The following is a 55,256-nucleotide window of genomic DNA, read 5'->3' on the forward strand; positions in this document are numbered from 1 at the left end:
GGTGGCGGAGCCGGTATAGCCCATGCCCGCACGCAGGCCACCCACCAACTGGTGCACCACCGCGCCCATCGCGCCCTTGTAGGCCACGCGGCCTTCAATGCCTTCGGGCACCATCTTGTGCGTGTCCTTGATGTCCTGCTGGAAGTAGCGGTCGGCCGACCCGCGGGACATTGCCCCCAGGCTGCCCATGCCGCGATAGGACTTGTAGGTCCGGCCCTGGTACAGGAACACCTCGCCCGGCGCTTCCTCCGTGCCCGCCAGCAGCGAGCCGACCATCACCACATCCGCGCCCGCGCCAATGGCCTTGACGATATCGCCCGAAGTCCGCACGCCGCCATCGGCAATGGCGGGCACGTCGCGCTCGTGGCACGCGGCCGATGTTTCCATGACGGCGGAAAACTGCGGCACGCCCACCCCGGCCACGACGCGCGTAGTGCAGATGGAACCCGGCCCGATGCCGACCTTCACGCAGTCGGCCCCCGCCTCGATCAGCGCGAGGGCGGCTTCCGGTGTCGCGACATTACCGGCAATGATCTGGATATCGTTGCGGATCGCACGCACCCGCTCGATGGATTTGAGCACGCCGGCGGAATGGCCATGCGCGGTGTCGATCACCACCACGTCCACCCCTGCCGCGATCAGTTCACGCGCACGCCCCACGCCATCGTCCCCCACGCCGGTGGCGGCGGCGCACAGCAGGCGCCCCATGCTGTCCTTGTTGGCCTGCGGGTACTGCACCGCGCGGTCCATGTCCTTGACGGTGATCAGGCCGATGCAGCGATCCTCGTCATCCACCACCAGCAGCTTCTCGATCCGGTGGCGGTGCAGCAGCTGGCGGGCCTGGTCACGGTCGGCGTTGTTGCGCACCGTCACCAGGTTCTCACGCGTCATCAGTTCATACACGCGCTGGGCGGGGTCGGTGGCAAAACGGACATCGCGGTTGGTCAGGATACCGACCAGCCGGTTGGTCTCGCGCTCCACCACCGGCAGGCCGCTTATGCCATGGCGTGACATGATGGCATTGACCTCCGCCAGCGTCTGGTCGGGGTAGACGATAACGGGATTGACCACCATGCCCGACTCGAAACGCTTGACGCGACGGACCTGCTCGGCCTGCTGCTCGACGGTCAGGTTCTTGTGAATGACGCCAAGCCCGCCATTCTGGGCCATGGCGATGGCCATGTTGTCCTCGGTCACGGTGTCCATGGCGGACGAGATCAGCGGAATGTTCAGCGTGATCGTGCGGGTCAGCCGGGTTTTTGTCGATGTCTGCGAAGGCAGGACACTCGATTCGTCAGGAACGACCAGCACGTCATCAAAGGCGAGGGCCTCGCGAATGCGATCCTCGATCCGGGGGGCGGATGTGTTTTTCGGTATGGAAGACATGATGCAGGGGCCTCGTCAGCGGATGGCGGCTTCCCCGCGCCTCGGGTCACCGACCGTTGGCGCTCCCTCTTAGGGGGCTGCGCGCCTGCTGGCAAGCCTTACGCGCGGGGATGGCGTGCTTTCTTGCATGAATGACGCAAAAATACCCCATCCCTGAAAAGCGCATGAAGGTTTTCGGGTACCGCCCTTTTCAAAAGGCGGTGTTGTTCGAAGCTTCATGCGGAAGGCCCCACCAGAAACCTTTGTTATCTAATTATTTAAAAACAGTCTTTTACACATGCAGGCGCAGGCCATCATAAGCAGCCTCCACGCCTTCGGGCAGGTTGGCCTGCATCCAGCCCCAGTCCATGTCCGGCCCCATATGGGTCAGCACGGTGCGGCGGGGCTGTATGATCCTGCGCCAGCGCAGCACCTGCGCCAGCCACCCGTGGGAGGGATGGACATCACGCTGGAAGCAGCCGACCACCCACGTATCCACCCCGCGCAGCGTATCAAGGGCCGCGTCACCCAGTTCGGCCACGTCGGTGCAGTAGGCCATGGGCCCCACCCGCAGGCCCATGGTTTCGGTCCGGCCATGCTGCTGCACGAACAGGTCCACCTCCATCCCCGCGATAACCTGCCTGGATGGCAGGGGGACGGGATGGACATCCAGCACGGGGCGGTAGATGTGCGGCGGTGTCCAGGGGCGAAAGGCATAATCAAACCGGCACGCCAGTTCATCCAGCACCGGCTGCGTGCCATAGACCGGCAGCGGCGCGCGGGTGATGCGGTTGATGGAGCGCAGTTCGTCCAGACCCGCGATATGGTCGGCATGGGCGTGGGTATAGATCACGGCATCCACCACGCTCACATGCCGGGCCAGCAGCTGCGTACGCAGGTCCGGCCCGGTATCGACCAGCAGCCTGCGGCCCGGCCCGTCGCTTATGATGACGGAGGAACGCGTCCGGCGGTTGCGTGGCTCCGCCGGGTCGCACATGCCCCAGTCCCCTGCCCCGTCCGCGCCACCGATCATGGGCACGCCAGCCGAACCGGCGCAGCCAAGGATGATCATCTCCATGCCGGTCAGACCGCCTGGCTGAACAGGCGGCTGAAGTTGCGGGTGGTCATCTCGGCAAAGGCCGCATCCTCCATCCCGCGCAGTTCGGCCAGCACACGGGCGGTATAGGCCACGTAACCCGGTTCGTTGCGCTTGCCACGCCGGGGTACGGGGGCAAGATAGGGGGAATCCGTCTCGACCAGCAGGCGATCGGCCGGCACGTCCTTCGCCACGTCGCGCACCGACTGCGCGCGGCTGAACGTGGCAATACCCGAGAAGCTGATATACCCCCCCAGTTCCAGCGCACCACGCGCAAGCTCCGGCCCGGAGGAAAAGCAGTGGATCAGGAACGGGAATGCCCCGCCGCTCTGCGTCTCGTCACGCAGGATGGCCAGCATGTCGTCATCGGCTTCCCGCGTATGGATCACCAGCGGCAGGCCGGTGCGGCGCGCGGCATCGATATGCACGCGGAAGCTCTCCTGCTGGGCGGGCCGGATTTCGGGCTGACCATGGAAGTAGTCCAGCCCGCTTTCACCAATGCCCACCACGCGCGGGTCATCGGCCAGCGCCATGAGTTCCGTAGCCTCGGGCAGCGTTTCCTCATCCACATGGTCTGGATGGGTGCCGATGGTGCACCAGACCCGCAGGTCCGGCGTATCCAGTTCTGCCAGCTTCTTCTGCTGGTCCGCACGCGACAGCCTTGTGCCGATGGTCACCATGCCGTCCACCCCCGCCTGCCGCGTGCGGGCCAGGATTTCGGGCATTTCCTCATCGGAGAAATGATCCAGATGACAGTGGGAATCGGTCAGTCCCAGGCGGGTCATGAAGCCTCCGGTTCGACGTAACGGGGGAAGATACCCTGTGGGGCGGGCAGTTCACGGCCTGCGGGCAGCGGCGTGCCGAGCGATGCGAAATCCCGCTCGCCCGGTTCCACGCCAAGCTGGGTCAGCATCCTGTCCATGCTGCCGGGCATGTAGGGCTGGAGCACGGTGGCGATGATGCGCAGCGCATCAGCCAGCACACGCAGCACGTCGCCCATGCGGGCGGCATCGGTCTTTTTCAGCTTCCACGGGGCCTGATGGTCGATATAGGCGTTGCAGGCGCGGATGACCTTCCATACCTCCTCCAGCGCATCGGTCAGGGCCTGGCGGTCGATCTGCTCATGCATGATCTGTGGCAGCAGGCCTGCGGGGGCAAGCAACGCCATATCCTCCGCCGTGCGGGTCCCCTGCGCCGGCAGCCTGCCTTCGCAGTTGCGCGCGATCTGGGAAAGCGTGCGCTGGGCAAGGTTGCCAAGGTCATTGGCCAGTTCGACATTCATGCGCGAGATGATGGCGCGCCTGCTGAGGTCGCTGTCTCCGCCAAAGGGCATCTCGCGCATCAGGAAGAAGCGGATCGGGTCAAGGCCGAAGGTCTCCACCAGGTCACGCGGGTCCACCACGTTGCCCAGCGACTTGCTCATCTTCTGCCCCTCGATGGTCCACCAGCCATGCGCGAACACACGGTCAGGCAGTTCCACCCCCGCCCCCATCAGCAGCGCGGGCCAGTAGATGGCGTGGAAGCGCAGGATGTCCTTGCCCACCAGATGCAGGTTGGCAGGCCAGAAATCATGGCGCGGGGCCGTCCGGTCCGGGTAGCCGATGGCGGAGAGATAGTTGGCCAGCGCGTCCACCCACACATACATCACATGCTTCGGGTCGCCCGGCACGGGAATGCCCCAGTTGAAGCTGGTGCGGCTGATCGACAGGTCACGCAGCCCCTGACGCACGAAGCTTGCGACCTCGTTACGGCGGCTGTGGGGTTCAATGAAGCCGGGGCGGCTTTCATACAGTTCCAGCAGTCTGTCACCGAATTTGGACAGGCTGAAGAAGTAGGATGGCTCCTTCACCCATTCCACGGCCGCACCCGTGGGGGCAACCTTCTTCCCGTCCGGCCCGTCAACCAGTTCTTCCTCGCCATAGAAGCACTCGTCCCGCGTGGCGTACCAGCCTTCGTATGCGCCGAGGTAGATGTGACCATTTTCCTCCAGCTTCTTCCACAGTGCTTGTGCGCCCTGCACATGACGCGGCTCGGTCGTGCGGATGAAGTCATCGTAGGAGATGGCCATCTTGTCGTACATGTCACGGAAATCGGCCGCGACCCTGTCAGCAAGGGCAACGGGCGTCACGCCCGCGGCCTGGGCCGCCTGCTCCACCTTCTGCCCGTGCTCGTCCGTTCCGGTCAGGAAGAAGACATCAAATCCCGCCAGCCGCTTGAAGCGTGCGATCACATCCGCCGCAACGGATGTATAGGCGTGGCCGATATGCGGCGCCCCATTCACGTAATAGATCGGTGTTGTGACGTAGTAGCGCCGTGTCATGTTTCACTCACCCGCGCAAGCGCCATAAGCAGCGCCTGCTGTTTGTCCAGATTGAATTGTTCGGTCTCCGCGCGCAGGCGCGCCATGTCCTGCCACAGCAGGGCCAGGCGGGCGGGGCGCAGGTCACCGTCACGCGGCGTGGCCGTGTTGCGGGCCAGGTCGCGTGCCCTGCCAGATATGGCATCGCAGAGCAGATCGAAAAAGACGGAAAAGCCATTTTCCTCCGCCAGCACCCGTGCGGCCGTCTCGTAATCCGCGGCGGCGCCCCCGTGCCCCGCCATGACCTGCCCCACCAGTCCGGCCAGTTGCGCCCCGCCTTCATGCAGCAGGTCCAGCGCCCTGCCCGGCGCCCCATGGGCCAGCGGCACGATGGCGTCCAGCCTGTCTGGCGGCGGGGCGTCGGGCATGGCGGACAGTACGGCACGCATGGCGGCATCATCCAGCGGGGTCAGGTTCAGCACCCGGCAGCGGCTGCGTATGGTGGGCAGCAGGCGGCCGGGCATGGCGGCGGTCAGGATCAGGATCGCGCGCTCGGGCGGTTCCTCCAGTATCTTGAGAATGGCGTTGGCCGCCGTGCGGTTCATGTAATCCGCGCCATCCACGATCACCACGCGCCAGCCACCTTCCGCCGCCGTGCGGTGCAGGAAGGTGCCGATGGGCCGGATGTCATCGGCCACGATCTCGCGCCGCAATGCCGGGCTGCCGCCCTTTCCACCTTTTTTACGGCCCTTTTCGTTCACGCCACGGGCAATGACCAGCAGGTCGGCATGGGTGCCCATGCTGACCCGCCGGCCAACGGGGCTGCCATGGTCCTCCGCCCCCAGCAGGGTGCGCGCCATCATGAAGGCCATCGTGGCCTTGCCAATCCCCTCCGGCCCGGTCAGCAGCCAGGCATGGTGCAGCCTGCCGGTACGGATGACGGACAGGAATTCCGACCAGGCCCCGTCATGCCCCACAAGCCTGCGGCAGGTGCGCGGGTCATCCATCGGCACGCAGGCCCGCCAAGCGGGGCGCCAGTGCGGCGCGGATGGCCTGCTGCACGCTGTCGGTATCGCCACTGGCGTCAATGCGGTGGCAGCGTGCGTCATCACGGCGGGCGATTGCATCGAACCCCGCCGCCACACGGGCGTGGAATCCGATGTCCTCCGCCTCATAACGGTCGGCGCGGGCATTGCCGCGCTGGCGCAGGCGGGCATGGGCCACGTCGGGAGGCACGTGCAGCACGAGGGTCAGGTCAGGCCGGACAGGCATGAGCGCGCGCAGGCGGGCGATCATGTCCAGCAGGACGGGGTCACCATGCCCCTGTCCATAACCCTGATAGGCTTCGGTCGAGTCGGAAAAGCGGTCACAGATCACGATGCGCCCCTGTGCCAGCGCGGGCTGGATGCTGCGTTCCACATGATCGGTACGGGCGGCGAAATGGGCCAGCACCTCTGCCCGGGCGGACAGGTCATGGCCACCGAACAGCAGGAAATCCCGCAGGGCTTCCGCCCCCGGCGTGCCACCCGGCTCCCGCGTCAGGTCCACATCATGGCCGCAGGCCCGCAGGTGATCGGCCAGCAGCCCGGCCTGCGTGGACTTGCCGGCCCCCTCGCCCCCTTCAAGCGTGATGAACAGGCCCGCCATGGCCTAGCCGTGTCCCAGCTTGCGGCCCAGTGCCGCCGAAGCCCTGCCCACCAGCCCCAGCCGGCCAACGGCGGCCCCCGCGACAAGCGGGATGCGGATATCGGCCAGGCCGGTATTGGCAATGACCATTTCCCCCAGTTGCTGCCCGGCCAGGACAGGGGCGGGCACGGGGCTTGCGTATTCCATGCTGACATGCACCCGGTTCTGCCAGCCATGGGGCAGCGTGAGCGTGACATCCCGCGTTGCGACCAGCGGCACGGTGGGCGCCTGCCCCAGCCATACGGGCGCGTTGTCCACCACCGCGCCATCATGGATGATGGTCGTGTTCTCGAAATTGACAAACGACCATTCGAACAGCCGCTCGCCTTCCTGCGCGCGGGCGTTGCTGCTGGGCAGGCCATTGACGGCCATGATCACGCGGTTGCCACCCCGCTCGGCGCTGGCGCACAGGCCGAAGCCACCCGCATCGGTATGGCCGGTCTTGAGACCGTCGGCCACGCCACGCACCACCAGCGCGTTGCGGTTCTCCTGCGATATCTTGTTGTAGCGGAAGCTCTTTTCCGAAAAGAAATGGTAGTAATCCGGAAAATCGTGGATCAGGTGCATGGCGATGGTCGTCACGTCGCGCGCGGACATGTAATGCCCGTCCATCGGCCAGCCGGTGGCGTTCAGGAAATGCGAGTTGGTCATGCCAAGTTCGGCGGCCTTGGCGTTCATCAGGCCGACAAACTGGTCTTCCGACCCGGCAACGCCCTCGGCCAGTACGATGCAGGCATCATTGCCGGACTGGATCACCATGCCCTGGATCAGGTCGGACACGGCCACCGCACCATCGAGCGGCACGAACATTTTCGAACCCTGCATCCGCCATGCCTTTTCACTGACCGGCAGCGTCTGTTCCAGTGTCAGCCTGCCCGCGCGCAGCATGCCGAACACGATGTAGGCCGTCATCATCTTGGTCAGCGACGAAGGGGGCATCCGCTCATCGGCTGCCTTTTCCAGCATCACGGCCCCCGTGGTATAATCCACGATGCACGCCCAGCGTGCGATGGTATCGATCGGACCGATCAGGCTGTTGGCCGGCGCGGAGGGCACGACAGGGGCTGCCGCCGCATCAGCCGCCGCGGGTGCCGCGCGGCGACGGCGGGCCACGGGTGCTGCAAGCGCCGTGGAGGATACAAGAAGGCTGGTTGCCCCAGCCAGAAGGAAACGTCGGGTGTGCATTGCATCCTTGGTCCGGTAGGTACCGGCCGGGCAGGCGCGCCCGGCTGGCGTGACAGGGTGGTCCGTCACGTGATTTCGTTGCCCAGCAGGCCGACGGCCAGCGCATAGAAATCCGATGGATTATAGCGGCGGATCGCGGCGAAATTGCGATAGACCATGAAGGCATCCCCCCCCGGCCCGTCGGGGCGCAGCACCGCACCCGTGGCATCGGGCCGGGCAAAGGGCACGCCGCCGGGCTGGGTCACGCCCATCTGCATCCATTCCGCCAGCGTGCGCACCTGCGTGCGCCCCAGTGCGGACTGGGCCAGGCTGTCGGGCACGGAAATCTCCTGCCCCCAGGTCTCGCCCGCGACCCAGCCCGAACCGGCAAGGTAGCTGGCGATGGAGCCGAATATGTCGGGCATGGAATGCCAGATGTCGCGCCGCCCGTCACCATCGATGTCGACGGCGTATTTCACATAGGCGCTGGGCATGAACTGGGGCTGGCCCATGGCGCCGGCATAACTGCCGGTCATGAGTTCGGGGGTAATGTCTCCCGCGTTGAGGATGGCGAGCGCGTGGAACAGTTCATCATGAAAGAACTTCGCGCGCCGTCCCTCGAACGCCAGGGTGCACAGCGCGTCGACCACCGCGAATTTGCCCATGATCGTGCCATAGGCCGATTCCAGCCCCCATATGCCCATCACGGCGCCCGCCGCCACGTCGTAGCGGGTCAGGACCTGCTGCTCCAGTATGGCGCGCCGGGCGGTAAAGGCGGTGCGTCCGTCATCTATCTTGTGCTGGGTCAGCACACGGCTGCGGTACTGTGCCCATGTCATGTGGAATTCGGGCTGGTTGCGGTCACGCGCGATGACCTGCGTGTTCGGCGCGGACAGGTCGAGCGCGCGGGTAACGCTGTCCGCCGTCAGTCCCTGCCGAATCGCCTGCGCACGGATACCGTCCAGAAAACCGGCGTAATCCCCTGCCGCGCGCACTGGCGCCGCGGCTGCAAGATGGTGGTGCGCCGCCCGTGCGGGCAGCAGCCATGAAGCGCCCGCACCCGCAAGGGATGCAGCGGCAGCGTGAAGAAGGCGGCGACGTACAAGCATATCCGAAGCTGTGCCACGGCCTCCCGCCCGTTTCAATGACTCACTTGCCCCGCAGTCCGCGCCCGCACTGCCCTGATACATTACGCCACATAATTTCGCGTTTGTGACCACAGGCGAAGCATGCAACAAGAACGCCACCGGTCGCTGGCACGTTGATCCCCGATGGCCGACAGATTTTTCCCCGCCCGCGCCCCGGGCCGACTGAAGGACGTGTGCTTGCGTAGTTCCGGTTTTCCCCTCCCGCCCGGTCAGGGCACGCCGAAACACGCCGCATGCCATCCCTGACAGCCATCCTCGCGGCGGCGGGGGCTTCCCCTGTCATGCAGGGGCTTGCGATCATCATCGGCACCTTCATCCTGGAAGATGCGGCAACGATCCTGACCGCCATGCAGGTCCGCACCGGCCATGTGGCGCTGGGCGTGGCGCTGGTCGCCCTTTATATCGGCATCGTGGTGGGCGACATGGGACTGTACGGCATGGGCCGGCTGGCAGCACTCTGGCCGCCCGCGCGGCGCTGGATCACGCTGCCGGGCACCGTGCGCGAAGGCCACTGGTTTGACCGCAACGTGTTCCGCATCGTGTTCATAAGCCGTTTCGTGCCCGGCGCGCGCTTGCCGCTTTACACGGCGTGTGGTTTCTTCCGTGCGCGGTTCGGGCTGTTCTGTATCGCCGCGGTGCTGGCCACACTGATCTGGACATCGCTGCTGTTCCTTGTCTCGCTGCGGGTGGGGCAGTTCCTGATCGACCACCTGGGTACCTGGAAATGGGCGGGCATGGCCGGTTTTGCCCTGACCATATTCCTGATCAGCCGCATGATCGCCCGCTTGCAAAGTAATGAGACCCGATGACCGACCTATCCACAGCCGTTGACAGCGGAACCGCAGCACCGGACGCCGCCCCTACCGTCTCCGCGTTCGAGTTCTGGCCGGGCTGGATTTTTTATACGCCCATCGTGCTGTACTGGATCATCCTGGGCCTGTGGTACCGTGACTTCAGCCTGCCCACGGCCGCCAACCCGCGTATCGAGACCGGTGGCCTGTGCGGGGAAAGCAAGAGCTCGATCCTGGACATGGCGGGCGATGCGGCGCGCAGATGGATTGCCCCCTATGCCGTGCTGACCACGGGCGTGGATGACACGGCGCGCGCCCTTGCGGCCATGAAGGGGGCGGGCCTGTCCTTTCCCGTCGTGCTCAAGCCCGATATCGGCTGCAACGGCACCGGCGTGCGGATCATGCGCGATGAGGCCGGTCTGGCACAGGGCATGGCCGCCTTCGGGCGCGGGGTGCCGGTCATGCTCCAGCACCTGATCCCCTACGGGCACGAGGTGGGGATCTTCTACATCCGCCACCCCGACCAGAAGAGCGGCCGCATCACCTCGCTGACCTACAAGGAAGTGCCCTGCCTGACGGGTGATGGCCATTCCACGGTGGAAGAACTGATCCACGCCGATGCACGCACCCGGCTGGTGCCGCACATCTACATCCCCCGCCTGCGCGCGCGCCTGGCCGAAGTGCCGCCTGCCGGGCAGTCGCTGCCGCTGGTCTTTGCGGGCAATCACTGCAAGGGCTCGATCTTTCATGACCGCGCCATCGACATCACCCCGGAACTCGAAGCGCGCGTGAACGAGATCATGCGCGACATACCCGACTTCCATTTTGGCCGGATCGACGCCAAGGCCCGGAGCCTGGCCACCCTGCGCAAGGGCGAGGACTTCCAGATCATCGAGATCAATGGCGTGGGGTCGGAAGCCACCCATATCTGGGATGCGCGCACCACGCTGCGCCACGCCTACGCTACCCAGTTCATGCATTACCGCGAGACCTTCCGCATTGGCGCGAAGAAGCGGCGCGAGGGCTGGAAAAGCAGCGGGGCCATGGCCATGCTGCGCGCGTGGCTGCGCCAGCGCAGGCTGATGGCGTCCTACCCGCTGAATGACTGAGGGGCCATCTGAAACAACCTATTGATGAAACAGAACAGAAGCTTCCGGGTGCCACCTTTTTTCAAAAAGGCGGTACATCCTGAGGCTTTCTGAAAAAAGCTTCACCAGCAGATTTTTACGGATTGCACATCGGCCAGCCTAGTCCGGCAGGCCGCCATTGCCGAAAATGTAGTTGCTGATCCGCTGTTCCAGGCTGAGCGGCTCCTGCGTATTGGTCACCACCGCCCCCGGCGCAAGCCTGCCGGCCGACTGCCCCGCCTGCACCAGCAACGCCGTATCGGCCGTAAGGGTAGGACTGCCGATGCCAAGGCTGCTATCCTCGGGCAGCGCGATGTTGCGATCCAGCGTAAAACCCACATTGGCCATGTAGGTCGTGGGGTCGAGTTTGATGGACAGCACCCGGCCCACCGGCACGCCGTCCATGTCCACATCGGCGCCCACCTTCAGGCCGTTGGCGGATACGAAGCGCGCGGTCAGGGGATAGCGGTCTTGTGATCCACCACTTTGCGACGCCCGGGCGTAAATACAGAAGCCGCCTGCAACAAGAAGGACAAGCCCGCTGGATATGATTGCGCCACTTCTCTGCCTTGCCATGCCGGTTCCCTGCCCCATACCGCCGCGCGCCATCCCGAAAACCGCCGCATTGCCGGGCCAAGGGGGTGCGGCATTCTGCCTTGCCTTATTCTTTCATTCTACTGCGTCATGGACGGGGGGACAATGACACTCATTCAGGCCATCATCATTGCAATCATACAGGGTTCGACCGAACAGTTCCCCATAAGCAGCCTTGGGCACGCGGCCATCGTGCCCGCCATCCTGCACTGGCCGCTGGACCTGCATGGGGAAATGTTCCTGCCCCTGCTGGTCATGCTGCACCTGGGCACATGCGTGGCCCTTCTGGTCTTTTTCTGGCGTGACTGGGTGGCGCTGTTCACCGGCGCGCTGGGCCGGAATGGTGAAGCCATACAGATGGACAGCATCCGCATCCTTGCCCTGCTGGTCGTGGCCACCATTCCTGCCGTGCTGATTGGCGGGCTGTTCGAACATGCGATCCGCAACCTGTTCGGCACGGCGCGATATGCCGCGGTCTTCCTGACGCTGAATGGCGTGATGCTGCTGCTGGTCGACCGCATGCGCGCGGGCCTGCTGCCCGCCACCACGCGCTCACTGGCCTCACTGGGGTTCGGGGAGGCGCTGCTGATCGGACTGTTCCAGTGCCTGGCGTTCTTTCCCGGCCTGTCGCGCTCGGGCGCGTGTATCGTGGGCGGACTGCTGCGCGGGCTGTCGCATGAAAACGCGGCACGTTTCGCCTTTCTCATGGCGCAGCCGGTCATCCTGGCCGCCACGGTGCTGGAAGCGCTCAAGCTGCGTCATGCGCCGCCGCAGCCAGAACAGATGCACATGGCCATCATTGCCGCCGTGGTCGCCGCCGTGGTGGCGCTGGTGTGCACCGGCATCCTGATGCGCTACTTCCGTGATCACGAGGACTGGGCGCTGCGCCCGTTCGGCTGGTACTGCATTGGCGCGGGCGCGCTGTCGTTCCTCTACCTGTCCTTCTGAACCGTATGGCCGGGGGCTCAGCCATGCCCCTGGCCGCCATCACTCGAGCCCATGCCGCCACCACCGGTACCATCGCGCGGCCCCATATAGGAACCCGGTGGCGGCCGCCTGACCGGCGGCACCATCATCCCCGGATCACCCATCACATCCAGACCTGATACCGACGCCACGTGGGAAAGCCGGTCACGCGGCAGGGCCTCGGGGCATTCGTCACGCAGGAAGGCGATGATCTGCTCACGGATCTCGCAGCGCAGGTCCCAGCTCTGCATGGCTGAACGCGCGCTGGCGATGACACGGACGGTCATGACATGGGCATTGCAGTCCGACACCTGCACCGCGAATTCCTTGCCGTCCCATAGTGGGGCCGAATGCACGATTTCGCGCAGGCGCTCACGGATGCGTTCCATCGGCGCATTGAAGTCCAGATGGATGAACACCACGCCGATCAGCGCCGCCGAATTATGCGTCCAGTTCTGGAACGTGTTTTCCAGGAAATAGGAGATCGGCACGATATGCCGCCGCCAGTCCCATACCCGCAGCACGACATAGGTGGAGGTGATTTCCTCCACCCATGCCCAATCCCCATTGATGATGATCAGGTCTTCCATGCGGATGGGCTGGGTCATGGCGATCTGCATGCCTGCGAACAGGTTGGTCAGCAGCGGGCGCGCGGCCAGACCCACCACCAGTGAAGCGGCGCCGGCAGAGGCGAAAAGGCTGAGCCCGTACTGCCGCACCGGCTCGAATGTCATGAGCGCCGCACCAATGGTCAGCAGCCCGATCATGAGGTCGGTCGTACGCCGCAGCACGCGCACCTGCGTCATATGCGTGCGCAGCAGGATGTCGTCCTTGTCATTCTTGCCGTTGATGCGCTTGAGATAGGCATCGGACAGGATGCGCGTGGCCACGACCGCCGCATAACCCAGCATCAGCACGAACAGCACCACCAGCGCATGTGTCGTGGCCTGCATGATGTCATACGGCAGGCCCGACACCGGCAGCGCGGTACCGACGAACACGATCACCAGCATGATGCGCACCGGGCGCTGCATGGCCATGGTGAAGGAACGCACGAAGGCCCCGCGTTTCTGCCCCGGAATGCGCAGGATCAGCTTCGTGATGAACCGGCTGAACATTTCCGCAACCAGTCCTGCCACGCACAGCATGAGGATGGAGGACAGCAGTCCCGGCAACCATCCGAACAGGTGCCTGATATGGGTAAGAAGGGCGAGGAATTCGGTTTTCACGAAGGATGCACAGCCTTTTCCGGTTGGTGCCGTATTGTGGTGAGCGACCGATAGTACCCCCTACTGGGGGGATGTGACAAATCATGGGGGATTCCGTGGCTTTTCTTCCATGTTTTCAAAACACGGGTTGACTTGCCCCATGAGCGCGGGTATTCCGCACACATCCTAACGCGATGGCGGTGTAGCTCAGCGGTAGAGCAGGGGAATCATAATCCCTTGGTCGGCGGTTCAAATCCGTCCACCGCTACCATCTGCGTTAGGATTGATTTCCAATGACCTGGCTATGATTTTGGCGCTTCTATGGAGCGCCTTTGCCAGTCACTGAATTTCCCCCTTTTCTGTAACGCTGGTCACTGCCCTCACCCGGCTCTCGGTATCAAGTGCACGGTTTGACAGTTTTGCAATGGCGTTGATGCCGCGCGTTTTCTGCTCGGCATGCCACACATACACGCTCACCGACGCTGCTGTGGTGTGTCCTGTGATCGCCATGATCTCGCGTTCCGAACATCCTGCCCGGCCATCCATTTTGTGGCAATGACCCGAAGGCCGTGCGTCACGATTCCCCATAGCCCTACGGGCACGGACCTGCGCGCCCATCTCAGGGCGGAAATGACCGGTCTTCCACGCCGCGCCATCTACCCCGGTCAGGATACTGCCGGCATCATGGCGGGGGCATCGTATCCGGCAACGACCTTCCCTGCTTGTGCATGGGAATTCAGACCCGTGCACGCGTCTTGCGCTGGATACCATAAATCCCCTACCCCGTCGTAATCCGACCATTTCATCCTGATCAGATCCTGACCGCGCTGACCGGTTATGCTGGCGAGAATGCCCGCGCGCCTGAAGCGGTCGATGATGATGCCATCATCTGCCTTCCGGCCACGCCTGGCACCCGGCGCGTGTATTTTATCGGCGGGAACGCCATGGTCGGCACGCCCATCATACCCTGGTGGCTCGCGGTATGATACCGGCCTGCCTGTTCAGCCTTTCTGTATGACGAATGTCTGTGAAACCCCGGCCAGGGTGCCCATTGCCCTGTCTTCCCTGACTTCCAGCACTTTCGCGCCACATCTGTGTATGATCTCGAATACGGACCGCTGCGGCAGGGCGTTCATTTCCATCTGTGGTTGTGGACGGGCAAGGTAATCAGCCACGACAAAATGCTGGCCCTGAATATAGGTTGGCAACTGTATGATGGCGACCCCATGGGGGGAAAGTGCATCGAGCAGCTTTTCAACCAGTACCGCCATGACGGGGGGCGGGTTGTGCTGCAGGACAATGGAACTGATGATCAGGTCAAAACTGCCCTGCCAGTGATCAAGCCCGCCCACACTGGAAAGTTTTTCAAACGTGACATTGGTGATGCCCCGCTGCGCCGCCCGTTCACGCGCCAGACGCAGATGACCGCCTGAAATATCAATCCCCACGACATCCCGCACCCTGTCGGCCAGCGCAAATGTCAGGCGGCCCACGCCACACCCGAAATCCATGGCACGTTCCATCCGTGACAGATCGGCCCCGGCCCGCCGTGCCATCTGTAGCATGGCATTGACCGGCTCCCGTCCCGATGCATAGAATTCGTCGATATTTTTTTCGATGTTCCCGGTCCGGAACCTGTCATTGACCAGAACGGACCAGTAGGGCTCCGTTTCCCCGAACTGTCCCCATGCGGCGGCAATGCGATCAAGCATGCGCCGCAGTTCATCGGGGGAGCAGTCAACCTGTACCTGCTGGGGCGGCGCATCGAGATAATCCCCGATGGCTGGCGGGCGTGGCTTCCGGCCAATCTTTTTCAAAAGCTTTTTCGCAAGCCGCAACGGTGCAGGCTGTTTGGCCATTCAGATGATCTCCTCCAGAACTACAGCCGATATAGGCCATGTTTCCGGCAGGCGTAATCCTTCCCCTTCATGGCCCTGATGTTTTACCTGATGCTTTCCCGCAGGTATCGTGAAGACCTTCGATGCCATCGTTCAGCCGGGCCGTCATGCTTCATGGTCTCCGGCACGACGGCCCGCATTGACCGGGTCAGGACAGTTCAGGGACAGACCTTTGCGGCCATCCCTCAACCCCCGCAATAGGGCGCGGCCGCCTTGGGCAGCCCGTCTTCTATCGGCAGGGCTTCATTACGCGACCACTCGTTCCATGAACCCATGTAGATGCGCAGCCGTGTAAAGCCCGCGGCACTCAGTGCAACATAGGTATTGGCCGCCCGCGCGCCCTTGAAGCAGTAGATAATGATGTCATCATCAGGACGCAGCCCACGGGTCGCCGCAAGCGTGCGGATTTCTTCCGCACTGCGGAAGGCGGCATGGCCGTCCTCCACCTTCATGAAGTCGTACCACTCGATCCACACGGCACCCGGAATGCGCCCTTTGCGCGGGGCAAAGTCAACACCGTAGGGCGATGAGCTTTCGCCCAGCCATTCAACACGGTCACGATTGTCGAGCAGCCTGACCGTACTGTCGCCCAATGCGGCGCGCACGTCCTCGTACGTGGCCATCAGGCCGGTATTGATGTGCAGCGGGAATTCGGTGCGCGTGGGCCGGGTCGTATCGGTAACGAGCGTGCCGCCCTGCCTGCGCCAGCCGCTCAGGCCGCCATCAAGTATTCCGACGCTGGGGTAGCCGAGATAGCGCAGGATCCAGTAGCCCCGGCAGGAACCGCCATAACGGGTGTGCAGGGCGTCCTCATAGACAATGGCCGTCTTCTTTCCATCCAGTCCGAAATCGGCAAACAGGGTGGCGAAAGTCTGCTGCAGGGTTTTCAGCCCCTCCTGCGTGGTTTCCGCCAGATAGGTGAAGATATCGGGCATATTGACCGCGCCGGGAATATGGCCTGCCTCGAAATCCTTCCGGTCGCGTACATCAATCAGGATAGCCCCGTCACTGGCGGCAAGCCTGCGCACGTCATCAGGTGAATAGAGAACGGTTGTCGGCATTACGGCTTCCTGCATGGTTCTGGACATATCACCATCCCTACCAGCAATTCCACGCGTGATGGAGGCAGCCTGCCACGGTGCCGCCATGTCCCGGGCGGGACACGGCAGGCCATGGGCTACCCGGCCCGTTCAGTGCGACAGGTCGGTGATGATTGAAAGCAGATAGTCGATGCCCGGCGCGATGGAGGCGACCGGCGTGCGTTCATTCAGGCCATGGGAAAAATTTTCCGATTCCCTGATGAACAGCGGACTGGCCCCATAGCCGGGCACGCCATGCGCGCGGAACCACATGCTGTCGGTCGCCCCCGACAGCATGGAGGGAATGACCGGCAGGCCGGGATAGACGGTATCCACCGCCCTTGTCACCGCATCGACAAAATCCCGCCGCACCGGGGATGGCGGGGTGACAACGGAGCCCACCGTCACGTCCGTTATCGTGACCGCCGGGTCCGCAATGACCTGCTGCAGTTCGGCCATGATGTCGTGCGCGGAATGACCGGGGAAGATGCGGCAGTCGATATTGGCCGTCGCACGCTGTGGCAGCGCATTGGCCGCATGGCCGCCCTGGACCATTGTGACAACACAGGTAGTGCCGATGCGTCCCACCATGGCGGGATCGGCCGAAAGGGTGGCGATGGCTTTCCGGTCAGCCGGATTGGCGGCAAAATCCTTCATGGCCTGGCCAAGCGGGCCGGGCTGCAGCCGGGCCGCCTGCGTGAAATAGCCGCGGGTCAGGTCATTCACTTCCGGGCGGAAGCGGTGCGCCTGCACCCGCAGCAGGGCCGCCGCCAGCACGTTGATCGCATTGTCCGCCCGCGGCTCGGATGAATGGCCACCGGGGTTGGTGACGGTCAACTGGTAGTCGATGCAGGTCTTTTCCGCCCCGGTCCAGGCAAAATATTTCGGTTTGCCTGTCCGTTCGTCCAGCACGCCGCTGGCAAGGTCGACATTGAGCACCATCTCCGCATCTGCCAGCCGGTCGGCCAGTGCCTTACCGGTGCGCATCCGTGTTTCCTCATCACCGGAGAAGGCCAGTATGATCGTGCGTTCCGGCCTGTATCCTTCGCGCCGGAGTTCCAGCACGGCGGCAATGACCATCGCGTCATCCAGTTTCATGTCCGTCGCCCCGCGGCCGAACAGGTAGCCGTCTTCCACAACCGGCGTGAACGGGTCGCGCCGCCAGTCAGCGGGCCTGGCTTCCACCACATCCATATGGCCCAGCAGCACCAGCGGCTTCAGCGCAGGGTTGGTACCCGGCCACGTGGCGGTCATGTAGACCGCATCCCCTACGGGGGTGATGGTGATGTCCCTGCCGGAAAAACCACCGGCAAGCAGGGTTGCGCGGAACAGCTTCGCCACGTCCACCGTCCTGTTCCCCGGCCCCGCGACCGAACGCAGGGCGATCACCTTTGTGGCCAGGTCCAGTGCCTGCCCGTCCGCCTGCGGATGGGGCACCACGTCCGCCCGCGCGGCACACGGGTCCATGGCGGGAACCGCCACAAGGGCAAGGAAAGCAAGGACTTTACGCATGTGGTCAGGCTGCCGTCGGATTCCGTTTCATTTTGATAGTGACATGAAGCATGTCTACGGACCAGTCACCGCGACGCCGTGAGATGGCGGGCCGACTGCATAAAATATGTCATAACAGGTGGCACCAGCTGCCACGCCAACCTGCCGGCGCCCCACCCGGTCCTACATAACGGGGGCTGGATAACGATGGCATGCACGGCATGATGCCTCAATCCCATGCGCCAGACGTCACTCAGACATGCATTAAACGTTGCATATGATCATGCATTATGGTTTTGTCTGTTATGCGTATGACGCAACTTCCTTCATCATTTATGCAGAAGAGGCGACATGGACCGTTTCAAGACAATGCTACGGGGCCGCACCAACATGCTTGTGGGCCAGCTGAAACAGGAAATCGGTTATGCCACCGGCCTGCGCAGGCTGGAACGCCAGGGAATTGCGCAGGAAATGCGTGGTTTTTCCCAGACAGCCCGACTGCACCGCATGGCCGCCATGGAACAGACGGAACAGGGCTGAGCGATGCAGCCCGTCACGCCGGTCACGAATGCATAACCGCATCGCGCGCAGGGTGGTTGCCGGGACACCGGCAACCCGTACGATGGCCTGTTACCTATTGATTCAGGAATATGGCCATGAGCAAAGACCAGATCATCGACATGCCCTTCACCACCGCCGCGATGAAATCCGCCATCGAGCGGCGCATCATCCAGTCTCCCCAGCTATCCGACGCCGAGAAGCATGACCTGAGCGTCACGCTTGCCCGGCTTGATGCCACGCATCTGGCCACCCTGGTCGAGACGGTGCTGGGCCATGCCATCGAGTCCGGTTCCGAAATCCTGCCCTACCTGCAGCGCCTGGGCCAGCGCGGATAGCATCCTGTCGGGATGCGGGCGGCAGGCCGCGCCAGACCACAGGCCCATGGCGCGCCTGCCGTGACCGCGCATGTTCCCCCGGCAGCCGCTCACTTTCCCTGCCGTTGCGCCCATAACGTGGCAAGGCGGGCATGCAGGGCCGGATTGCTGGCGTAGATGTACAGTCCCCTGACCCCACGGGTCATGATCACGTTGATGGAATTGAGGATGATCCGCGCCATCACCGCCGCCGGTTCCCCTACCCCGTCACGCCCGGCAAAGGCGGCACGGTCCTCATAGCGCGCGGGGTCGATCACGATCCGGTCGGTGGCCGGATCATAGGTGACCGATGGCCCCAGGATGATGCCGGCGTAATTGAGGTCGAAGCCCTGTATGGTGTAGACGGACCCCACCTCGTCAATCGTATCGGGGCGTTCGGCCCACGGCAGGCGCGCCTGCGGCATGGCGCGGTCCCAGCGCAGGTGGAAGCGCCCTTCGGTAATGAAATGGTCCTGCCCGTTCAGGGTATAGGGATAGTCGTAGGTCGCCAGCATGCGGCACAGGCCGTATCGCGCATTACGCTGCCTTATGGCTTCGTACATGGTCCGGGCATCATCGAAAATACGGAAGTCGAACGCCTGCGGTGCGGGCAGCGGGCGCAGGACCCCGTCACGAAAGGCGCGCACCCAGTCCATCACATCCGCATTGGCGTGCATGCGGAACTGCTGGTCCAGCCTGCGCGTCACCACCGGGTAGCCCGCCACCAGCCGCGCCAGGGAGGCATCGCTCCACAGGCTCTTGAACCGGAGGACCTGCCGCGCATCAAACACGATCACCACCACATGGGCATGACGGATGATTTCGCGCAGCTGGTTGTCGTGCCGGAAGCGGTTGTACGGGTCGCGGCGGGTCAGCAGCAGGTGGGCCTCATCCACCAGCACGATATCTGCACGGCGGGTGGCGGTGTCCATCTGGTTGATGAAGGTGGTGGGACGCTCGAAATCCTTCTTGCGCAGGCATTTCCGCCCTTCGGCAATGTTGCGGTAGAGCTTGATCATTTCCGGATGGTTCACCAGCAGCCAGTTCCGGCTGCCATGCAGCGGGTCCGTGCCGTCATGCCCGCGCGCGGCGGTCTGGATGGCCGTGAAAACCGTATTCAGCAGCAGGCTCTTGCCGGTGCCCGCATCGCCTTCAATGATGAACAGCGCATGGTCATCCGCCCGGTGGGCGCGGCAGAAGGTCAGCACCTCGTCCTTCAGTGCCGCCTGGTCCGCAGTCAGCGCCATGGTTGGGGCAAGACGGGTCAGCGCGCTGTCGGCCCGGGCGGCGATGGATTCCTGCATGTCTCTCCCCATACCCGCCCGGCGTGATGGCGGCCGGGGCAGGCCAGCTATGTCAGATACGACGTAAGATCATGCATCCTATCGGTTTTCGTGTCCGGTCATAAGTTATAACGTGCGCCCACGCGCATATCGCGCTTCACCAGACAGGATACGACCGACATGACCGACAAACCCACCGCCGCCGCAAGCGAACACCTGCACAAGCTGGCCGAACGCGGCCTGAAGGAACCCAAGCTTCTGCAGAAGGAAGAAGTCATCGCCCTTGCCCAGCATGTCGGCAAGGAACATGGCCGTGCATCGGGTACCGAGCACGAAATCGCCAAAAAGGCCCAGCACAATCCCGAAGGCGTGAGCGCTGCTGAAATCCAGGCCCTGTGCGCCCATATCACGGGTGAGCGCACGGCCCGCTGAGTCAGGGCGGCAGGATGGTCCCATCCATCCTGCCGCGCATGCCGCCGCAACCTGTCCCGCCATGCGGCCTGCGTGGCGACAGGCATCACCATTGGCGGAAGGCGGTCCATCCACCGGAATAACAAGGCTTTTTCCCCGCGCATATGGATATCAAAACACGTTTCCCCGTCTATTCCGTGCTGGAACGGGCAGCCGACCTGCTTGTGCATATCGTGGGGCTGGTGGCGCTGGGATATGGCATGGTGTGGCTGGTCCATACCGCCATGCTGTCGCACTCACGGGCGGAAACGTGGGTCACGCTGCTGTACTGCGGGGGCATACTGGGCACATGCCTGTCCTCGGCCGCATATAATTTCTGCCCGTCCTGCCGCCTGAAAGGCGGGCTGCAGCGTGTGGACCAGTCGGTCATCTTCATTGCCATTGCCGCAAGCTACACTCCTTTCATCGTGCTGGGGGGGCATGGCGCGGCCAGCCGGTGGTTCTGCGGCCTGCTGTGGGCGATGGCGCTGGTGGGGGTCGTGACCAAGATGTGCTTCTTCACATGGTCCCGCCGGTACCATGTCGTGCCCTACCTGTGTGTTGCGTGGATCTTCTTTCTCTGCCCCGACCCCGTGGTGTGGCAGCTGCCCGGCGCGACCTTCCTCCTGATCGTGCTGGGGCTGGTCTTCTACTGTATCGGGGTGGTGTTCTACATGCGGGAGAAGATGCCGTTTTCCAATGTGTTATGGCATGTCATGGTGGTGCTGGGGGCCGGGACCCACATGGGGGCGGTTGCCGCGCTGCTGCTGCATTGCGCCGGTGCCGCCCCGCACGGCTGAAGCCTGATGACGGGGCTAGCGCCCGATCCGGCGCAGCGGGCGCCCGGCTTCCAGATGCGCCTCGATCACGTCCAGCGGCACATCGCGGGTTTCAGGCACCACAAGCAGGGTAAAGAGCATGAACACGACGTTCATCACGCTGAAACCGGCAAAGGTCCATCCTGCCCCCGCCACCGCCACGATGCTGAGAAACGTGTTGCTGACCGCCCAGTCCATGCCCCAGTTGGCAAGGGTGGAGCAGCCCACGCCAAAATCACGTCCCTCGATGGGCTGTATTTCAGAGCATAGCGTCCATACAAGCGGCCCCGCCCCCATGCCAAACCCCGCCACGAAGACCAGAAGCGCCACCATGAGCGATACCACCGCCCCCATGCCCTGCAGGTGCAGCCCCTCGATCACGGCCGCCGCCGCCAGGGCGCACGCCATGATCACGCAGCTTGTCACCAGCAGCGGCCTGCGCCCCCAGCGTGACACCATGAAGATGGCGCCCACGCCCACCACCGCATTGACCACGCCGACCATCACCGTCGCCCACGCGGCGGCGGATGTGCCGAAATGCGCATTTTCGAGTATCTTGGGCGCATAATACATTACCACATTGATGCCGGTGAGCTGCTGCATGATTTGCAACCCCACCCCCAGCGCCACGGAGCGGCGGAAATACGGCCTGGTGCGCAGCAGCATGAAGCCACCCACCGGTTTGCTGGTGCCCAGTTCTGCCTGGATGCCGGCCAGTTCGTGGTCCGCCGCCGCCTCATCGCCGCGCAGGGTACGCAGCACGGCGCGCGCTTCCTCGAACCGGCCGCGCGCGGCAAGCCACGATGGGCTGGACGGCAGGAACGCACACCCCGCGAACAGCAGCACGGCAGGTACGAACGGCAACCCGACCATAAGCCGCCAGTGCCCACCCCCCGACAGGATCCCCCCCGCCAGGTACCCCAGCAGGATACCGGCGGACTGGAGCATGGAAAACGTGGTGACCATGGTACCGCGCATACGCCCCGTGGTCAGTTCGGAAATATACAGCGGTGCGGTAAACGTACAGATGCCGATGGCTACCCCGATCAGGAATCGCCCAAGCAGGATCTGCCCGATCATGGCGGCGGTGGCGCATAGCAGCGCTCCCACCCCGATCAGCAGGGTGGCGGCACCCAGCGCCATCCTGCGCCCGAAACGCCGGGAAAACACCCCCGCCCCCAGCGAGCCCAGCAGCGCGCCGACCATAAGTACCGACACGATCCATTCCTGCATGCGCGCGGTGGCATGGAAGTCACGGCCGATGAACCCGAGCGCCTCGGCAATCAGCCCGGTATCCAGTCCGACCAGCAATCCCGCACAGGCCGTGGTCAGCGCCGCCCGCCCTGCCCTGCCGCCCTGCCCCGTGGGCGCTGGCGTGCCGGGCGTGGATGGCGTGCCGACAGCGGACAGGTTCGATGAATTTACAGTTTTCAGCACGTCATTCCATCCCCTGGCCTGCGGCGCCATCTGGATCGACAGGGCCGGTCACATGGATTCATAGGCAATGCTGCCACCACCGATCCATGACACAACCCCCATTCCGGCGCGATCCGGCGGTTCATGACGGAAATGGACTTCATTTTTCCGCAGGGTGCGGGCGTGATATGGGCAGGGCTGCACCGGACAAGGCTTCGCATTTCATGAAAGCGCCAGCATGCATCACCTGCTTCCCCCGCCTGTTCCCCGGTGAAGGGGTAGGGCTGGCCATATGTTTCACCTTCCTGCTATGGGCAAACGCCGTGACACCGCTCTGGGCGGATGATTATTGCCGGACCATGCCTTTCAGCCTGCCCACCATCATGCATATCGTATGGGGCAACTACAATTTCTGGACCGGGCGGTGGTTCACCACGCTGGTGACCTTTCTGGTGCTTGACCTGCGGCCCTATGGGGGGCTGGCGGTCTTTGCGGTGGTCAATGCCGGTATCTTTACCTTCCTGGTCCATGTGGTGATGCATCTGTGCCACCACATGGCGGGTGCCACCGCCATGCCACGCGCGGGGCAAGGAGCAGTGCGGTGCCTTGTGGTCTTTCTCATGCTGTGGTGGCTGCCGCGTACGATTGGCGAAGTTGCCCTGTGGAAGACCGGCGCCATCGGCTATCTGTGGCCGATGGCGGGCGAGATGTGGGTGCTGGCACGCATCCTGACGGGGCGGACGCATATGGCCACCATGGGGTATGTGGCAACGTTCCTGATCGCCACATTCCTTGAACCGCTTTCCCTGCTGCTTACGCTGGTGCTGGCGGCCGCCGCAGTACAGGCATGGCGTCAGGCACGTCGCCCGCCGTGGGCACTGCTGTGCAGCCACGCGGCAGGCACGCTGGTACTGGGGATCGCACCGGGCAATTACGTACGCATGCGTACCATGACCCCCAGCCCCCTGGCCGACCGGCTGGATGGACTGCTGGGCAATCTGGGCAGCCTGTTCGACCCGTTCTGGCTGCCCTTCGTGCTGCTGGTCGGGGTGGGCGTGTTCATGGGCAGGGGGCAGCAGCCCTTTCCCGCCTGCCTGCGCGCGGGCCGGGGGTGGCTGTTCGGGGTGCTGGCACTGGCCTACATGGCCTGCCTGCTCATGTTCCCGCGCGAGGCACTGGCCGCGCGCGTATCCTACCCCGCCAGCGTGCTGCTGGCATGCTACCTGTCCACCCTGCTGGCCCTGTGCCCCGCAACGCCGGAATTTGGCCGGATCATGACGCTGGGCTGCATGGGGCTGGTTGCCATGCATCTGGCCATTGTCATCCCGGATTTCATAACGCTGGCCCGGATCAGCCGCGACCGTATTGCCCAGACGCGTGCGCAGGTTGCCCTGAACCGTCCCGTGGTCCTGCCACGGGTCACCATGGGGCCACGGCACAAGCTGCTTTATGTGCGCAAGGATGTGATTTTTGTCGGAATCAACCCCGACCCGCACAACATGCTCACGGCATGCTTTGCACGCGCCATGGGGGCATCTTCCGTCCGGTCAGCCCCGTAAGCCAGTTACCGTATGGACATGTCTGGCGGGGCTTTTTCCAGAAAGCTTTAGAAAACGTCGCCTTTATGGAAAAGGCGGCGCCCGGAAGGCGTCCGTCCTTTCCCTTTCAACCCGCGCTTACTGGGCCGCACCGTTGCCCGGCGCAGGCTGGGAGGCCTGCGTGCCGCTGGCGGTTGGTTCGTTCTGGGGCTGTGCCTGCTGGCTCTGCTCGGCTTCCTTGCGGGCATGATGGCGGCGGACCATACCGGCGGCGCAGCCTGCGGCGGCCCCGCCCTTGCCGTGGCCGCTACCGACCATATGCCCGGCAACGCCACCGGCTACGGCGCCCTTTACACATCCGCCCGGCTCGGCACGGGCCGCCAGCGGAAGGGCAAGCAGCGTGGCGGTGGCAAGGGCGAATGCGGTGTGCCTGAAAAACATGTCTTATCCCGTCCGGTTCTGTGTGCCAGATCAAACGGCACAGGTGCCGGGGAAGTTCCCCCGTAACGCGCGGCCGGAAATCAAGGGGCGGAACGGAGCGGCAGTCATGCAGGCGGGCCGGTTGCCAGAGGGCCACGCATATTTCATCCTTTCCCCATCACGAAACTGGAGAACAGACATGGCCAAGGAACCGACGGACGCCATCCACGCCGCCCTGATCCACGCCGCCGCCACCCTTACGGCGGCAAGAAAGGACGTGATGGAAAAGGCTTCCCCCGATGAGGTAAAGAAGCATTTCAAGACCTTCCTGCACACGCTGGAAAGCGCATGGCGCGAGCATGAAGCCGCCGATCACCATCATTCCTGATCGGACGCGCACATGAAGAAAGGGGGAGGCACCTGTCGGCGCCTCCCCCCTTTTTTGACGTCAATGCATGTCCCGTACCCGCGACATGACGGGCTGCCTGCCATCAGGACACTCGTTCACGAGAGTGAACGGTCATCCTTCTCCTGAAGAAGGACAGCGCCCGGAACCTTCATGATTTCCCGTGAACGGGCTGCCCGGATACGATCCTTCAGCGGTGACCGGTAAAGAACTGGCTCATGTCGCCCTTGGTATTGTGGCCCCATTTGTCCAGCGTCTGGCCGGTACGGTGGCCCCAGTCCTTGGCACCGTCGGTTTTCTCGGCGGCCTTTTCATGGGCCTCATGTGCTTTTTCACGGGTTTCGTGCCCGGCTTCATGTGATTTCAGACGCACTTCACATTCGGCATGGTCCGTAACCCCTTCACATGAATCCGCGCGCGCCGGGACCAGCGTTACCATGTTCAGCCCGGTTACGCACAGCCCTGCCAGAATCAGCGTCTTTTTCATGTGTTCTTACCCATCCTTCAGTTTGCCGGCATGGACAGGCATGCTGCCCATGCACATTCAGTAAACCAAACGTGGCATCACCGCCGAAGTTGCCTTGCGCCGCATTCAGGCCCCGTTGCGGAAATCCAGCACGATGCGCCCCTGCACCCGGCCATGTTCCAGATTGTCAAAGATCGTATTGATGTTTTCCAGCCGGTCCGGGCTGACCACGGTGGTCACCTTGCCTTCGGTGAAGAAGGACATCGCCTCGATCATGTCCAGCCGCGTGCCGACAATGGAGCCGCGCACGGTGGTACCGTTCATCACCATGTCAAAGATCGAGAGCGGGAAATCCCCCGGTGGCAGGCCATTGAGCACAACCGTGCCCCCGCGCCGCGCATACCCCACCGCCTGACTGAACGCCTTGTCCGATACGGCGGTGACCAGCACGCCATGGGTGCCGCCCGTCTGCTCGCGGATACAGGCGACCGGGTCCTGCTTCAGCGCATTGACCGTAACCCGTGCGCCCAGCCTGCGGGCTTCGGCCAGCTTCTCGTCGCTGATATCCACGGCGGCCACGTTCAGCCCCATGGCCACGGCGTACTGGATGGCCATCTGCCCAAGCCCGCCCGCACCCGAAATGGCGACCCATTCCCCGGCACGGGTATCGGTCATCTTCAGGCCCTTGTACACCGTCAGTCCCGCGCACAGCACCGGGGCCGTCCTGATCGGGTCGATATCCTTTGGCAGATGGGCCACGTAGTTGGGGTCGGCCACCACATATTCGGCAAAGCAGCCATTGACGGAATAGCCGGTATCCTCCTGCTTTTCACACAGGGTTTCCCATCCGCCCAGACAGTGCTCGCAATGCCCGCAGGCGGAATACAGCCACGGCACGCCCACCACGTCGCCCGTCCTGATCCAGTTGACGTTGCTGCCGACCTCAACCACATGGCCAATGCCTTCATGGCCGGGAATGAAAGGCGGGTTGGGCTTGGCCGGCCAGTCACCGCGGGCCGCATGCAGGTCGGTGTGGCAGACCCCGCAGGCATCGACCTTGACCAGTATCTGGTTGGAGTTGATCTGCGGAATGTCCAGTTCCTCGATCGTGAGCGGCCTGCCGAATTCCCGCACTACCGCCGCTTTCATCTTTCCAGCCATCTTGCACCTTCCATCCTGTCGTGGCCCTGCGCGACGCCGGTTATTGCCTGTCCGGCCATGCGCCCGCGTCCGGCGGGGCCACGGGCCGCATGGCCCGCTGGGCGTGGAGTGTCCCACCCCTGTGGCCGCGCATCCTTGATCTAGGTCAGCCCTTTCCCCGCAGATGACGGGCGGCAGACATGCCATCCAGGCCACGCGCCAGGTCAGCCGCCAGTGCTTCGGGCGCCTCCAGCCCGATATGGAGGCGGCACGCAACGCCCCCATGCGTAATGGAGGGGCAGGAGCGCGCAATGCCGCCCGTGGTGGGCAGCACAAGGCTTTCATACCCGCCCCACGAAGCCCCGATGCCAAACAGGGCCAGCCCGTCGATCATGGCGGTCATGTCGGCCTCGGTATACGCGGGGTCGAACACCACGCCAAACAGCGATGACGCACCGCTGAAATCACGCTTCCAGTATTCATGCCCCGGACAGGACGGCAGTGCCGGGTGCAGCACGCGCGCCACTTCCGGCCTGTCCTGCAGCCACAGCGCCACGGCAAGGGCGCTGGCCGCCTGCCGCTCCTGCCGGGCGCCCATGGTGCGCAGGCCACGCAGGGTCAGCCAGCAGTCATCCGGGCCGGCCAGCTGGCCCGTCTGGATGGCGGCATCACGCAGCGGGTACCAGTCATCAACATGCGCCACGGTCACGCCGCCAATAATCGTGTCCGAATGGCCGGCGGCATATTTGGTCAGCGCCTGCACGGATACATGCGCGCCATGGGCAAACGGGTCGAACAGCCCGATGCCCCATGTGTTGTCCACCACCAGCCGCGCGCCGGCCGTGCGGGCAAGACGGGCCAGCATGGGCACGTCCTGCACCTCGAACGAATGGCTGCCAGGACTTTCGGCAAAGATGACACGGGTGTTGGGGCGCAGCAGCGCGCGCAGCGCCGCCTCATCCGCCAGGGGGGGGAAATAGCTGATTTCCACCCCGAAGCGGCGCAGCACCCTCTCGGCAAGGCGGCGGGTGGGACCATAGACGGAATCCGACAGCAGACAGTGGTCGCCCGCCCCCAGATAGGCCAGGAGCGGCAGCGTGCAGGCGGCAAGGCCCGACGGGACGACCTGGGTATGCGCCCCCCCCTCGATCGCGGCCACGGCCTGTTCAAGCTGGTGCTGCACCGGACTGCCCATCGCGCCGTAGATCAGTTCATCGCCATAGCGGTTGTGACCCGCCGCCTCCATGGCTTCCAAGCTGGAAAACAGTACGGTGGACCCACGGGTCACGGGCGGGTTGACGAATACGCCCCTGCCCCCCTCCGGCGCATCGCGCCCAAGCTGGACAAGCCGGGTGGACAGGTCGCGCCAGCCACGCACGACACTCTCAAGCAGGGCTGCGGAGATGGGGGGGATAAGACCGCTCATGTCGCCCTTCCCTTACGCCGCACCGCTGACAATGGGCGAATCCGGGGTGGACGCCCATTCCGCCCATGACCCGTCATACACGGCCGGTTCCCCACTTCCGGCCTGAACGCTGACCAGCGCCAGCGCGATCATGCATGCCGTCATGCCGCTGCCACATGAACAGGTGACGGCGGTATCATCCGTCACGCCAAGCTGGACGAACATTTCCTTCAGCCTGTCAGCAGGCAGGAAGCGGCCGTTGGCGTCAAGCAGTTCCCCATAGGGCAGGCTGCGCGCGCCAGGCATGTGGCCGGATTCGATGCCGGGCCGCGGCTCGGGGGCCGTCCCCTCGAAGCGGGCGCGGCTGCGGGCATCAAGGATCAGCCCGGGCAACCGCCCGTGCACGATGTCCAGCACGTCACCCATGCCATGCAGCCGTTCGTAACGCGGGCGGCAGACAAAGGGGGCGGGCGCGGCCAGGTCCGGCCCGCTTTCCAGCGGCAGGCCCGCGCTCTTCCATGCCGCAAGACCGCCCTCGAGCACCTGCACCCGTTCATGGCCGAACAGCCGCGCAAGCCACCAGGCGCGTGCGGCGCACGCCATGCCGTCCTGATCATAGAACACGATGCGCCGTGCGTTGCCCATGCCACGCTCGGTCGCCAGCCGCGCGAAGCGGGTCTGGCCGGGAACGGTATGTGGCAGGGGGGAATCCGGATCGGAAAATGTATCGATGTCAAAGCGCACCGCGCCGCCGATATGCGCGTTGGCAAAACGCTGCTGCGGGTCGAAGGCCTGCCCCGGCAGGGCCATGGAGGCATCCAGCACAAGGATATCGTCATGTTGCTGGGCCTGTGACAGGTCAGTGGCTGAGATCAGCGGATGCATACCGTCTCCCGGTCTTCAAGGAATTGCGTGTTGCCAGACAGGGTGCAGCATATGATGCGGGAACGAAAGTCCTGAACATTTGTCTTTCGTTTCATGGCGGGAGGGGGTACGCCTGCTTTATGGTCGAACGTATCATGATGGGGCTGATGCTGGGGGGGATCGCATTTGGCTGCGTCCTGATCCTGTATCCGTTCATGACCGCCCTGCTCTGGGCCGCGATCCTGACATTTTCCACATGGCCGGTCTTCATGCGGCTGCGGCGCAACATGTCCCTGCTGCCCGCCGCCATGGTCATGACGTTGCTATGCGCGCTGGTGCTGGTGGTGCCGGTCGTGCTGGTCGTGTCCAACAGCATTGCCGATGTCCCGGCCACACTGCAGTACATTGTCGATGCGGTGGGCACGCTGCACCTGCCGCCGCTGCCCCAGCGCATTGCCCATATCCCGCATTTCGGTCCGGAAATTGCCGATAAATGGCAGAAATGGTCGGAAGACGTGGGCAGCATAGACCAGGTGGTCCGCCCCTATGCCGGGCGGATCGGGCAATCCGTGCTGTCCGCCATGATGCAGCTTGCCAGCGGGATGGCGCATCTGGCCATGGCGCTGTTCATCTCCTTCTTCTTCTGGCTGGGCGGTGATGCGCTGGGCAATACCTTCGTGGCCGTGGTGCGGCGCATTGCCGGGGTCTATGCCGACCGGATACTGGGCATCGTGGGCCGCACCATCCGGGGCACGGTATACGGCATACTGGGTACCGCCCTGATACAGGGCATCCTGACCGGCATCGGCTTTGCCATAGCGGGCATTTCCAGCCCGGTGCTGCTGGGGGCGATCACCGCCTTCGTGGCGGTGCTGCCCATCGGCGCGCCGCTGATCTGGATTCCGGCGGCGATTTTCCTGCTGCTGACCCACCATCCCGGCTGGGGCATCTTCCTGCTGCTGTACGGTACGATCATCGTATCGGGGGCGGACCATGTCATCCGTCCCATGTTCATCGCCCGGGGCGCGCAGATGCCCTACCTGCTGACCGTACTGGGCGTGCTGGGGGGCGTGCTGACCTTCGGGGGGCTGGGCATTTTCCTTGGCCCCGTGCTGATTGGCGTCGGCTATACCCTGACCGCCGAATTCGCGGCGGGCGACCCACGCTCCAAGAACCCCATACCTGACGACATGCGCGAGCCGTTTATCGAATCATGACCCTAGCCCGTCCCTACCTTCGCCTGCCCTCCATCCAGCCCCGGCCCGGCATGCCACCACGGCTTGACCTGTCCCCGCCCGAGCGTGCGGGCAGCGCGGTCAAGATCATAAGCTGGAACCTGCTGCGCCGCATCGGCGCCACGGTGCGCGACGTGATCGACCTGATCCGTACCGAACAGCCCGACCTTCTGCTCATGCAGGAAGCCACGGTGGAAATCGACACCCTGCCCACCCTGATCGGTGGCCATTACGCACGCTCCCCCCTGCCCGGCCGCATCCACGGGCTGGCATGCTGGAGCCCATGGCCCTATCGTCGCCAGCCACTGACCTGCACCCTGCCCGCCGGCACCCTGATCCGGCGGGTGGCACAGGTGGTGGAATGCCGCTCGCTGGTGGTGGCCAATGTCCATCTCTCCCACGGGCAGCTGCTCAACCGCCGCCAGTTGCGCCGGGTGGTGCAGCTCCTGCCCCATCGGGCCGCCATCCTGGGGGACTTCAACCAGGTCGGCCCCGCGCTGATCCGCCATTTCCAGGATGTGGGGCCGCGCGAACCCACGCACCGCATGGCCGACATGCTGCCCATCCGCCTTGACCGCTGCCTGGTGCGCGGGCTGACCTGTGTCGAGCGTCATGTGATCGAGAACTATGCCTCTGACCACCGGCCCATTTCGGTGCTGCTGCGCCCGTCAGATGCGCCGGGCCGAACACAGGCCGCCCCGGACAGGCGGGATCACAGATAGGGCAGGAACAGCCGTGCCGCCGCATCACGCATCTTGAGCCACAGCGGCCTGCGGTCCAGGTCATGATGGGTCAGGCGCACATGCCGGTGGGTGGCGATAAACGTGTCGATCCGGCCCGCCAGTGCATCGTCATAGGCCTCCAGATTGATTTCGAAGTTCAGCCGCAGGCTGCGCACGTCAAGGTTGGAACTGCCCACGAATGACCAGTGCCCATCCACCACCATCAGCTTGGAGTGGTTGAATGGCGGCCGTGCCAGCCAGATCCGGCACCCCGAATCCAGAAAGCGTGGCAGGTTGGCCGCCCGTGCCCAGTCCAGAATGGTATGGTTGCTGTGCCACGGCACCACGATATCGACCTCGATCCCGCGCAGTGCCGCCAGAGCCAGTTCCGTCAGGAACCGGTCATCGGGCAGGAAATAGGGTGTCATGATCCGGATGCTGCGCCGTGCCAGCGTAAAGGCCTGCAGCATGGTGTACTCGATCTTCTCCAGGTCCATGTCCGGCCCGGCGGTAACGATGCGGCTCAGGCTCTGCCCGTGGCTGACCTGCGGGGGGAAGAAGATGTCCGCCGTCAGTTCCTCCCCCCGGGTGAAGGCCCAGTCGCGGGCAAAGGCCTCACTCAGCTGATGGACAACCGGCCCCGCCAGCTCGAAATGCGTGTCCGATACCGGGTGGGCGGGACGGGAGGCGGCGATGTTTTCCTCGCCAATGTTCAGCCCGCCCATGAAGCCCGCCAGCCCGTCCACAACCAGGATCTTCTTGTGGTTGCGCATGTTGATGAAGGGCATGCGCCACGGCAGCATGGAATGCATGAATCGCCCCACCGGCACGCCCGCGCCGTGCAGGATGCGCCCTACCCCGCAGTCGAAGTAGCCCGAGCCCACGCCATCCACCATCACGCGCACCTGCACCCCGCGCCGGTGTGCCGCGACCAGCGCGTGGCAGAAGCGCCGGCCAATCCCGTCGGGGCGGAATATGTAGGAGCACATGAGCACACTGTGCCGTGCCCCCTCGATCGCCTCGATCATGCGGGGGTACGCGCTGTCGCCATCATGCAGCGCGGTGATGGCGTTGCCGCCCAGCAGCGGGCGCCCTGTCAGCTTGCTGACCATGGACGCCAGCGGGGCGAAATTCCCCTCCTCCTCCCTGCGCCATTGCGAGGACATGGTCCGGCTGCGCCACGGGTGCTGCCCCACCATGCGCCGTGCGCGCCGGTGCACGCGGTTGATGCCGAACATGGAATACAGGATGCCACCCGTAAGCGGCATGAGCACCGTCACCCCGATCCAGCCGATAGATGCCCCCACGTCACGCTTGGTCAGCAGCACATGCACCACCACCACCGCAATGATGGACACGCGCATCAGCAGCACGAAAAAATCCCATATGTTCAAAGCGTGAAACACCATGACATTTATCCTGCCCGTATCACACGCGGGGCCAGCCATGGCCCGGCGGGCCTGCCTGGCTCCGGCCCCTTATATCCTGCTGCTGGTGCTTCACGAAACATGCGGCAGAGCATAAAGGGTTTTATCGGTGAAGCTTTTTTCAAAAAGCTTCAGAAGACACGGCCTTTCTGAAAAAAGACGGCACGCAAAGGCTTTTATGGTTTTTTATCAAATAATTGTTCTGGAACAGCCATTGGCCTGCCAACGCAGCATTTTAAGGGGAGCGCCACGATGACCGACCCGGATGGCCATGCCATACGCCCGTCCCGGCGCAGCCTGCGTGGCGGACGTGCCCATGCCACCGGCATGGCGGCCGAACAGGCGGCAATGACCCGGCTGCGGGCGCAGGGATGGCAGGTACTGGCCCACCGGGCACGCACGCGCTGGGGGGAAGTGGATGTGGTGGCGCTGAAGGAAGGCTGCCTGATCTTTGTGGAAGTCAAGGCCCGGCCTTCCCTGCTGGCGGCGGGCGAGGCCATCCGCCCGTCACAGGTCAGCCGCATCATGAATGCGGCGCAGCATCTATGCGCGGCAAACCCGCACTGGGTGTACGACCGCATGCGGCTGGATGTGTGCGTGGTCCTGCCCGGCAACGTGATCCGGTGGATACCGGACGCCTTCAGGCAGGGCTGAGGCGGTCAGCCAACCACCCGATATCAGGTACGGTGGCGGCTGGGGGCCGGATGGATGTGGTGGGCCACGGTGCCATGGGGGTGGTAGACAATGGTATGCACCATCGTGTGGCGGGTATGGGCGGTGGCATGGCTGGATGCCAGTACCACCGGCGCACCATGGCTGCCGCCCGCGCGGTGATGATAGGCCACGTGGCGTACCGGCGGTGGTGGGGCGGTCAGCGCGCCCAGCGTCAGCCGGTCGGCTTCCATGTCGGTCACGGCGTGGGTGCGGGCGTGGGCGGGGGCTGCCATGCTTCCTGCAAGACCTGCGCCAAGCAGCATTATCGTAGCAAAACGCAAGTCACTGTAGCGCATCAGGCCCCCTGTTTTTCAAAGCTAAGGGAAGCTAGGCGAAAGCGTGGGCGGAACGCAAGTGATGTTGCATATAAAACGGGAAACGGGCGGAACATTTCTGTCCCGCCCGTCCTGTTACGGTACCGCAATATGTCTGGCGGTCAGGCAGCGGCCGTGGCGATGCCCTTTTCCGTCAGCAGCTTTTCCAGCTCGCCCGTCTGGTACATCTCGGTCACGATATCGCAGCCGCCGATGAACTCGCCCTTTACATAAAGCTGGGGCACCGTGGGCCAGTTGGAGAATTCCTTGATGCCCTGGCGGATCTCGGGATCAGCCAGCACGTTCTCGGTGGTGAAGGGCACGCCAAGGTGCTTGAGCACCTGGACCACGCGCGCGGAGAAGCCACATTGCGGGAAGGTGGCGTCACCCTTCATGTACAGCATGACGGGATGGGACTCGATCTGCGCCTGAATGCGCTGTGCTGTTGTTTCGGCCATGGATTGTATTTCCTGCTTTGGGGGTATTGGGTCGCGTTCCGCGCGGGGTCAGTCCGGGGTCTGGGTCTGCACGGCCAGGGCATGCAGCTTGCCGCCCATGTGCCCCTGCAGCGCGTTGTAGACCAGCTGGTGCTGCCGCACGCGTGACAGGCCACGAAAGGCCTCGCTCACGACGCGGCAGGCGTAGTGATCCCCGTCGCCCGCCAGATCATCGATCGTGATCTTCGCATCCGGCAGGGCTTCGCGGATGTAGGTTTCGATTTCCTGTGCCGTCATTGCCATTGTGGTCTGAAGCTCCTGCCCTATCGGTCCATCAGTCGCGGAAAGAATTCGGAATGCACCGCGAGCAGACGTTCCCTGGATATTGTGGACCCGTTGGGCAATGTCAAACCCTGGTCCGCCGAATGTCCCAGCCTGCGGCATGGCACACCGGCTTTTGAAGCCAGACCGGCCAGTGCCGTGCCATCACGCACAGCCACGATGTAGCGGGACTGGTCCTCGCCAAACCAGAAGGCTTCTGGCCGCATGCCCGATTGCGGTGCATCCAGCACACAACCGGACTGGCCTGCCATGACCATTTCGGCCACTGCCACCAGCACGCCGCCATCGGCCACGTCGTGGCAGGCGATGACGGTGCCATCAAGGATCAGACCACGCACGAAATCGCCATTGCGCCGCTCGGCGGCAAGATCAAGCTCGGGCGGCTCACCATCCTGCCCGCCAAGGATCTCGCGCAGCCAGATCGACTGGCCAAGCTGGCCCTTCGTCTCGCCCAGCAGCATGACATCGCAGCCTTCGGGCATTTCCAGCCCGACCGCCCTGCGCACGTCCTCCAGCACGCCCAGCCCGCCAATGGCGGGTGTGGGCAGGATGGACTGCGACGTGCCATCGGGCGCGCGGGTTTCGTTGTACAGCGAGACATTGCCGCTTACGACCGGGAAGTCGAGCGCGCGGCACGCCTCCCCCATGCCGGCGATGGCATCAACGAACTGGCCCATCACTTCGGGCTTTTCAGGCGAGCCGAAGTTCAGGTTGTCGGTCACCGCCAGCGGGCGCGCACCGGTTGCGGTAATGTTGCGCCATGCTTCCGCCACGGCCTGCGCGCCGCCCAGCCGTGCATTGGCGCGACAGTAGCGCGGCGTGCAGTCGGTGGTCAGGGCCAGACCGATTTCCGTGTCCTCGATCTTGACGATCGCGGCGTCGGCCGCGCCCGGCCTGCGCACCGTCTGCCCGCCCACGGTGCTGTCGTACTGGTTGTACACCCATGCGCGTGAAGCCAGGTCCGGGCAGCCGATCAGCCGCAGCAGCGCCTGTTCGGTGCCTACGGGGTCGATGATCGGCTCCATGGGCTGCGGCTTTTGCGCCGGTGCCGTGGGGCGGTGATAGACCGGGGCCTGGTCGGCCAGCGGGGCGAGCGGAATGTCGGCCTCCACCTCGCCCTTGTGGCGGATCACGATGTTGCCGGTATCGGTCAGGTGGCCGATTACGGCAAAATCCAGTTCCCACTTGTCAAAGATGGCGCGCGCCTGCTCGGTGCGGTCGGGGCGCAGCACGATCAGCATGCGCTCCTGGCTTTCCGACAGCATCATCTCATACGCCGTCATGCCGCGTTCGCGCTGGGGCACGTTATCAAGGTCAAGGTCGATGCCAACCCCGCCCTTGCCTGCCATTTCAACGGAAGATGAGGTCAGGCCCGCCGCACCCATGTCCTGAATGGCCACGATGGCGTCGGTCGCCATCAGTTCCAGACAGGCCTCGATCAGCAGTTTTTCAACAAACGGGTCGCCTACCTGCACGGTCGGGCGCTTGGCCAGCGCGTCCTCGTCAAATTCCGAGGATGACATGGTGGCGCCATGAATGCCGTCGCGCCCGGTCTTGGAACCCACATAGATGACCGGATTGCCCACACCGGCTGCAGCCGAGAGGAAGATGCGGTCCTGCCTCGCCACACCCACCGTCATGGCGTTGACCAGCGGGTTGCCGTCATATGCGGGGTGGAAGTTGATCTCGCCGCCCACGGTGGGCACGCCCACGCAGTTTCCGTAGCCGCCCACGCCACGCACCACGCCATCGACGATGCGGCGCGTCTGCGGGTTGTTCGGGTCGCCAAAACGCAGGGCATTGAGGTTGGCGACAGGCCTGGCCCCCATGGTGAACACATCACGCAGGATGCCACCCACGCCCGTCGCGGCCCCCTGATAGGGTTCGATGAAGGAGGGGTGGTTGTGGCTTTCCATCTTGAAGATGGCGGCAAGCCCGTGGCCGATATCGACCACGCCCGCGTTCTCGCCGGGGCCATGGATCACCCATGGCGCGGTGGTGGGAAGGGTCCTGAGATGTGCGCGTGACGATTTGTACGAGCAGTGTTCCGACCACATGACCGAAAAGATGCCCAGTTCGGTAAACGTTGGCGTGCGGCCCATGATCGACAGGACATTGCCGTATTCTTCCGCCGTCAGGCCGAATTCACGCGCCAGGGTCTCATCAACGGGGTGTTGTGCCTTTGCACTCATCCGACCACAGCCTCCACCAGTCCCGTAAACAGGGGTTTGCCATCCTCGCCACCCATCAGCGGATCAACCAGATCCTCCGGATGGGGCATCATGCCGCATATGCGCAGGTTCTCGCTGAACACACCGGCAATGGCGTTCATCGATCCGTTGGGGTTGAGCCGCGCATCGCCCGCATCCAGATGTCCCGCTTCCGACACGTAGCGGAAGGCCACGCGCCCGGTATCTTCCAGCATGCGGATGGTCTCGGCTTCGGCAATGTAGTTGCCATCGCCATGCGCCATGGGGGTGCGGAACACGTCGCCCTTCGCCCAGTGCCGGGTAAAGGCCGTGCCGTCACGCTCGACGCGCAGGAAGCAGTCCTGCGACAGGAAGCGCAGCGATGCGTTGCGCAGGAGTGCTCCGGGCAGAAGCTGCGCTTCGGTCAGGATCTGGAAGCCGTTGCACACGCCCAGCACATACCCGCCCTTCGCTGCAAATTCACGAATGGCGGCCATGATCGGCGCATGCGCCGCCATGGCGCCACAGCGCAGGTAATCGCCATAGCTGAAGCCGCCGGGCAGCACCACAAGGTCGGTGCCCGCGGGCAGTGCGTCCTCCCGGTGCCAGACCATGGCGGGTGCGTGGCCGGTCACGCCGCGCAGGGCGATGGCCATGTCACGCTCCCGGTTGGTGCCGGGAAAAACTACAATCGCCGCCTTCATTTGCTGCCGCCGCAGGGATAGGATTCACGCAATGCGGTGAACACGACCTCACCCGCCGGGCGCGACAGCCCTTCGCGGTGGTCCTTCATCCAGCCAACAACCTTGATGCGCATGTCCGCCGTGGGGGTTGCCGGGGTTATGCAGAAGGCCGCGACATCCTTGGTGTCCTTTTCGGCATTGCGCTCGAACAGGTGGCCAAGGGCACCCGTATCGGCCACGCCGGAGATATAGGCATCACAGATACCGGTGCCGGCGGGCTTGGTGCACAGCGTGCCAAGCTGCTCGCCCGTCATGCGCGAGACGCGCTGGGCGCAGGCATGGGAGGCGGGCAGGCCCGCTGCGATGACGCAGCCAAGGGCAAGAAGGCGGGCGATCTTCATCCAACGACCTCCGTCACGAAGTCCTCGATCACAAGGTTGGCCAGCAGCGCGCGCGCCATGGCGTCGGCCTGCGCGCGGGCGCGTTCGCGGTCGGTTTCGTCCACTTCCAGCTCGATCACGCGCCCAATGCGGACTTCACCCACATTTTTGAAGTCCAACACATGCAGCGCGTGTTCCACGGCCTTGCCCTGCGGGTCGAGCACGCCTTCCTTCAGCATGACGGTCACACGCACCTTCATTGCATTACCTCCGGTCCCTTCATGTCGGAATTCGTGGCCTCGGGCAGGATGCCCAGGCGCATCGCCACTTCCTGATACGCTTCCTCGACCTTGCCCATGTCCTTGCGGAAACGGTCCTTGTCCAGCTTCTCGCTGGTCTTGGCATCCCACAGGCGGCAGTTGTCGGGCGAGATTTCATCGGCCAGCACGATGCGCATGTTGTCGCCTTCGAACAGGCGGCCGAATTCCAGCTTGAAATCGACAAGGATGATGCCGATGCCCATGAACAGGCCGCACAGGAAATCGTTCACGCGCATGCTCAGCGCCACGATGTCTTCCATGTCATGCGGGCAGGCCCAGCCGAATGCGGTGATGTGCTCCTCGCTCACCATCGGGTCATTCAGGGCGTCGTTCTTGTAATAGAACTCGATGATCGGGCGCGGCAGGCGCGTGCCTTCCTGTATGCCCAGCCGCTTGGACAGGCTGCCCGCAGCCACGTTGCGCACCACGACCTCAAGCGGGATGATCTCGACCTCACGGATCAGCTGCTCGCGCATGTTGAGCCGGCGGATGAAATGGGTAGGAATCCCGATATCGTGCAACCGCAGCATCAGGTGTTCGCTGATACGGTTGTTCAGCACCCCCTTGCCGGTGATGATGCCCTTTTTCGCGCCGTTTCCGGCACTGGCGTCATCCTTGAAATACTGCACGAGGGTACCCGGCTCGGGTCCCTCGAAAAGGATCTTGGCTTTTCCTTCGTAAAGCTGACGGCGGCGGCCCATACTCGTCCTTCACATAACGCTGCGGGGAACGGGCCGGGAGCGGCCCCTCCCCTGATCTGTAGGATCTGCTGCTGGCATGATCCCGGATGATGCGCATGCCATAGCAGCGTTCCGGGCGGGAAGATACCATTTTACCTTGCCTGCGTGGGGGAAGCGTCCAGATCGACCGGCTGGTAACCCACCCGGTCCGGCGCGCCAGCGGCAAAAAACCATGAATGGCGGTTATCGCCTGCCACCCCGATAGCCGATGAACTGCACGTGCCAAAGCCCGAGCGCGGCGGGATGTTCAGCTCGCTCCCCGCAGGCAGCGAACGGTCGGCCAGCAGCGTGGTCCAGCTCGCCCACTGCGGCGGCACGGGGCGCACGGCTGCACGGAAGCGCGGCAGGTGGCGGTGGATGCGCGGCATGGCCATGTCATCAGGGTCGGTGGTGGCGACCATGTGCACGCCGGGCGCCAGCGCTTCCACCTGCGGCTGGCCATAGCCGGGGCCGCGGATGAAGAAGGCATCGGCCCGGTCGGCCACGATCATGTTGAACGACCGCCACGCGCCTGCGTCGATGGTGGCGATGTGCTCCACCGCGGCCCGTGCGGTGGCAAACTGCCCCGCCAGCAGCGGCAGCGCCCCGCGCGAGTTCTTGCCCGGCATGGGGCCAAGGCTGCCCACGCGGTTCATGATGCCCGCCACCACGCCTGCATCATTGAGCGTGAGCCACGAGCCGCCCGCCACCTGGTCCTGCCCCCCCACAATACCGGGCTGCGCCGCCCAGTGCCGCCCCGGCGGCAGCCAGGGGCGGTCAAGGCGTTCATCACGGTTGGCCGCCATCAGCAGCGGCCAGTCCTGTGCCGGATCGTGGGAGATGACGACTGTGCACACGCCTTGTTTTCCTGCTGTTATCTGCCCCGGGCGCGGCCGGGTCAGCTGCGTGCGGGGCCTGCCTCACCGAACACGCGGGTGAATGTATGGTCGAGCATCCGCAGGTGGGATGCGCTGTCCATGGCCGCGTCCAGCACTTCAGGCGCCACCCGGCCCGCCACTTCGGGGTCGGCTTCCAGATTCTCGCGGAAGGTCTTCCCGTCGGGTTTGCCCAGCCGGGTCCATGTGGCCATGGCGTTGCGCTGGACGATACGGTACGCATCCTCCCGCAGGATGCCCGCGCGCGCAAGGGCCAGCAGCACCTCGCCCGAATGCACCACGCCGCCCAGGCTTTCGATGTTGGCCTGCATCTGCTCGGGGTAGACCACCAGCTTTTCCATCATGCCCGCAAGGCGCATGAGTGCGAAGTCCAGCCCGATGGTGCCATCGGGGCAGATGTTGCGCTCGACGGAGGAATGGCTGATGTCGCGCTCGTGCCACAGCGCCACGTTTTCCAGCGCGGGAATGACGTGCGAACGGACAAGGCGGGCCAGACCCGTCAGGTTTTCCGACAGTACGGGGTTGCGCTTGTGCGGCATGGCCGACGAGCCTTTCTGCCCCTTGTGGAAGAACTCCTCCGCCTCGCGCACTTCGGAACGCTGCAGGTGGCGCACTTCGGTGGCCAGCCGCTCGATGCCGCTGGCAATCACCGCCAGCGCGCAGAAATACGCCGCATGCCGGTCACGCGGGATGACCTGGGTGGAGACATCCTCGGGCTTGAGGCCCAGTTTGGCCGCCACGTATTCCTCAACGCGGGGGTCGATATGGGCATACGTGCCCACGGCGCCGGAAATGGCGCAGACCGCGATTTCTTCGCGCGCACGGACAAGGCGCGCGCGGTTGCGGGCGAATTCGGCATAATGGCCCGCAATTTTCAGGCCGAATGATGTCGGCTCGGCATGGATTGCGTGGCTGCGGCCGATGGTCAGCGTGTGCTTGTGCTCGAACGCGCGCTTCTTCAACGCCGCGAGCACGGCATCAAGGTCGGTCAGCAGCAGGTCGGTTGCCTGCACCATCTGCACAGACAGGCAGGTGTCGAGCACATCCGATGATGTCATGCCCAGATGCACGAAGCGGCTGTCGGGGCCGACCTTCTCCGCAAGCCATGTCAGGAATGCAATCACGTCATGACGGGTTTCGGCCTCGATCTCGTCAATGCGGTCAAGGTCGGCCTGCGAGAAGGCGGCCATGGCGGCATCGCCCTTCTCGCGTATGGTCTTTGCCGCTTCTTTGGGAATCGCGCCATATTCCGCCATGGCCTCACAGGCCAGCGCCTCGATCTCGAACCAGATGCGGTAGCGGTTCTCTGGCGACCAGATGGCGGCCATGACAGGGCGGGTATAGCGCGGGACCATATTATGGGGTTTCCTTACGGCAGTGGCATAATCGGGACTTCAGGCCGCCTTCCTACCCAATTCTGCTGGCGGCGTCTCCCTTATATTCACGTCGTCTCCTTCTGGGGGGTAATACATCATCTGTCATGACAGGGGTGATTGCATGATGCACACAGGCAGCGCCATAAAGCCCTTGTGAAGTCATGACCCGCCGGTGCGGATCAACAGTCAGGATCATATCTGCCCATGTCCGCCATTTTTTCTCCCTCCTCCCTCTATGCGCTGGCACAGGTGGTCCTGATCGACATCACACTGGCGGGGGATAACGCCATCGTGGTGGGCATGGCGGTGCGCAACCTGCCGCATCAGGCACGGCGAATCGCCATACTGTGCGGGGTTCTGGGGGCCGCTGTCATCCGGATCGGGCTGGCACTGGTGGCCGTGCGGCTGCTGGCCATCATAGGACTGACGCTGGCGGGCGGGCTGCTGCTGCTGTGGGTCTGCTGGCGCATGTACCGCGAGATGCGCGGCGATACGCAGGATACCGGCAGCACGCCCGCGCCTGCCTCTCTGCGCAACGCCATCATCCGCATCATCGTGGCCGACCTGTCCATGAGCCTGGATAACGTGCTGGCCGTGGCGGGGGCCGCGGGCGAACATATGGGCGTGCTGGTGGCGGGGCTGGCGATCTCGGTGCTGCTGATGGCGGTTGCGGCCTCGCTCATCGCGCGGCTGCTTGAGCGGTATCGCTGGATTTCATGGATCGGGCTGCTGGTGGTGCTGGCGGTTGCGATCGAACTGATCGTAAAGGGCGGCGGTGAGGTCTGGACCCATGTGGGAGGAGCCGCCTGATGCCTCTCCCCCTGCCCCACTGCCGCTTCCGGCGCACCGGCATTGCGGCGGGACTGGCCATGGCGACGATACTGGCGGCCACGGCGGCGCAATCGGCACCGGCCATGCAGCAGGACTGGCCCACGCCCCGGCAGGCCGCGACGGGCAACGCCGATGACGACCCCATAGCGGCCAGGCTGCTGGTCTATCTGCGCCTGCTTTCCCCCTCAAAGGGCAGTGCTGATGAATACGCCACCTTCTTGGCGGAAAATCCGTCCTGGCCGCAGCGTGCACTGCTGCTGGCGCGCTTCCAGCAGGCGCTTGCGGCAGAGCCCGATGATGCCGCCGCCGGCCGCCTGTGCGCTGAACAGCCCCTGACCGATGTGCAGGCCCTGCTGCGCTGTGCCCGCGCCATCCCGCGCCCCGCCAGCCTGGATGACTGGGCACGCGCATCATGGGTCAACCGCGCCGATACCCCGGCCGAGGCACAGGCCCTGCTGGCGGGCTTTGGCCCGATCCTGACGCCACAGGACCACTGGCAGCGGTTTGACCGGCAGGAACGCGCGGGCCGGGTGGATGCCGCGACCCGGCAGGTACCACTGCTGGACCCCGCCCAGCAGGTCGTGGCCCGTGCCCGCCTTGCGTTCCGTCGCAACGACCCGCAGGCTGAAACGGTCCTGGCCAGCGTGCCGCCAGAACAGCAGGCTGATGGCGCGCTGGTGCTGGACCGCCTGCGCTGGCTGCATCATGCGCAACGGCTGGATGAAGCGCTGGCCCTGTGGCACGCACGCGGGGTGGAGACGGAAAAGCAGCAGTCTCCCGCCGTTGCAACCGTCTTCTGGCGTGAACGCGACGGGCTGGCCCGCGACCTGCTGCTGGCCCACCGCCCCGATGATGCCCTGTTCCTGGCCAATGACACGACCGATATCGGTTCCGCCAATCACTATGATGCCCTGTTTCTGACCGGCTGGATCCGGCTCGAATACCTGCATGATGCCGAGCACGCGCTGGCCGATTTCACCCCGCTGGCGCAGGCGGTGCCGGTCATTACCCGCAGCCGGGGGCTGTTCTGGTGCGGGCGCGCGCTGTCGGCGCGGGGACGCACGGCGCCGGCACGGGCGCAGTGGGAACAGGCCGCAGCCCTTGCCAATACCTTTTACGGCCAGATGGCCATCTCGTGGCTGGATGGCAACAGGATGAACCCGCTGCTGGTGCCCGACCAGGCCGGCCGCCTGATCCGCGCCTATCTGCGGCGAGAGCATGAACCCACCCCCAGCGTGGCCGATTCCGTACGATTCGACACCACGGACCTTGCCCGCGCGGCCGAGATTCTGGTGGCGTGGGGCGACAGGCGCCGTGCACGCGACTTCATCCTGGCGCTGGATGCACAGGCCACCAGCAAGATCGACCACGTACTGGCCGCCCGCATGGCCACCCGCCTGGGCATACCCGATGCCGCCGTGATGGTCGCCCGTCTGGCCGGGCGCGACGGGCTGACGCTGGTACAGGAAGGCTGGCCACGCACCTACACCCCCCCGACTTCCATCCTGCCCGCCGACGTGGAACTGGCGGTAGCCCGGCAGGAAAGCGGGTTTGACGCCAGCGTGGTCAGCCCCGCCCATGCGGTCGGGCTCATGCAGCTTCTTGTACCCACCGCGCGTGAAATGGCGCGCAAGGCGGGTCTGGCAACCACGGTCAGCGCCGCTTCCCTGACCGACCCGCAACTGAACATGCAGCTTGGCGCGGCCTACCTGGCCGAGATCGCGCAGCGCATGGGCGGGGCCGTGCCCTATGTGGCCGCGGCCTATAACGCCGGGCCGCACCGCACGGATACATGGCTGCTTACACTGGGCAACCCCGCGCGCGACACGCCGGTGCCGGATGCCATGCTGGACTGGATCGAGAGCATCCCCTTTGGCGAGACACGCAACTACGTTGAACGGGTGGAGGAGAACATGGCCATCTACCAGGCAACCGACCCCGCGCAGGGGCAGGGCTGATGACGCGCACGACCGCCCGCCTCATTGCAACATTCGGCGGCTGCGGACTGGCCCCACGCGCACCGGGCACCGTGGGTTCGCTTGCGGCCCTGGTGGTGGGTGTGCCGCTGCTGGGCCACTGGATATGGATGGCGGTGGCGATACTGCTGTGCACCGGCGTTGGCTACCAGGCCACGGCAGCTGCATCAGACGGGGAAGACCACAGTTGGATCGTGATTGACGAGGTTGCCGGCATGTGGCTGGCCATGCTGCCACTTGCTCCCCTGCCCCTGTCCGGCCTGCGCTGGGCGGACGGGCTGTGGCTGCTGCTGGCCTTCGTGCTGTTCCGCCTGTTCGACATCACCAAGCCCGGCCCCGTGGGCTGGTTCGACCGCAGGCATGATGCGATCGGCATAATGGGGGATGACATCGTGGCAGGACTGCTGGCCGCCGCCATCCTGACAGGCATCCACTACCTTGCCTGATGCGTTACGTTGGCTGAACAGGAGAACCCGCGCATGTTGCCCGATACACTGCTTGCCCGCATTCCCGACGCGCTGGCCCGCTTCCGCGCGGCGGGATGCCGGATTGTCACGGCGGAAAGCTGCACCGGCGGCCTGCTGGTCGCAGCCCTGACGGAAGCCGCCGGTTCATCGGACGTGGTGGCGGGCGGCTTTGTCACCTACTCCAACGCCATGAAATCCCGTGCGCTGGGCGTGCCGCCCATGCTGCTGGAACGTTACGGCGCGGTCAGCCGCGAAGTGGCGGCCACCATGGCACAGGGCGCGCTGGCCCACGCGGCCGATGCCAACCTGGCCATTGCCATTACCGGTATCGCGGGCCCTGGCGGCGCGGTGGAAGGCAAGCCGGTCGGGCTGGTCTGGTTTGGCGTGGCGGGTGGGGGCAGCGTTGATACGGTCTCCCACATTTTTGCGGGGGAACGGTGGGATGTCCGTGCGCAGGCCGTGCGCATGGCGCTCACGCTACTGCTCGACCACGCGGGGCGGCTGATGGCGGAATGAAAGAGGGCGCGGGGCGCTGGCTAGTAGCCCGCGCCTCCGCCTTCCGCCTGCGTGCGCGGCACGGGTATGGTGCCTGACGTCTCACCCGTGCCGGCTGCCTGCACGGCGTGACTTGCGGCCCGGCCTGTGCTCCCCGGCCCTGGGCGCACCGGGGCGCCGCCTGCAGCGGCAGGGGAAGATGCGGGAGCCGTGGCGGCTGTTGTGGCGGGCTGGAGTGCCGCCCGCGCTTTCTGCAGGCTCTGCGCGTTCAGATCATCTGTCTGGGCATCCGTAGCGGCTGCTGCCGTGCCGTGATGGGTAGCGGGCGCTGCTATTGCGGGCAGTGTGGCACACAGCAGGGCACTGCCCAGCATGGTGGAAAGGAGGCGTTTGGTCATGACGGGTTCCTTCTGTCCGGTCTAATGGGGCGCGCTCAGGCGCTTCCGGCCTTGGCCGTGCCCACGGGTGGCTGCGCGGGGGCGGCAGGCGCAGGCGGCGGGCCATATATGTCACGCGCACGGCGGATGAAGGCGGACACCATCAGGCGCACGGCCTCGTTGAACACCACACCGATCGCGGCCTGCAGCAGGCGCGAGCGGAATTCGAAATCCACAAAGAAATCAACCAGGCAGCCACGCGGTTCGGGCGTGAAGGTCCATACATTGTTCAGGTAGCGGAAAGGACCCTTTTCATAGCTGACCCGGATCGTGTCCGGCGCTTCAAGCAGCACGCGGCTGGTGAATGTCTCACGAAAGGGGCCAAAGCCGATGGTCAGGTCCGCCACCAGTTCGCTCGCCGTGCGCGTGCGCACGCGCGCGCCCGTGCACCACGGCAGGAACTGGGGGTATTTCCCGACGTCGGCCACCAGATCGAAAAGCTGGCTGGGCGAATAGGCGATAAGCCGACGTTCGGCATGGGTGGGCATCACATCATCTCCATTGCGCCACGTTCGGTCCGCAGGCGTTGCTCACGTGCGGCGCGCAGTTCCGCAAAATCAGAATCCGCATGATACGAGGAACGGGTCAATGGCGAGGAACTGACCTGCAGGAATCCCTTGACCCGGGCCATGCCTGCGTAATCGGCAAATTCCTCCGGTGTTACGAACCGTGCCACCGCAGCATGCTTCACTGTGGGCTGGAGATATTGCCCCAGCGTGATGAAATCAACATCCGCTATCCGCAGGTCATCCATGACCTGCTGTATTTCGGGCCGTTCCTCGCCCAGTCCCAGCATCAATCCCGATTTCGTGAAGATGGAGGGATCCATCCTTTTCACGTCATCGAGCAGCCGCATCGACTGGTAATACCGCGCGCCGGGGCGGATGGTGGTGTACAGTCGGGGCACGGTTTCCAGGTTGTGGTTGAACACGTCGGGCCGCGCACGCACCACCACTTCCAGCGCGCCGGGCTTGCGCAGGAAGTCGGGTGTCAGGATCTCGATGGTGGTGTCGGGCGCGCTGGCGCGGATTGCCCCGATCACGCGGGCAAAATGATGTGCCCCGCCATCGGGCAGATCGTCACGGTCCACCGAAGTGATGACCACATGCCGCAACCCCAGCCGCGCCACCGCATCGGCCACGCGCTCCGGCTCATCCGCATCCAGGGCATGCGGCAGGCCGGTGGTGACATTGCAGAAAGCGCAGGCACGGGTGCAGATCTCCCCCATGATCATCATGGTGGCGTGGCGCTGGGACCAGCATTCGCCAATATTGGGGCAGGCCGCTTCCTCGCACACGGTGACGAGGTTGTTGTCGCGCATGAGCCTGCGTGTCTCGTGATAGGTGGGGTGGTTGGGCGCGCGCACGCGGATCCAGTCTGGCTTGCGCGCAATGGGGTTGTCGGGCCGATGCGCCTTTTCCGGGTGCCGCAGGGCGGCATCCGTCTTCTTGCGGTGGTCGATCGTCAAACGCACGGACATGACATGAACATCCCATCTGGCAGGCTGGTTGACCAGAAGTGTAACGCCTGCCCCACAACGTCAAGCATTCTTGCAGGCCACGGGGCAGCGGGGGATCACAAGCGCACGATCAGCGCCATGATCCCCTGCCCTGCCCGCAGAACAGGCCGCAGGGTGGAAAAGGTTTCCGGGTGCCGCCTTTTTTCAAAAAGGCGGCATACTCCGAAGCTTTTTGGAAAAAGCTTCACCAGAAACTTTTCTTCTTTTTTATCAGTCAGATATGCAGGGCGCCATCATACGCGGCCAGCACGGCTTCATGCATGGTTTCCGATATGGTGGGGTGCGGGAACACGGTTTCCTTCAGTTCCGCGTCGGTCAGTTCACCGGTGCGGGCAATGACATAACCCTGGATCATCTCGGTCACTTCGGGGCCGACCATGTGCGCGCCCAGAAGTTCGCCCGTGGCGTCATCGAATATGGTCTTGACCATGCCCTCCGGCTCACCCATCGCAATGGCCTTGCCGTTGCCGATGAAGGGGAAGCGGCCTACGCGCAGCCTGTAGCCCGCCGCCTTCGCCTTCTCCTCCGTCATGCCGACAGAGGCCACCTGCGGGCGGCAGTAGGTGCAGCCGGGAATGTTGAGGGGGCTGATCGGATGCACGCTGCGGCCGGCAATCAGTTCCGCCACCATCACGCCCTCATGGCTGGCCTTGTGGGCAAGCCATGGCGGGGCTGCAATGTCACCAATGGCGAACACCCCCTTCTCCGCCGTGCGGCAGTAGGCATCGACCGTGATATGGGTGCGGTCCACCTTGATGGTCGTACCTTCAAGGCCGATATTCTCGACATTGCCGACAATACCCACCGCCGAGATCACGCGCGCCACCGTGACGGACTGCGTCTTGCCGCCCACCGTCACCTCAATGGTCACGCTGTCATCGCCCTTCTTTATCGCGCCCAGCTTCGCGCCGGTCAGGATCTTCATGCCCTGCTTTTCCAGCGCCTTGCGGGCGAAGGCGCTGATCTCGGCATCTTCCACCGGCAGTATGCGGTCGGCCACTTCCACAATGGTCACGTCCGCACCCATATTGCGGTAGAAGGAGGCGAACTCCACCCCGATCGCACCCGACCCGATCACCAGCAGGCTGCGCGGCAGTTCGGTGGGCACCATGGCCTCGCGGTAGGACCAGACCAGCCTGCCATCCGGCTCCAGCCCCGGCAGCACACGGGCGCGGGCACCGGTGGCCACGATCACGTTGGGCGCGGCCAGGACAGCGGTTTCCTTGCCGTCTTTGCTGACCGAAACCTTGCGCATGTCCCCCTGCGTGCCTGCCAGCCTGCCAAAGCCGTTGATGACCGTGACCTTGTGCTTCTTCAGCAGGTGGGCAACACCGGCCGAAAGCTGGGCCGACACATTGCGCGAGCGCTTGACCACCTTGGCAAAGTCAAAACGCACGTTATCGGCCGCGAACCCGAATTCCTCCAGGTTGTGCAGCATGTGGTTGATTTCGGACGCGCGCAGCAGCGCCTTGGTGGGGATGCACCCCCAGTTGAGGCAGATGCCGCCAAGCTGGGCGGCTTCCACCACCGCGACCTTCAGCTTGAGCTGGGCCGCACGGATGGCCGCCACATACCCGCCGGGGCCGCCGCCAATGACAATGACATCAAATTGCGTGGTGCTCATTTCGGACCGTTTCCTCAGACCACAAGGCTCATCGGGTTTTCAACAACCGTGCGGAAGGCCGAGAGCCACTGTGCCGCCAGCGCGCCATCCACCACCCGGTGATCGACCGAAAGTGTCACGGTCATGACCGTGGCAATGGCAATGTCATTGCCCTTGACCACCGCCCTGCGCTCACCCGCCGCAATGGCCAGGATGGCGGCCTGTGGCGGGTTGAGAATGGCGGAGAACGCCTTGACCCCGTACATCCCCATGTTGGAGATGGAGAAGGTGCCGCCCTGGAATTCCTCTGGCTTCAGCTTGCCTGCCCGCGCGCGGGCCACAAGGTCGCGTGTCTCGAGACTGATCTGGCGCAGGCCCTTGGTATCGGCCGCGCGCACGATGGGCGTAATCAGCCCGTCGGGGATGGAAACGGCGACCGAGATGTCCACATCATGATACGCCAGCAGCGCGTCATCGGTATAGGACACATTGACCTGCGGCACCCGGCGCAGGGTGACCGCCGCCGCCTTGACCAGCATGTCATTGACCGAGATCTTGTATGCACCCGGCCCTTCGCTGGGGGCTGCGGCATTGAGCTGGCTGCGCAGGGCCATCAGCGCGTCGAGCTCCACATCCATTTCCACATAGAAATGCGGGATGGTGGACTTGGCTTCCGTCAGGCGGCGCGCAATCACCTTGCGCATGCCCGAATGCGGCACGGTGTCATACGCCGTGCTGGCGGGTGCCGGTGCGGATGCCGGTGCCGCGGCGGACGCAGCCGTGGCTGCGGGGGCTGCCGCCGGGGCCTGCTGCGCCTGTTCCACATCACGGCGCACGATGCGCCCGTTGGGGCCGCTGCCCTTCAGCGTGGCAAGGTCGATGCCCTTCCGGGCTGCAATCCTGCGCGCAAGGGGGGAAGCAAAGACGCGTGTGCCCTTTGATGCAGGTGTGGCGGACGCCATGGAGGCCTGCGGGGGCGGGGCGGCCTGCGCGGTGGCAGGCGCCGGGGTTACCGGGGCCGCCATGGCCGGGGCGGTCGTGGGGGCCGCAGGCGCGTCGGGCACGCTCTCGCCTTCGGCCACCAGTATGGCGATGGGGGTGTTGACGGCAATCCCGTCCGTGCCCTCGCCAATCAGGATGCGGCCCAGCACGCCCTCATCCACGGCCTCGACTTCCATCGTGGCCTTGTCGGTCTCGATTTCCGCAATCACGTCGCCTGCGGCAATGCTGTCACCTTCCGCCTTGAGCCAGCGCGCCAGGGTACCTTCCTTCATTGTGGGGGAAAGGGCTGGCATCAGGATGTTGATCGGCATCGCGTAATCCCTCACACAACCTGCCGGACGGCATTGATGATCCAGTCCGCATTGGGCAGGGCAAGCTTTTCCAGGTTGGCGGCAAACGGCATGGGCACATCCGCCCCCGCCACGCGCACCGGGGGCGCGTCCAGATAATCGAACGCGTGCTCGATCACCTGCATGGCCACTTCCGCGCCAATGCCGGCAAAGGGCCAGCCTTCTTCCACCACCACCAGGCGGCTGGTTTTCCTGACACTCTCCACCACCGTCTCGGTATCCAGCGGGCGGATGGTGCGCAGGTTGATCACTTCCGCATCGATCCCCTGCTCCGCCAGCTTTTCGGCGGCTTCCAGCGCAACGCCGACCATGATGGAGAAGGCGACGATGGTCACGTCCGTGCCGGCGCGCTCGATCTTCGCCCTGCCTATGGGCAGGATGAAGTCCTCATCCACCGGGCACGGGAAACGCTGGCCATACAGGATCTCGTTTTCGAGGAAGATGACCGGGTTGGGGTCACGGATGGCGGCGCGCAGCAGGCCCTTGGCGTCCGCTGCGGACCACGGGGCCACCACCTTCAGTCCCGGCACATGGCCGTACCAGCTGGCATAGCACTGCGAATGCTGGGCACCCACGCGTGCGGCGGCGCCGTTGGGGCCACGGAACACGATAGGGCACGACATCTGCCCGCCCGACATGTAGCGCGTCTTGGCGGCGGAATTGATGATCTGGTCAATGGCCTGCATGGCGAAGTTCATGGTCATGAACTCCACAATCGGCTTGAGCCCGGTCAGCGCGGCACCGATGGCCATGCCGGTAAAGCCCTGTTCGGTAATGGGGGTGTCGATCACCCGCTTTGCACCAAACTGGTCCAGCAACCCCTGCGAGACCTTGTAGGCCCCCTGGTACTCGGCCACTTCCTCACCGATCAGGAACACGTCCTCATCACGCGCGAGCTCGGCGGCCATGGCATCGCGCAGGGCCTCGCGCACGGTGATCTCGCTGGTCTCGCCCCAGTCCTTTTCAGGGGCTGCGGCTGCCCCGGGCCTGCCGGGCGCGGCGGGCACGGGGCCGCAGGATGGCGGGGCGACGGGAGCCTGCGCCGCAGGGGCCACCGGGGTTGCCGGCGTGGCATCCACGCTCTCGCCCTCGGCCAGCAGCACGGCAATGGGGGTGTTGACCGCCACGTTCTCCGTCCCCTCGGGGATCAGGACGCGGCCAAGGATACCTTCATCCACGGCCTCGACTTCCATCGTGGCCTTGTCGGTCTCGATTTCCGCAATCACGTCGCCTGCTGCAATCGCATCACCCGGCCTGCGCAGCCAGCGCGCCACCTTCCCCTCCTTCATGGTGGGGGACAGGGCGGGCATGAGTATTTCTGTTGCCATCTCTAATTCAGCTTCCTACCAGAATGTCCGTCCACAGCTCCGAAGGGTCGGGCTCGGGACTGGTCTGGGCAAACTCGGCCGCGTCAACCACGACGGCCTTCACCTTGTCATCCATCGCCTTCAGGTCGCTTTCCGCCACACCGCGTTCAAGCAGTTCGCGGCGCACGCGGTCGATCGGGTCATGGTTCTTGCGGATTTCGTCCACTTCCGAACGCTGGCGGTATTTCGCCGGGTCGGACATGGAATGACCACGGTAGCGGTAGGTGTCCACCTCCATCAGCACCGGCCCCTTGCCCGCGCGGCAGTGGGCCACGGCCTCGGCCGCGGCAGCCCGCACGGCCTCGACATCCATGCCATCGACATACAGGCCCGGGATGCCCCACGGCTCGCCATTGCGCCACAGCGCCTTCGAAGCCGAGGCCCGCTCCACGCTGGTACCCATGCCGTAGCGGTTGTTTTCCAGCACGAACAGGCAGGGCAGCTTGTGTAGCGCGGCGAGATTGAAGCTTTCGTAAACCTGGCCCTGGTTGGATGCACCCTCGCCATAATACGTGACCGAGACCTCGTCCGTGCCACGGTACTTGTTGGCAAACGCCAGCCCGATGCCCAGCGACACCTGCGCGCCGACAATGCCGTGACCACCATAGAAGTGCTTTTCGGAGGAGAACATGTGCATCGACCCCCCCTTGCCGTGGGAATAGCCGCCCTCACGCCCGGTCAGTTCGGCCATGACCCCGCGCGCGCTCATGCCGGCGGCCAGCATCTGCCCGTGGTCGCGGTAGGAGGTGATGATCTTGTCCCCCTGCTTGAGCTCCATCTGGATGCCGACCACAACCGCTTCCTGCCCGATATACAGGTGGCAGAACCCGCCGATCAGCCCCATGCCGTAAAGCTGGCCTGCACGTTCCTCAAACCGGCGGATCAGGACCATCTGGTAATAGGCTTCCTTCAGGTCGGCTTCGGTCATGGTCCGGCTGTTATGGCCACCCGACAGGCCGGGATCTGTCTCATTACTCATCGAACGTCCTTGGTTCATGTTGCCCGTGCTGTTGTCTCCGCCCCTGCGGCAGGCACAGCCGTTATGGTTGCGACAGGTGTGCGTGCCGGTCCGTCATCACCCGGCCGTACGCTCATAAGTACCGGAAGCACCGCCGGATTTATGGATCACGTGTATCTGACCGATTTCCATGTCCCGCTCCACCGCCTTGCACATGTCATACAGCGTCAGCGCAGCAACCGAGGCCGCGGTCAGCGCCTCCATCTCGACACCCGTGGGCCCGGTGGTGCGCACGCGCGCGGTAATGGTGATGCCGCGCTGGTCGGCATCGGGCTCAAGCTGCACCCGGACTGACGAGAGGGCCAGCGGATGGCACAGCGGGATCAGGTCGGCGGTTTTCTTGGCCGCCATGATGCCCGCAATCCGGGCGGTGGCCAGCACGTCGCCCTTGGGCATCCCGCCTGCCATGATCAGGGCCAGGGTTTCGGAACGCATGCTGATATGCCCATGCGCCACAGCCTCGCGCCGGGTATCAGGCTTGGCCGAGACATCCACCATCACCGCATGTCCGGCACCATCCAGATGCGACAGGCGGGACCCCGTCATGGTGCGGCGGGCGCCGGGGCCGGCGCATCCGGCGTGGTGCCCAGCAGCGCGTGCACCGCTGCCCCCACGTCCTCGTGCCGCAGCAGGCTTTCCCCCACCAGGAAGCCCGACGCCCCAATGGCGTTGAGCTTCATCACATCTTCATGGGTGCGGATGCCGCTTTCGGATACGATGATCCTGTCAGGCGGCACCAGCGGCGCAAGCCTGCATGTGGTCCCGATATCGGTCTGGAGTGTCTTGAGGTTGCGGTTGTTGATGCCGATCAGCGATGTATCGAGCGCCAGCGCGCGGTTGAGTTCGCCCTCGTCATGCACCTCCACCAGCACGTCCATGTCCAGCCCGCGTGCGATGTCCAGCAGTTCGGCGGCTTCGGCATCGGTCAGGATGGCCATGATCAGCAGGATGCAGTCCGCGCCGATCAGGCGGCTTTCATGCACCTGCCACGGGTCGATGATGAAGTCCTTGCGCAACAGCGGCAGCTTGCACGCTTCGCGCACGCGGGTCAGATCCTCGGCGCTGCCATGGAAGCATGACCCCTCGGTCAGGACGGAAATGCACGCCGCCCCCGCCTTTTCATATTCCTGCGCAATCCGGGTGGGTTCATAATCGGGCCGCAGGATGCCGGCGGAAGGGGATGCCTTCTTGATTTCGGCAATCAGGCCGATCTGGTGGTCCGCCGTCTTCTGCTTCAGCGCCTGGCCAAAGCCACGCGGCGGCGTGTCAACCTCACGCGCGCGGGCCGTGATTTCCTTCAGTGTCACGACCTTTGCGCGCTGCGCCACGTCCACCCGTGTCCGTGCACAGATACGCTCCAGAACATCGGGGATGCTGTCCACATCCCCGGGCTGGACACTGCCTGTCTGGGGGGGGGTGCTTGGCGTGTCGTTCATTTTCTACCCTGTTACTCTGTTTGGCACGTCCGCGCGAAAGTTCCGCACGGCCTCCAGCACGGCCGCAACCGCGCCACGATCGAGCGCATCCGCCGCAAGGCCGATGTTCCCGCGCAGGGCGGCGTAATCGATCTCGCCCCCCCGCATGATAGTGCTGCCCCTGCCCGCCACATGCAACGCGACACCTGCGTTGAGCAGCACGGTATCCCGGTAGGCCCCGCGCGCGCCCTGCGCCAGTTCCCGCAGCGCCCGCGCGTTATGGGCGGGCGTGCCACCGGCAATGGCGGCGATGGGGGCTGTCGCCAGTCCCGCCTCCTGCGCGTGAATGGTCACGCGCCGGATCGATCCGTCCTCCAGCACGCAGGCATGGGTGGGGCCGGCCAGAGTCAGTTCATCAATGAACCGGCCCTGCCCGCATTCACCACTGACCGCCCATACCCGTTCCGACCCTACCTCCCGCAGGGTGCGGACCATGACTTCCAGCCAGTCGGGGGAAAAGACGCCCACAAGCTGCCGCCGGACCTCCGCCGGATTGCACAGCGGCCCGATAAGGTTGAAAATGGTGCGAAAACCCAGCGCGCGCCGCACCATACCCACATGCCGCATGGCGGGATGGTGATTGGGGGCGGCAAGGAACGTCACGCAATGGGCCGCCATCATCCGGCCGATATGCCCGTTATCAACCGGCAGGGGCACGTCGAGTTCCAGCAGCACGTCCGTCGCCCCCGAGCGCGAGGACAGTGCCCGGTTGCCATGCTTGGCCACCGGCACGCCCATGGCGGCCAGCACGAAGGCCACGGCGGTGGAAACATTGAGCGTGCCCAGCCCGTCCCCCCCCGTGCCGCATACGTCAAGCGCGCCATCGGGCATGGCGGGGACGGCCAGCATGCGCGCGCGTATCGCCCTTACGGCGGCATGGAGTTCGGTCACGCTCTCGCCGCGCATGTGCAGCGCTGTCAGGAACGCGGCCAGTACTGCATCGCTCACCGCCCCGTCCATGATCAGGCCGAAAGCCGTCTGCGCCATGTCCGGCGTCAGGTCACGGCCGTCCAGCACCACGTCCAGAATGTCCGTGAACCCGGATGCAGGGCCTGCGGGACCGGGCGCGCGGTGACGCAGCACGGCTTCCAGTTCCACCGGGTCGGCCTGCACCCGGCCCTGCATGCGCAGTGCGGTCAGAAAGGCTATGGCGGGCACCTGCTCCACATCGCCATTTTCGATGGATCGCAGGGCGGCCTGCGCCTCCTCCGGCGCCACCACGCCCCCCGCAACCGCCCGCCCCAGTATCGCGCGGAACGTGTCGCTGGTGGACGGGCCGCTGTCCATCGTGCCGGCCATGACCGCTCAGGCAGCCTTGCGTGGCGTATTGCGCCCGCGGGCGATGGACAGGAAATTGGCCATGATGTCATGCCCGTGTTCCGAAGCGATGCTCTCGGGGTGGAACTGCACGCCGAATATGGGCAGGGTGGCGTGGCGCAGGCCCATGATCACGCCGTCCGCCGTGTGCGCGGTGGCCACCAGCGTGTCGGGCAGACTGTCGGGATCGACCGTCAGGCTGTGGTAACGGGTGGCATTGAACGGGTCGGGCAGGCCCGCGAACAGGTCCGTCCCGTCATGGTATACGGGCGAGACCTTGCCATGCATCGGCACCGGGGCGCGCACGACCCGCCCGCCGAACACCTGCCCGATGGCCTGATGGCCAAGGCATACACCCAGTACCGGCACCTTTCCTGCTGCTGCGGCAATCAGGTCGCAGCATATACCAGCCTGATCGGGCGCACGGGGCCCGGGTGAGATGACAATGGCCTCTGGCTGGCGCGCCAGCGCATCCGCCACGCTGATCGCATCGTTGCGATGGACGTCGCACCTTTCCCCCAGGTCCCCAAGATAGTGGACGAGGTTGAAGGTAAAGCTGTCATAATTGTCGATCAGGAGGATCATGGGCGTATCATGGCTTTTCCGCTGGGCC

General features: G+C 64.5%; 59 protein-coding genes and 1 tRNA gene (1 of these 60 cut by a window edge). 17 read left to right on the forward strand and 43 right to left on the reverse strand.

Translation table 11 applies throughout. The features are described from left to right. The 8 genes from guaB to LDL32_RS04865 all read right to left on the reverse strand — a co-directional run. A protein-coding gene (gene guaB, locus LDL32_RS04830) for an IMP dehydrogenase (protein ID WP_233064856.1) crosses the window boundary here: on the reverse strand, window positions 1–1,386 show its 5' portion. The gene continues 117 nt to the left of window position 1, outside the view; the window shows 1,386 of its 1,503 coding nt (coding positions 1–1,386); it begins with the start codon at window positions 1,384–1,386; the stop codon falls past the left edge of the window. A 271-nt stretch (window positions 1,387–1,657) separates the two neighbouring features. Beyond that, the gene (locus tag LDL32_RS04835; RefSeq protein WP_233064857.1) at window positions 1,658–2,443 is read right to left on the reverse strand and encodes an MBL fold metallo-hydrolase; all 786 of its coding nucleotides are present in this window, start codon (window positions 2,441–2,443) and stop codon (window positions 1,658–1,660) included. Window positions 2,444–2,448: 5 nt separating this feature from the next. Next, entirely contained in the window at window positions 2,449–3,246 is a 798-nt protein-coding gene (locus LDL32_RS04840) for a TatD family hydrolase (protein ID WP_233064858.1), read from the reverse strand. Further along, window positions 3,243–4,781 carry a methionine--tRNA ligase gene (metG, locus tag LDL32_RS04845; protein WP_233064859.1) on the reverse strand — a complete coding sequence of 513 codons (1,539 nt, stop codon included), beginning with the start codon at window positions 4,779–4,781 and terminating at the stop codon, window positions 3,243–3,245. The genes LDL32_RS04840 and metG overlap by 4 nt, the downstream gene beginning before the upstream one ends. Continuing rightward, window positions 4,778–5,767, reverse strand: coding sequence for a DNA polymerase III subunit delta' (locus tag LDL32_RS04850; protein WP_233064860.1), 990 nt, complete (start codon window positions 5,765–5,767; stop codon window positions 4,778–4,780). Before LDL32_RS04850 ends, metG begins: the two co-directional genes overlap by 4 nt. Then, window positions 5,760–6,407, reverse strand: a complete 648-nt coding sequence (gene tmk / locus LDL32_RS04855; protein ID WP_233064861.1) for a dTMP kinase — start codon at window positions 6,405–6,407, stop codon at window positions 5,760–5,762. The genes LDL32_RS04850 and tmk overlap by 8 nt, the downstream gene beginning before the upstream one ends. A 3-nt stretch (window positions 6,408–6,410) precedes the next feature. Further along, window positions 6,411–7,700 carry a D-alanyl-D-alanine carboxypeptidase family protein gene (locus LDL32_RS04860; RefSeq protein WP_233064862.1) on the reverse strand — a complete coding sequence of 430 codons (1,290 nt, stop codon included), beginning with the start codon at window positions 7,698–7,700 and terminating at the stop codon, window positions 6,411–6,413. Then, on the reverse strand, window positions 7,697–8,719 hold the full coding sequence (locus LDL32_RS04865) for a lytic transglycosylase domain-containing protein (RefSeq protein ID WP_233064864.1): 1,023 nt from the start codon (window positions 8,717–8,719) through the stop codon (window positions 7,697–7,699). The genes LDL32_RS04860 and LDL32_RS04865 overlap by 4 nt, the downstream gene beginning before the upstream one ends. 272 nt (window positions 8,720–8,991) lie before the next feature. Between LDL32_RS04865 and LDL32_RS04870 the strand changes: the two genes are divergently transcribed. Both LDL32_RS04870 and LDL32_RS04875 read left to right on the forward strand, forming a co-directional pair. Next, complete coding sequence (locus LDL32_RS04870) at window positions 8,992–9,567, forward strand: DedA family protein (protein ID WP_233064866.1); 576 nt, start codon at window positions 8,992–8,994, stop codon at window positions 9,565–9,567. Beyond that, a complete protein-coding gene (locus LDL32_RS04875; RefSeq protein WP_233064867.1) occupies window positions 9,564–10,658 on the forward strand; it encodes an ATP-grasp domain-containing protein in 1,095 nt (364 codons plus the stop codon). Before LDL32_RS04870 ends, LDL32_RS04875 begins: the two co-directional genes overlap by 4 nt. Window positions 10,659–10,796: 138 nt before the next feature. Here the strand turns inward: LDL32_RS04875 and LDL32_RS04880 are convergent, their stop codons facing one another. Next, on the reverse strand, window positions 10,797–11,252 hold the full coding sequence (locus LDL32_RS04880; protein WP_233064869.1) for an MlaD family protein: 456 nt from the start codon (window positions 11,250–11,252) through the stop codon (window positions 10,797–10,799). A 123-nt stretch (window positions 11,253–11,375) separates the two neighbouring features. On the opposite strand from LDL32_RS04880, the gene LDL32_RS04885 reads away from it, so the two are divergent. Further along, window positions 11,376–12,218 carry an undecaprenyl-diphosphate phosphatase gene (locus tag LDL32_RS04885; RefSeq protein ID WP_233064870.1) on the forward strand — a complete coding sequence of 281 codons (843 nt, stop codon included), beginning with the start codon at window positions 11,376–11,378 and terminating at the stop codon, window positions 12,216–12,218. A 17-nt stretch (window positions 12,219–12,235) separates the two neighbouring features. Here the strand turns inward: LDL32_RS04885 and LDL32_RS04890 are convergent, their stop codons facing one another. Beyond that, window positions 12,236–13,465 (reverse strand): mechanosensitive ion channel family protein, encoded by a 1,230-nt coding sequence (locus tag LDL32_RS04890; protein WP_233064872.1) that lies wholly within the window; start codon window positions 13,463–13,465, stop codon window positions 12,236–12,238. Between the two features lie 175 nt (window positions 13,466–13,640). Here LDL32_RS04890 and LDL32_RS04895 point away from each other — a divergent pair. Continuing rightward, a tRNA-Met gene (locus LDL32_RS04895) sits at window positions 13,641–13,715 on the forward strand. A gap of 68 nt (window positions 13,716–13,783) precedes the next feature. Here the strand turns inward: LDL32_RS04895 and LDL32_RS04900 are convergent. The 4 genes from LDL32_RS04900 to LDL32_RS04915 all read right to left on the reverse strand — a co-directional run bounded on the left by LDL32_RS04900 (window position 13,784) and on the right by LDL32_RS04915 (window position 17,933). Then, window positions 13,784–13,954 (reverse strand): hypothetical protein, encoded by a 171-nt coding sequence (locus LDL32_RS04900; protein ID WP_233064874.1) that lies wholly within the window; start codon window positions 13,952–13,954, stop codon window positions 13,784–13,786. A gap of 491 nt (window positions 13,955–14,445) precedes the next feature. Further along, window positions 14,446–15,303 carry a class I SAM-dependent methyltransferase gene (locus LDL32_RS04905; protein ID WP_233064875.1) on the reverse strand — a complete coding sequence of 286 codons (858 nt, stop codon included), beginning with the start codon at window positions 15,301–15,303 and terminating at the stop codon, window positions 14,446–14,448. Between the two features lie 224 nt (window positions 15,304–15,527). Next, complete coding sequence (locus LDL32_RS04910) at window positions 15,528–16,430, reverse strand: sulfurtransferase (RefSeq protein ID WP_233064876.1); 903 nt, start codon at window positions 16,428–16,430, stop codon at window positions 15,528–15,530. A gap of 102 nt (window positions 16,431–16,532) precedes the next feature. Beyond that, a complete protein-coding gene (locus tag LDL32_RS04915) occupies window positions 16,533–17,933 on the reverse strand; it encodes a M20/M25/M40 family metallo-hydrolase (protein ID WP_233064877.1) in 1,401 nt (466 codons plus the stop codon). Between the two features lie 330 nt (window positions 17,934–18,263). Between LDL32_RS04915 and LDL32_RS04920 the strand changes: the two genes are divergently transcribed. Both LDL32_RS04920 and LDL32_RS04925 read left to right on the forward strand, forming a co-directional pair. Next, window positions 18,264–18,452, forward strand: a complete 189-nt coding sequence (locus LDL32_RS04920) for a CsbD family protein (protein ID WP_233064878.1) — start codon at window positions 18,264–18,266, stop codon at window positions 18,450–18,452. Between the two features lie 116 nt (window positions 18,453–18,568). Then, the gene (locus LDL32_RS04925; protein ID WP_233064879.1) at window positions 18,569–18,808 is read left to right on the forward strand and encodes a hypothetical protein; all 240 of its coding nucleotides are present in this window, start codon (window positions 18,569–18,571) and stop codon (window positions 18,806–18,808) included. Between the two features lie 89 nt (window positions 18,809–18,897). Here the strand turns inward: LDL32_RS04925 and LDL32_RS04930 are convergent, their stop codons facing one another. Further along, window positions 18,898–20,130, reverse strand: a complete 1,233-nt coding sequence (locus LDL32_RS04930) for a DUF2075 domain-containing protein (protein ID WP_233064880.1) — start codon at window positions 20,128–20,130, stop codon at window positions 18,898–18,900. A 159-nt stretch (window positions 20,131–20,289) separates the two neighbouring features. On the opposite strand from LDL32_RS04930, the gene LDL32_RS04935 reads away from it, so the two are divergent. Then, complete coding sequence (locus tag LDL32_RS04935) at window positions 20,290–20,541, forward strand: hypothetical protein (RefSeq protein ID WP_233064881.1); 252 nt, start codon at window positions 20,290–20,292, stop codon at window positions 20,539–20,541. Between the two features lie 143 nt (window positions 20,542–20,684). Beyond that, window positions 20,685–21,359 (forward strand): PAQR family membrane homeostasis protein TrhA, encoded by a 675-nt coding sequence (locus LDL32_RS04940; protein ID WP_233064883.1) that lies wholly within the window; start codon window positions 20,685–20,687, stop codon window positions 21,357–21,359. A 15-nt stretch (window positions 21,360–21,374) separates the two neighbouring features. Here LDL32_RS04940 and LDL32_RS04945 read toward each other — a convergent pair whose 3' ends face one another. Then, entirely contained in the window at window positions 21,375–22,787 is a 1,413-nt protein-coding gene (locus LDL32_RS04945; RefSeq protein ID WP_370636750.1) for a sugar porter family MFS transporter, read from the reverse strand. 230 nt (window positions 22,788–23,017) lie between these two features. On the opposite strand from LDL32_RS04945, the gene LDL32_RS04950 reads away from it, so the two are divergent. Then, window positions 23,018–24,352, forward strand: coding sequence for a DUF6056 family protein (locus tag LDL32_RS04950; RefSeq protein ID WP_233064887.1), 1,335 nt, complete (start codon window positions 23,018–23,020; stop codon window positions 24,350–24,352). 117 nt (window positions 24,353–24,469) lie between these two features. Here LDL32_RS04950 and LDL32_RS04955 read toward each other — a convergent pair whose 3' ends face one another. Then, window positions 24,470–24,772, reverse strand: a complete 303-nt coding sequence (locus LDL32_RS04955) for a hypothetical protein (protein WP_233064888.1) — start codon at window positions 24,770–24,772, stop codon at window positions 24,470–24,472. A gap of 178 nt (window positions 24,773–24,950) precedes the next feature. Between LDL32_RS04955 and LDL32_RS04960 the strand changes: the two genes are divergently transcribed. Further along, window positions 24,951–25,139, forward strand: a complete 189-nt coding sequence (locus LDL32_RS04960; protein WP_233064889.1) for a hypothetical protein — start codon at window positions 24,951–24,953, stop codon at window positions 25,137–25,139. Window positions 25,140–25,347: 208 nt separating this feature from the next. Here the strand turns inward: LDL32_RS04960 and LDL32_RS04965 are convergent, their stop codons facing one another. The 4 genes from LDL32_RS04965 to LDL32_RS04980 form a co-directional block, all read right to left on the reverse strand. Next, entirely contained in the window at window positions 25,348–25,644 is a 297-nt protein-coding gene (locus LDL32_RS04965) for a hypothetical protein (RefSeq protein ID WP_233064890.1), read from the reverse strand. Between the two features lie 105 nt (window positions 25,645–25,749). Then, window positions 25,750–26,784 (reverse strand): alcohol dehydrogenase AdhP, encoded by a 1,035-nt coding sequence (adhP, locus tag LDL32_RS04970; protein WP_233064891.1) that lies wholly within the window; start codon window positions 26,782–26,784, stop codon window positions 25,750–25,752. Window positions 26,785–26,929: 145 nt separating this feature from the next. Continuing rightward, window positions 26,930–28,189, reverse strand: coding sequence for a cystathionine beta-lyase (gene metC, locus LDL32_RS04975; protein WP_233064892.1), 1,260 nt, complete (start codon window positions 28,187–28,189; stop codon window positions 26,930–26,932). A 12-nt stretch (window positions 28,190–28,201) separates the two neighbouring features. Further along, the gene (locus LDL32_RS04980; protein WP_233064893.1) at window positions 28,202–29,053 is read right to left on the reverse strand and encodes a sulfurtransferase; all 852 of its coding nucleotides are present in this window, start codon (window positions 29,051–29,053) and stop codon (window positions 28,202–28,204) included. Between the two features lie 119 nt (window positions 29,054–29,172). Here LDL32_RS04980 and LDL32_RS04985 point away from each other — a divergent pair, with 119 nt between their 5' ends. Both LDL32_RS04985 and LDL32_RS04990 read left to right on the forward strand, forming a co-directional pair. Continuing rightward, entirely contained in the window at window positions 29,173–30,249 is a 1,077-nt protein-coding gene (locus LDL32_RS04985) for an AI-2E family transporter (protein ID WP_233064894.1), read from the forward strand. Continuing rightward, complete coding sequence (locus tag LDL32_RS04990; protein ID WP_233064895.1) at window positions 30,246–30,989, forward strand: endonuclease/exonuclease/phosphatase family protein; 744 nt, start codon at window positions 30,246–30,248, stop codon at window positions 30,987–30,989. Before LDL32_RS04985 ends, LDL32_RS04990 begins: the two co-directional genes overlap by 4 nt. On the opposite strand, the gene cls is transcribed toward LDL32_RS04990, so the two are convergent. Further along, window positions 30,980–32,398 carry a cardiolipin synthase gene (cls, locus tag LDL32_RS04995; protein WP_233064897.1) on the reverse strand — a complete coding sequence of 473 codons (1,419 nt, stop codon included), beginning with the start codon at window positions 32,396–32,398 and terminating at the stop codon, window positions 30,980–30,982. The genes LDL32_RS04990 and cls overlap by 10 nt on opposite strands. 270 nt (window positions 32,399–32,668) lie before the next feature. Here cls and LDL32_RS05000 point away from each other — a divergent pair, with 270 nt between their 5' ends. Next, window positions 32,669–33,070 (forward strand): YraN family protein, encoded by a 402-nt coding sequence (locus LDL32_RS05000; protein ID WP_233064899.1) that lies wholly within the window; start codon window positions 32,669–32,671, stop codon window positions 33,068–33,070. Between the two features lie 23 nt (window positions 33,071–33,093). Here the strand turns inward: LDL32_RS05000 and LDL32_RS05005 are convergent, their stop codons facing one another. The 10 genes from LDL32_RS05005 to purB all read right to left on the reverse strand — a co-directional run bounded on the left by LDL32_RS05005 (window position 33,094) and on the right by purB (window position 40,765). Next, window positions 33,094–33,426 carry a hypothetical protein gene (locus LDL32_RS05005; protein ID WP_233064901.1) on the reverse strand — a complete coding sequence of 111 codons (333 nt, stop codon included), beginning with the start codon at window positions 33,424–33,426 and terminating at the stop codon, window positions 33,094–33,096. Between the two features lie 140 nt (window positions 33,427–33,566). After that, a complete protein-coding gene (gene grxD / locus LDL32_RS05010) occupies window positions 33,567–33,902 on the reverse strand; it encodes a Grx4 family monothiol glutaredoxin (RefSeq protein WP_233064904.1) in 336 nt (111 codons plus the stop codon). A 48-nt stretch (window positions 33,903–33,950) separates the two neighbouring features. Then, window positions 33,951–34,184 carry a BolA family protein gene (locus tag LDL32_RS05015; protein WP_233064906.1) on the reverse strand — a complete coding sequence of 78 codons (234 nt, stop codon included), beginning with the start codon at window positions 34,182–34,184 and terminating at the stop codon, window positions 33,951–33,953. A 20-nt stretch (window positions 34,185–34,204) separates the two neighbouring features. Continuing rightward, entirely contained in the window at window positions 34,205–36,415 is a 2,211-nt protein-coding gene (gene purL, locus LDL32_RS05020; RefSeq protein ID WP_233064908.1) for a phosphoribosylformylglycinamidine synthase subunit PurL, read from the reverse strand. Further along, the gene (gene purQ / locus LDL32_RS05025) at window positions 36,412–37,116 is read right to left on the reverse strand and encodes a phosphoribosylformylglycinamidine synthase subunit PurQ (RefSeq protein ID WP_233064910.1); all 705 of its coding nucleotides are present in this window, start codon (window positions 37,114–37,116) and stop codon (window positions 36,412–36,414) included. The genes purL and purQ overlap by 4 nt, the downstream gene beginning before the upstream one ends. Continuing rightward, on the reverse strand, window positions 37,113–37,496 hold the full coding sequence (locus tag LDL32_RS05030; RefSeq protein ID WP_233064912.1) for a Rap1a/Tai family immunity protein: 384 nt from the start codon (window positions 37,494–37,496) through the stop codon (window positions 37,113–37,115). Before LDL32_RS05030 ends, purQ begins: the two co-directional genes overlap by 4 nt. Then, window positions 37,493–37,735, reverse strand: coding sequence for a phosphoribosylformylglycinamidine synthase subunit PurS (purS, locus tag LDL32_RS05035; protein WP_233064914.1), 243 nt, complete (start codon window positions 37,733–37,735; stop codon window positions 37,493–37,495). The genes LDL32_RS05030 and purS overlap by 4 nt, the downstream gene beginning before the upstream one ends. After that, window positions 37,732–38,496, reverse strand: coding sequence for a phosphoribosylaminoimidazolesuccinocarboxamide synthase (purC, locus tag LDL32_RS05040; protein ID WP_061274201.1), 765 nt, complete (start codon window positions 38,494–38,496; stop codon window positions 37,732–37,734). Before purC ends, purS begins: the two co-directional genes overlap by 4 nt. A 131-nt stretch (window positions 38,497–38,627) precedes the next feature. Next, window positions 38,628–39,371 carry an NRDE family protein gene (locus LDL32_RS05045; protein WP_233064915.1) on the reverse strand — a complete coding sequence of 248 codons (744 nt, stop codon included), beginning with the start codon at window positions 39,369–39,371 and terminating at the stop codon, window positions 38,628–38,630. Window positions 39,372–39,412: 41 nt separating this feature from the next. Then, window positions 39,413–40,765 carry an adenylosuccinate lyase gene (gene purB / locus LDL32_RS05050; protein WP_233064916.1) on the reverse strand — a complete coding sequence of 451 codons (1,353 nt, stop codon included), beginning with the start codon at window positions 40,763–40,765 and terminating at the stop codon, window positions 39,413–39,415. A 225-nt stretch (window positions 40,766–40,990) separates the two neighbouring features. Here purB and LDL32_RS05055 point away from each other — a divergent pair, with 225 nt between their 5' ends. From LDL32_RS05055 to LDL32_RS05070, 4 genes are read left to right on the forward strand one after another with little or no spacing between them, the layout of a single operon-like run. Further along, entirely contained in the window at window positions 40,991–41,596 is a 606-nt protein-coding gene (locus tag LDL32_RS05055) for a YjbE family putative metal transport protein (RefSeq protein ID WP_233064917.1), read from the forward strand. Next, complete coding sequence (locus LDL32_RS05060; protein WP_233064918.1) at window positions 41,596–43,575, forward strand: lytic transglycosylase domain-containing protein; 1,980 nt, start codon at window positions 41,596–41,598, stop codon at window positions 43,573–43,575. Before LDL32_RS05055 ends, LDL32_RS05060 begins: the two co-directional genes overlap by 1 nt. Continuing rightward, window positions 43,575–44,039 carry a phosphatidylglycerophosphatase A gene (locus LDL32_RS05065; RefSeq protein ID WP_233064919.1) on the forward strand — a complete coding sequence of 155 codons (465 nt, stop codon included), beginning with the start codon at window positions 43,575–43,577 and terminating at the stop codon, window positions 44,037–44,039. The genes LDL32_RS05060 and LDL32_RS05065 overlap by 1 nt, the downstream gene beginning before the upstream one ends. A gap of 33 nt (window positions 44,040–44,072) precedes the next feature. Further along, a complete protein-coding gene (locus LDL32_RS05070; RefSeq protein WP_233064920.1) occupies window positions 44,073–44,576 on the forward strand; it encodes a CinA family protein in 504 nt (167 codons plus the stop codon). Between the two features lie 20 nt (window positions 44,577–44,596). Here the strand turns inward: LDL32_RS05070 and LDL32_RS05075 are convergent, their stop codons facing one another. The 11 genes from LDL32_RS05075 to LDL32_RS05125 all read right to left on the reverse strand — a co-directional run bounded on the left by LDL32_RS05075 (window position 44,597) and on the right by LDL32_RS05125 (window position 55,228). After that, window positions 44,597–44,953 carry a hypothetical protein gene (locus LDL32_RS05075; protein WP_233064921.1) on the reverse strand — a complete coding sequence of 119 codons (357 nt, stop codon included), beginning with the start codon at window positions 44,951–44,953 and terminating at the stop codon, window positions 44,597–44,599. Window positions 44,954–44,988: 35 nt separating this feature from the next. Beyond that, entirely contained in the window at window positions 44,989–45,480 is a 492-nt protein-coding gene (locus LDL32_RS05080) for a type II toxin-antitoxin system RatA family toxin (RefSeq protein WP_233064923.1), read from the reverse strand. Next, the gene (gene lipA / locus LDL32_RS05085) at window positions 45,480–46,472 is read right to left on the reverse strand and encodes a lipoyl synthase (protein WP_233064925.1); all 993 of its coding nucleotides are present in this window, start codon (window positions 46,470–46,472) and stop codon (window positions 45,480–45,482) included. Before lipA ends, LDL32_RS05080 begins: the two co-directional genes overlap by 1 nt. Window positions 46,473–46,725: 253 nt before the next feature. Next, window positions 46,726–48,135 (reverse strand): dihydrolipoyl dehydrogenase, encoded by a 1,410-nt coding sequence (lpdA, locus tag LDL32_RS05090; RefSeq protein ID WP_233064927.1) that lies wholly within the window; start codon window positions 48,133–48,135, stop codon window positions 46,726–46,728. A 14-nt stretch (window positions 48,136–48,149) separates the two neighbouring features. Beyond that, window positions 48,150–49,427 (reverse strand): pyruvate dehydrogenase complex dihydrolipoamide acetyltransferase, encoded by a 1,278-nt coding sequence (locus LDL32_RS05095; RefSeq protein ID WP_233064928.1) that lies wholly within the window; start codon window positions 49,425–49,427, stop codon window positions 48,150–48,152. An 11-nt stretch (window positions 49,428–49,438) separates the two neighbouring features. After that, window positions 49,439–50,794: a pyruvate dehydrogenase complex E1 component subunit beta gene (locus LDL32_RS05100; protein ID WP_233064929.1), complete on the reverse strand. Its 1,356-nt coding sequence runs from the start codon at window positions 50,792–50,794 to the stop codon at window positions 49,439–49,441. Window positions 50,795–50,801: 7 nt separating this feature from the next. Next, window positions 50,802–51,761 (reverse strand): pyruvate dehydrogenase (acetyl-transferring) E1 component subunit alpha, encoded by a 960-nt coding sequence (gene pdhA, locus LDL32_RS05105; protein ID WP_233068708.1) that lies wholly within the window; start codon window positions 51,759–51,761, stop codon window positions 50,802–50,804. Window positions 51,762–51,908: 147 nt separating this feature from the next. Next, complete coding sequence (gene moaC, locus LDL32_RS05110) at window positions 51,909–52,397, reverse strand: cyclic pyranopterin monophosphate synthase MoaC (RefSeq protein ID WP_233064930.1); 489 nt, start codon at window positions 52,395–52,397, stop codon at window positions 51,909–51,911. After that, on the reverse strand, window positions 52,394–53,287 hold the full coding sequence (trpC, locus tag LDL32_RS05115) for an indole-3-glycerol phosphate synthase TrpC (RefSeq protein ID WP_233064931.1): 894 nt from the start codon (window positions 53,285–53,287) through the stop codon (window positions 52,394–52,396). The genes moaC and trpC overlap by 4 nt, the downstream gene beginning before the upstream one ends. Before the next feature lie 3 nt (window positions 53,288–53,290). Further along, the gene (trpD, locus tag LDL32_RS05120; protein ID WP_233064932.1) at window positions 53,291–54,625 is read right to left on the reverse strand and encodes an anthranilate phosphoribosyltransferase; all 1,335 of its coding nucleotides are present in this window, start codon (window positions 54,623–54,625) and stop codon (window positions 53,291–53,293) included. A 6-nt stretch (window positions 54,626–54,631) separates the two neighbouring features. Then, entirely contained in the window at window positions 54,632–55,228 is a 597-nt protein-coding gene (locus LDL32_RS05125) for an aminodeoxychorismate/anthranilate synthase component II (RefSeq protein WP_233064933.1), read from the reverse strand. Window positions 55,229–55,256: the final 28 nt, after the last annotated feature.

The organism is Komagataeibacter sp. FNDCF1, assembly GCF_021295335.1.
Classification (GTDB): Bacteria; Pseudomonadota; Alphaproteobacteria; order Acetobacterales; family Acetobacteraceae; genus Komagataeibacter.

Coding starts and splice junctions, on each gene's coding strand:
- LDL32_RS04835 (WP_233064857.1), bottom strand. CDS start 2,443: ATGGAGATGATCATCCTTGGCTGCGCCGGTTCGGCTGGCGTGCCCATG.
- LDL32_RS04840 (WP_233064858.1), bottom strand. CDS start 3,246: ATGACCCGCCTGGGACTGACCGATTCCCACTGTCATCTGGATCATTTC.
- metG (WP_233064859.1), bottom strand. CDS start 4,781: ATGACACGGCGCTACTACGTCACAACACCGATCTATTACGTGAATGGG.
- LDL32_RS04850 (WP_233064860.1), bottom strand. CDS start 5,767: ATGGATGACCCGCGCACCTGCCGCAGGCTTGTGGGGCATGACGGGGCC.
- tmk (WP_233064861.1), bottom strand. CDS start 6,407: ATGGCGGGCCTGTTCATCACGCTTGAAGGGGGCGAGGGGGCCGGCAAG.
- LDL32_RS04865 (WP_233064864.1), bottom strand. CDS start 8,719: ATGCTTGTACGTCGCCGCCTTCTTCACGCTGCCGCTGCATCCCTTGCG.
- LDL32_RS04870 (WP_233064866.1), top strand. CDS start 8,992: ATGCCATCCCTGACAGCCATCCTCGCGGCGGCGGGGGCTTCCCCTGTC.
- LDL32_RS04875 (WP_233064867.1), top strand. CDS start 9,564: ATGACCGACCTATCCACAGCCGTTGACAGCGGAACCGCAGCACCGGAC.
- LDL32_RS04880 (WP_233064869.1), bottom strand. CDS start 11,252: ATGGCAAGGCAGAGAAGTGGCGCAATCATATCCAGCGGGCTTGTCCTT.
- LDL32_RS04885 (WP_233064870.1), top strand. CDS start 11,376: ATGACACTCATTCAGGCCATCATCATTGCAATCATACAGGGTTCGACC.
- LDL32_RS04900 (WP_233064874.1), bottom strand. CDS start 13,954: ATGGCGATCACAGGACACACCACAGCAGCGTCGGTGAGCGTGTATGTG.
- LDL32_RS04905 (WP_233064875.1), bottom strand. CDS start 15,303: ATGGCCAAACAGCCTGCACCGTTGCGGCTTGCGAAAAAGCTTTTGAAA.
- LDL32_RS04910 (WP_233064876.1), bottom strand. CDS start 16,430: ATGTCCAGAACCATGCAGGAAGCCGTAATGCCGACAACCGTTCTCTAT.
- LDL32_RS04915 (WP_233064877.1), bottom strand. CDS start 17,933: ATGCGTAAAGTCCTTGCTTTCCTTGCCCTTGTGGCGGTTCCCGCCATG.
- LDL32_RS04920 (WP_233064878.1), top strand. CDS start 18,264: ATGGACCGTTTCAAGACAATGCTACGGGGCCGCACCAACATGCTTGTG.
- LDL32_RS04925 (WP_233064879.1), top strand. CDS start 18,569: ATGAGCAAAGACCAGATCATCGACATGCCCTTCACCACCGCCGCGATG.
- LDL32_RS04930 (WP_233064880.1), bottom strand. CDS start 20,130: ATGCAGGAATCCATCGCCGCCCGGGCCGACAGCGCGCTGACCCGTCTT.
- LDL32_RS04935 (WP_233064881.1), top strand. CDS start 20,290: ATGACCGACAAACCCACCGCCGCCGCAAGCGAACACCTGCACAAGCTG.
- LDL32_RS04940 (WP_233064883.1), top strand. CDS start 20,685: ATGGATATCAAAACACGTTTCCCCGTCTATTCCGTGCTGGAACGGGCA.
- LDL32_RS04950 (WP_233064887.1), top strand. CDS start 23,018: ATGAAAGCGCCAGCATGCATCACCTGCTTCCCCCGCCTGTTCCCCGGT.
- LDL32_RS04955 (WP_233064888.1), bottom strand. CDS start 24,772: ATGTTTTTCAGGCACACCGCATTCGCCCTTGCCACCGCCACGCTGCTT.
- LDL32_RS04960 (WP_233064889.1), top strand. CDS start 24,951: ATGGCCAAGGAACCGACGGACGCCATCCACGCCGCCCTGATCCACGCC.
- LDL32_RS04965 (WP_233064890.1), bottom strand. CDS start 25,644: ATGAAAAAGACGCTGATTCTGGCAGGGCTGTGCGTAACCGGGCTGAAC.
- adhP (WP_233064891.1), bottom strand. CDS start 26,784: ATGGCTGGAAAGATGAAAGCGGCGGTAGTGCGGGAATTCGGCAGGCCG.
- metC (WP_233064892.1), bottom strand. CDS start 28,189: ATGAGCGGTCTTATCCCCCCCATCTCCGCAGCCCTGCTTGAGAGTGTC.
- LDL32_RS04980 (WP_233064893.1), bottom strand. CDS start 29,053: ATGCATCCGCTGATCTCAGCCACTGACCTGTCACAGGCCCAGCAACAT.
- LDL32_RS04985 (WP_233064894.1), top strand. CDS start 29,173: ATGGTCGAACGTATCATGATGGGGCTGATGCTGGGGGGGATCGCATTT.
- LDL32_RS04990 (WP_233064895.1), top strand. CDS start 30,246: ATGACCCTAGCCCGTCCCTACCTTCGCCTGCCCTCCATCCAGCCCCGG.
- cls (WP_233064897.1), bottom strand. CDS start 32,398: ATGGTGTTTCACGCTTTGAACATATGGGATTTTTTCGTGCTGCTGATG.
- LDL32_RS05000 (WP_233064899.1), top strand. CDS start 32,669: ATGACCGACCCGGATGGCCATGCCATACGCCCGTCCCGGCGCAGCCTG.
- LDL32_RS05005 (WP_233064901.1), bottom strand. CDS start 33,426: ATGCGCTACAGTGACTTGCGTTTTGCTACGATAATGCTGCTTGGCGCA.
- grxD (WP_233064904.1), bottom strand. CDS start 33,902: ATGGCCGAAACAACAGCACAGCGCATTCAGGCGCAGATCGAGTCCCAT.
- LDL32_RS05015 (WP_233064906.1), bottom strand. CDS start 34,184: ATGGCAATGACGGCACAGGAAATCGAAACCTACATCCGCGAAGCCCTG.
- purL (WP_233064908.1), bottom strand. CDS start 36,415: ATGAGTGCAAAGGCACAACACCCCGTTGATGAGACCCTGGCGCGTGAA.
- purQ (WP_233064910.1), bottom strand. CDS start 37,116: ATGAAGGCGGCGATTGTAGTTTTTCCCGGCACCAACCGGGAGCGTGAC.
- LDL32_RS05030 (WP_233064912.1), bottom strand. CDS start 37,496: ATGAAGATCGCCCGCCTTCTTGCCCTTGGCTGCGTCATCGCAGCGGGC.
- purS (WP_233064914.1), bottom strand. CDS start 37,735: ATGAAGGTGCGTGTGACCGTCATGCTGAAGGAAGGCGTGCTCGACCCG.
- purC (WP_061274201.1), bottom strand. CDS start 38,496: ATGGGCCGCCGCCGTCAGCTTTACGAAGGAAAAGCCAAGATCCTTTTC.
- purB (WP_233064916.1), bottom strand. CDS start 40,765: ATGGTCCCGCGCTATACCCGCCCTGTCATGGCCGCCATCTGGTCGCCA.
- LDL32_RS05055 (WP_233064917.1), top strand. CDS start 40,991: ATGTCCGCCATTTTTTCTCCCTCCTCCCTCTATGCGCTGGCACAGGTG.
- LDL32_RS05060 (WP_233064918.1), top strand. CDS start 41,596: ATGCCTCTCCCCCTGCCCCACTGCCGCTTCCGGCGCACCGGCATTGCG.
- LDL32_RS05065 (WP_233064919.1), top strand. CDS start 43,575: ATGACGCGCACGACCGCCCGCCTCATTGCAACATTCGGCGGCTGCGGA.
- LDL32_RS05070 (WP_233064920.1), top strand. CDS start 44,073: ATGTTGCCCGATACACTGCTTGCCCGCATTCCCGACGCGCTGGCCCGC.
- LDL32_RS05075 (WP_233064921.1), bottom strand. CDS start 44,953: ATGACCAAACGCCTCCTTTCCACCATGCTGGGCAGTGCCCTGCTGTGT.
- LDL32_RS05080 (WP_233064923.1), bottom strand. CDS start 45,480: ATGCCCACCCATGCCGAACGTCGGCTTATCGCCTATTCGCCCAGCCAG.
- lipA (WP_233064925.1), bottom strand. CDS start 46,472: ATGTCCGTGCGTTTGACGATCGACCACCGCAAGAAGACGGATGCCGCC.
- lpdA (WP_233064927.1), bottom strand. CDS start 48,135: ATGAGCACCACGCAATTTGATGTCATTGTCATTGGCGGCGGCCCCGGC.
- LDL32_RS05095 (WP_233064928.1), bottom strand. CDS start 49,427: ATGCCGATCAACATCCTGATGCCAGCCCTTTCCCCCACAATGAAGGAA.
- LDL32_RS05100 (WP_233064929.1), bottom strand. CDS start 50,794: ATGGCAACAGAAATACTCATGCCCGCCCTGTCCCCCACCATGAAGGAG.
- pdhA (WP_233068708.1), bottom strand. CDS start 51,761: ATGACCGAAGCCGACCTGAAGGAAGCCTATTACCAGATGGTCCTGATC.
- moaC (WP_233064930.1), bottom strand. CDS start 52,397: ATGACGGGGTCCCGCCTGTCGCATCTGGATGGTGCCGGACATGCGGTG.
- trpC (WP_233064931.1), bottom strand. CDS start 53,287: ATGAACGACACGCCAAGCACCCCCCCCCAGACAGGCAGTGTCCAGCCC.
- trpD (WP_233064932.1), bottom strand. CDS start 54,625: ATGGCCGGCACGATGGACAGCGGCCCGTCCACCAGCGACACGTTCCGC.
- LDL32_RS05125 (WP_233064933.1), bottom strand. CDS start 55,228: ATGATCCTCCTGATCGACAATTATGACAGCTTTACCTTCAACCTCGTC.